The sequence below is a fragment of the Streptococcus ictaluri 707-05 genome, from assembly GCF_000188015.2.
In the GTDB taxonomy this organism is placed as follows: Bacteria; Bacillota; Bacilli; order Lactobacillales; family Streptococcaceae; genus Streptococcus; species Streptococcus ictaluri.
The window spans coordinates 403,699-460,312 of record NZ_AEUX02000006.1 but is presented as its reverse complement, the minus strand read 5'-3'; the positions used below and the strand labels follow the sequence as shown (position 1 = coordinate 460,312).

Annotated in this window: 65 protein-coding genes, 5 pseudogenes and 2 other annotated features (2 of these 72 running past the window's edge); of the genes and pseudogenes, 61 read left to right on the top strand and 9 right to left on the bottom strand. The window is 36.5% G+C overall.

The genetic code is table 11. The features are described 5' to 3' along the window. The 10 genes from STRIC_RS07355 to STRIC_RS07310 form a co-directional block, all read left to right on the top strand. Positions 1–428, top strand: the 3' portion of a protein-coding gene (locus STRIC_RS07355; protein ID WP_008089083.1) for a glycosyltransferase family 2 protein. It extends 580 nt beyond the left edge of the window; the window shows 428 of its 1,008 coding nt (coding positions 581–1,008); the start codon falls outside the window, past its left edge; its stop codon occupies positions 426–428. Continuing rightward, positions 425–2,167: a rhamnan synthesis F family protein gene (locus STRIC_RS07350; RefSeq protein ID WP_008089017.1), complete on the top strand. Its 1,743-nt coding sequence runs from the start codon at positions 425–427 to the stop codon at positions 2,165–2,167. Before STRIC_RS07355 ends, STRIC_RS07350 begins: the two co-directional genes overlap by 4 nt. Continuing rightward, complete coding sequence (locus STRIC_RS07345) at positions 2,164–4,638, top strand: LTA synthase family protein (protein ID WP_008089125.1); 2,475 nt, start codon at positions 2,164–2,166, stop codon at positions 4,636–4,638. The genes STRIC_RS07350 and STRIC_RS07345 overlap by 4 nt, the downstream gene beginning before the upstream one ends. Before the next feature lie 27 nt (positions 4,639–4,665). After that, on the top strand, positions 4,666–5,445 hold the full coding sequence (locus STRIC_RS07340) for a glycosyltransferase family 2 protein (protein WP_040832181.1): 780 nt from the start codon (positions 4,666–4,668) through the stop codon (positions 5,443–5,445). A gap of 9 nt (positions 5,446–5,454) precedes the next feature. Then, positions 5,455–6,150: a glycosyltransferase family 2 protein gene (locus STRIC_RS07335; RefSeq protein ID WP_008089440.1), complete on the top strand. Its 696-nt coding sequence runs from the start codon at positions 5,455–5,457 to the stop codon at positions 6,148–6,150. Between the two features lies 1 nt (position 6,151). Then, complete coding sequence (locus tag STRIC_RS07330; protein WP_040832179.1) at positions 6,152–6,493, top strand: DUF2304 domain-containing protein; 342 nt, start codon at positions 6,152–6,154, stop codon at positions 6,491–6,493. Next, positions 6,486–7,757, top strand: coding sequence for a lipopolysaccharide biosynthesis protein (locus STRIC_RS07325; RefSeq protein ID WP_008088693.1), 1,272 nt, complete (start codon positions 6,486–6,488; stop codon positions 7,755–7,757). Before STRIC_RS07330 ends, STRIC_RS07325 begins: the two co-directional genes overlap by 8 nt. A 3-nt stretch (positions 7,758–7,760) precedes the next feature. Next, positions 7,761–9,245, top strand: coding sequence for a DUF2142 domain-containing protein (locus tag STRIC_RS07320; RefSeq protein ID WP_008088878.1), 1,485 nt, complete (start codon positions 7,761–7,763; stop codon positions 9,243–9,245). A gap of 160 nt (positions 9,246–9,405) precedes the next feature. Beyond that, positions 9,406–10,629: a peptidase T gene (gene pepT / locus STRIC_RS07315; protein WP_008088730.1), complete on the top strand. Its 1,224-nt coding sequence runs from the start codon at positions 9,406–9,408 to the stop codon at positions 10,627–10,629. A 45-nt stretch (positions 10,630–10,674) separates the two neighbouring features. Beyond that, entirely contained in the window at positions 10,675–11,157 is a 483-nt protein-coding gene (locus tag STRIC_RS07310) for an EbsA family protein (RefSeq protein ID WP_008089510.1), read from the top strand. Here the strand turns inward: STRIC_RS07310 and STRIC_RS11875 are convergent. Then, positions 11,150–11,347, bottom strand: coding sequence for a ferredoxin (locus STRIC_RS11875; RefSeq protein WP_008089398.1), 198 nt, complete (start codon positions 11,345–11,347; stop codon positions 11,150–11,152). The two genes, STRIC_RS07310 and STRIC_RS11875, sit on opposite strands and share 8 nt — an antisense overlap. A 47-nt stretch (positions 11,348–11,394) precedes the next feature. Between STRIC_RS11875 and STRIC_RS07305 the strand changes: the two genes are divergently transcribed. The 6 genes and pseudogenes from STRIC_RS07305 to STRIC_RS12175 form a co-directional block, all read left to right on the top strand. Continuing rightward, complete coding sequence (locus STRIC_RS07305; protein WP_008088670.1) at positions 11,395–11,880, top strand: SAG1386/EF1546 family surface-associated protein; 486 nt, start codon at positions 11,395–11,397, stop codon at positions 11,878–11,880. 17 nt (positions 11,881–11,897) lie between these two features. After that, positions 11,898–12,578 (top strand): (d)CMP kinase, encoded by a 681-nt coding sequence (cmk, locus tag STRIC_RS07300; RefSeq protein ID WP_008088844.1) that lies wholly within the window; start codon positions 11,898–11,900, stop codon positions 12,576–12,578. Between the two features lie 23 nt (positions 12,579–12,601). Beyond that, positions 12,602–12,724, top strand: a sequence feature (ribosomal protein L20 leader region). A gap of 14 nt (positions 12,725–12,738) precedes the next feature. Beyond that, on the top strand, positions 12,739–13,269 hold the full coding sequence (gene infC, locus STRIC_RS07295; protein ID WP_008089250.1) for a translation initiation factor IF-3: 531 nt from the start codon (positions 12,739–12,741) through the stop codon (positions 13,267–13,269). Positions 13,270–13,309: 40 nt separating this feature from the next. Then, positions 13,310–13,507: a 50S ribosomal protein L35 gene (gene rpmI, locus STRIC_RS07290; protein WP_008088960.1), complete on the top strand. Its 198-nt coding sequence runs from the start codon at positions 13,310–13,312 to the stop codon at positions 13,505–13,507. A 58-nt stretch (positions 13,508–13,565) separates the two neighbouring features. Further along, complete coding sequence (rplT, locus tag STRIC_RS07285; RefSeq protein WP_008089396.1) at positions 13,566–13,925, top strand: 50S ribosomal protein L20; 360 nt, start codon at positions 13,566–13,568, stop codon at positions 13,923–13,925. Positions 13,926–14,171: 246 nt separating this feature from the next. After that, positions 14,172–14,339 (top strand): annotated as a pseudogene (locus tag STRIC_RS12175) (IS30 family transposase); the annotation flags it as partial. A gap of 63 nt (positions 14,340–14,402) precedes the next feature. On the opposite strand, the gene STRIC_RS07280 reads toward STRIC_RS12175, so the two are convergent. Then, the gene (locus STRIC_RS07280; protein WP_008089552.1) at positions 14,403–16,580 is read right to left on the bottom strand and encodes an LTA synthase family protein; all 2,178 of its coding nucleotides are present in this window, start codon (positions 16,578–16,580) and stop codon (positions 14,403–14,405) included. Positions 16,581–16,726: 146 nt separating this feature from the next. On the opposite strand from STRIC_RS07280, the gene STRIC_RS07275 reads away from it, so the two are divergent. From STRIC_RS07275 to aroC, 3 genes are all read left to right on the top strand, one after another. Further along, a complete protein-coding gene (locus STRIC_RS07275) occupies positions 16,727–17,890 on the top strand; it encodes a class I SAM-dependent rRNA methyltransferase (RefSeq protein WP_008088701.1) in 1,164 nt (387 codons plus the stop codon). Further along, a complete protein-coding gene (aroD, locus tag STRIC_RS07270; protein WP_008088852.1) occupies positions 17,887–18,567 on the top strand; it encodes a type I 3-dehydroquinate dehydratase in 681 nt (226 codons plus the stop codon). Before STRIC_RS07275 ends, aroD begins: the two co-directional genes overlap by 4 nt. Before the next feature lie 132 nt (positions 18,568–18,699). Further along, a complete protein-coding gene (gene aroC, locus STRIC_RS07265; RefSeq protein WP_008089210.1) occupies positions 18,700–19,866 on the top strand; it encodes a chorismate synthase in 1,167 nt (388 codons plus the stop codon). Positions 19,867–19,946: 80 nt separating this feature from the next. Here aroC and STRIC_RS07260 read toward each other — a convergent pair whose 3' ends face one another. After that, on the bottom strand, positions 19,947–20,969 hold the full coding sequence (locus STRIC_RS07260) for an IS30 family transposase (RefSeq protein WP_200857381.1): 1,023 nt from the start codon (positions 20,967–20,969) through the stop codon (positions 19,947–19,949). A 133-nt stretch (positions 20,970–21,102) separates the two neighbouring features. On the opposite strand from STRIC_RS07260, the gene STRIC_RS07255 reads away from it, so the two are divergent. Together STRIC_RS07255 and gorA are read left to right on the top strand one after the other, a co-directional pair. Beyond that, positions 21,103–21,444, top strand: a complete 342-nt coding sequence (locus tag STRIC_RS07255) for a YlbF/YmcA family competence regulator (RefSeq protein ID WP_008088964.1) — start codon at positions 21,103–21,105, stop codon at positions 21,442–21,444. Positions 21,445–21,572: 128 nt separating this feature from the next. Beyond that, positions 21,573–22,933, top strand: a pseudogene (gene gorA / locus STRIC_RS07250) (glutathione-disulfide reductase). A 58-nt stretch (positions 22,934–22,991) separates the two neighbouring features. On the opposite strand, the gene STRIC_RS07245 reads toward gorA, so the two are convergent. Continuing rightward, complete coding sequence (locus tag STRIC_RS07245) at positions 22,992–24,254, bottom strand: bifunctional folylpolyglutamate synthase/dihydrofolate synthase (RefSeq protein ID WP_008089376.1); 1,263 nt, start codon at positions 24,252–24,254, stop codon at positions 22,992–22,994. Positions 24,255–24,280: 26 nt separating this feature from the next. Then, positions 24,281–24,706, bottom strand: coding sequence for a DUF6556 family protein (locus STRIC_RS07240; RefSeq protein WP_008089248.1), 426 nt, complete (start codon positions 24,704–24,706; stop codon positions 24,281–24,283). Between the two features lie 267 nt (positions 24,707–24,973). Here STRIC_RS07240 and STRIC_RS07235 point away from each other — a divergent pair, with 267 nt between their 5' ends. The 6 genes from STRIC_RS07235 (at position 24,974) to rpmA (ending at position 29,774) form a co-directional block, all read left to right on the top strand. Next, positions 24,974–26,116: a cysteine desulfurase family protein gene (locus tag STRIC_RS07235; protein WP_008089128.1), complete on the top strand. Its 1,143-nt coding sequence runs from the start codon at positions 24,974–24,976 to the stop codon at positions 26,114–26,116. A gap of 9 nt (positions 26,117–26,125) precedes the next feature. After that, positions 26,126–27,340 (top strand): tRNA uracil 4-sulfurtransferase ThiI, encoded by a 1,215-nt coding sequence (gene thiI, locus STRIC_RS07230; RefSeq protein ID WP_040832176.1) that lies wholly within the window; start codon positions 26,126–26,128, stop codon positions 27,338–27,340. A gap of 81 nt (positions 27,341–27,421) precedes the next feature. After that, a complete protein-coding gene (locus STRIC_RS07225; RefSeq protein ID WP_008089076.1) occupies positions 27,422–28,615 on the top strand; it encodes a CapA family protein in 1,194 nt (397 codons plus the stop codon). A 75-nt stretch (positions 28,616–28,690) separates the two neighbouring features. After that, positions 28,691–28,766 (top strand) — a sequence feature (ribosomal protein L21 leader region). A 34-nt stretch (positions 28,767–28,800) separates the two neighbouring features. Beyond that, positions 28,801–29,115: a 50S ribosomal protein L21 gene (gene rplU / locus STRIC_RS07220; RefSeq protein WP_002985116.1), complete on the top strand. Its 315-nt coding sequence runs from the start codon at positions 28,801–28,803 to the stop codon at positions 29,113–29,115. Positions 29,116–29,126: 11 nt separating this feature from the next. Further along, positions 29,127–29,453: a ribosomal-processing cysteine protease Prp gene (locus tag STRIC_RS07215; protein ID WP_008088900.1), complete on the top strand. Its 327-nt coding sequence runs from the start codon at positions 29,127–29,129 to the stop codon at positions 29,451–29,453. Positions 29,454–29,480: 27 nt separating this feature from the next. Beyond that, positions 29,481–29,774: a 50S ribosomal protein L27 gene (gene rpmA, locus STRIC_RS07210; protein ID WP_002985110.1), complete on the top strand. Its 294-nt coding sequence runs from the start codon at positions 29,481–29,483 to the stop codon at positions 29,772–29,774. 83 nt (positions 29,775–29,857) lie between these two features. Here rpmA and STRIC_RS07205 read toward each other — a convergent pair whose 3' ends face one another. Together STRIC_RS07205 and STRIC_RS07200 are read right to left on the bottom strand one after the other, a co-directional pair. After that, on the bottom strand, positions 29,858–30,961 hold the full coding sequence (locus STRIC_RS07205) for a site-specific integrase (protein ID WP_008088680.1): 1,104 nt from the start codon (positions 30,959–30,961) through the stop codon (positions 29,858–29,860). Between the two features lie 119 nt (positions 30,962–31,080). Beyond that, the gene (locus tag STRIC_RS07200; RefSeq protein ID WP_008089544.1) at positions 31,081–31,845 is read right to left on the bottom strand and encodes a LexA family transcriptional regulator; all 765 of its coding nucleotides are present in this window, start codon (positions 31,843–31,845) and stop codon (positions 31,081–31,083) included. Between the two features lie 180 nt (positions 31,846–32,025). Here STRIC_RS07200 and STRIC_RS12170 point away from each other — a divergent pair, with 180 nt between their 5' ends. The 4 genes from STRIC_RS12170 (at position 32,026) to STRIC_RS12165 (ending at position 33,185) form a co-directional block, all read left to right on the top strand. Next, positions 32,026–32,223: a hypothetical protein gene (locus tag STRIC_RS12170; RefSeq protein ID WP_008089436.1), complete on the top strand. Its 198-nt coding sequence runs from the start codon at positions 32,026–32,028 to the stop codon at positions 32,221–32,223. A 338-nt stretch (positions 32,224–32,561) separates the two neighbouring features. Continuing rightward, on the top strand, positions 32,562–32,747 hold the full coding sequence (locus STRIC_RS07190; protein ID WP_008089260.1) for a helix-turn-helix domain-containing protein: 186 nt from the start codon (positions 32,562–32,564) through the stop codon (positions 32,745–32,747). 14 nt (positions 32,748–32,761) lie between these two features. Then, the gene (locus tag STRIC_RS07185) at positions 32,762–32,977 is read left to right on the top strand and encodes a helix-turn-helix transcriptional regulator (protein WP_008088940.1); all 216 of its coding nucleotides are present in this window, start codon (positions 32,762–32,764) and stop codon (positions 32,975–32,977) included. A 31-nt stretch (positions 32,978–33,008) separates the two neighbouring features. Beyond that, the gene (locus tag STRIC_RS12165) at positions 33,009–33,185 is read left to right on the top strand and encodes a hypothetical protein (protein WP_008088863.1); all 177 of its coding nucleotides are present in this window, start codon (positions 33,009–33,011) and stop codon (positions 33,183–33,185) included. Here STRIC_RS12165 and STRIC_RS12455 read toward each other — a convergent pair. Then, on the bottom strand, positions 33,158–33,301 hold the full coding sequence (locus tag STRIC_RS12455; RefSeq protein ID WP_008088773.1) for a hypothetical protein: 144 nt from the start codon (positions 33,299–33,301) through the stop codon (positions 33,158–33,160). The two genes, STRIC_RS12165 and STRIC_RS12455, sit on opposite strands and share 28 nt — an antisense overlap. Before the next feature lie 143 nt (positions 33,302–33,444). Here STRIC_RS12455 and STRIC_RS07180 point away from each other — a divergent pair, with 143 nt between their 5' ends. The 29 genes and pseudogenes from STRIC_RS07180 to STRIC_RS07050 all read left to right on the top strand — a co-directional run bounded on the left by STRIC_RS07180 (position 33,445) and on the right by STRIC_RS07050 (position 55,246). Continuing rightward, a complete protein-coding gene (locus STRIC_RS07180) occupies positions 33,445–33,630 on the top strand; it encodes a helix-turn-helix domain-containing protein (protein ID WP_008089317.1) in 186 nt (61 codons plus the stop codon). A gap of 131 nt (positions 33,631–33,761) precedes the next feature. Beyond that, positions 33,762–34,625 carry an IS982 family transposase gene (locus tag STRIC_RS07175; RefSeq protein ID WP_008089056.1) on the top strand — a complete coding sequence of 288 codons (864 nt, stop codon included), beginning with the start codon at positions 33,762–33,764 and terminating at the stop codon, positions 34,623–34,625. Next, positions 34,612–35,916 (top strand): phage Mu protein F-like protein, encoded by a 1,305-nt coding sequence (locus tag STRIC_RS11860; protein ID WP_008088755.1) that lies wholly within the window; start codon positions 34,612–34,614, stop codon positions 35,914–35,916. Before STRIC_RS07175 ends, STRIC_RS11860 begins: the two co-directional genes overlap by 14 nt. A 91-nt stretch (positions 35,917–36,007) precedes the next feature. Beyond that, positions 36,008–36,283, top strand: coding sequence for a hypothetical protein (locus STRIC_RS07165; RefSeq protein WP_008088858.1), 276 nt, complete (start codon positions 36,008–36,010; stop codon positions 36,281–36,283). Between the two features lie 3 nt (positions 36,284–36,286). After that, on the top strand, positions 36,287–36,445 hold the full coding sequence (locus tag STRIC_RS12160; RefSeq protein WP_156033602.1) for a hypothetical protein: 159 nt from the start codon (positions 36,287–36,289) through the stop codon (positions 36,443–36,445). Between the two features lie 164 nt (positions 36,446–36,609). Beyond that, the gene (locus STRIC_RS07160) at positions 36,610–37,188 is read left to right on the top strand and encodes a phage scaffolding protein (RefSeq protein ID WP_008089557.1); all 579 of its coding nucleotides are present in this window, start codon (positions 36,610–36,612) and stop codon (positions 37,186–37,188) included. A gap of 19 nt (positions 37,189–37,207) precedes the next feature. After that, positions 37,208–38,065 (top strand): P22 phage major capsid protein family protein, encoded by an 858-nt coding sequence (locus tag STRIC_RS07155; RefSeq protein ID WP_008089226.1) that lies wholly within the window; start codon positions 37,208–37,210, stop codon positions 38,063–38,065. A 13-nt stretch (positions 38,066–38,078) separates the two neighbouring features. Beyond that, complete coding sequence (locus tag STRIC_RS07150; protein WP_008089342.1) at positions 38,079–38,447, top strand: hypothetical protein; 369 nt, start codon at positions 38,079–38,081, stop codon at positions 38,445–38,447. A gap of 34 nt (positions 38,448–38,481) precedes the next feature. Next, positions 38,482–39,012 (top strand): hypothetical protein, encoded by a 531-nt coding sequence (locus STRIC_RS07145; protein WP_008089138.1) that lies wholly within the window; start codon positions 38,482–38,484, stop codon positions 39,010–39,012. Further along, complete coding sequence (locus STRIC_RS07140) at positions 39,012–39,311, top strand: head-tail adaptor protein (protein WP_040832134.1); 300 nt, start codon at positions 39,012–39,014, stop codon at positions 39,309–39,311. Before STRIC_RS07145 ends, STRIC_RS07140 begins: the two co-directional genes overlap by 1 nt. Further along, the gene (locus STRIC_RS07135) at positions 39,308–39,712 is read left to right on the top strand and encodes an HK97-gp10 family putative phage morphogenesis protein (protein ID WP_008089120.1); all 405 of its coding nucleotides are present in this window, start codon (positions 39,308–39,310) and stop codon (positions 39,710–39,712) included. The genes STRIC_RS07140 and STRIC_RS07135 overlap by 4 nt, the downstream gene beginning before the upstream one ends. A gap of 1 nt (position 39,713) precedes the next feature. Next, a complete protein-coding gene (locus tag STRIC_RS07130; protein ID WP_040832132.1) occupies positions 39,714–40,079 on the top strand; it encodes a hypothetical protein in 366 nt (121 codons plus the stop codon). Beyond that, positions 40,080–40,691: a hypothetical protein gene (locus STRIC_RS07125; RefSeq protein WP_008089325.1), complete on the top strand. Its 612-nt coding sequence runs from the start codon at positions 40,080–40,082 to the stop codon at positions 40,689–40,691. Between the two features lie 3 nt (positions 40,692–40,694). After that, entirely contained in the window at positions 40,695–41,123 is a 429-nt protein-coding gene (locus tag STRIC_RS07120) for a hypothetical protein (RefSeq protein ID WP_008089371.1), read from the top strand. Positions 41,124–41,194: 71 nt separating this feature from the next. After that, the gene (locus STRIC_RS07115) at positions 41,195–41,449 is read left to right on the top strand and encodes a hypothetical protein (protein WP_234944202.1); all 255 of its coding nucleotides are present in this window, start codon (positions 41,195–41,197) and stop codon (positions 41,447–41,449) included. Continuing rightward, positions 41,436–42,920: a hypothetical protein gene (locus STRIC_RS07110; protein ID WP_008088744.1), complete on the top strand. Its 1,485-nt coding sequence runs from the start codon at positions 41,436–41,438 to the stop codon at positions 42,918–42,920. Before STRIC_RS07115 ends, STRIC_RS07110 begins: the two co-directional genes overlap by 14 nt. 156 nt (positions 42,921–43,076) lie before the next feature. After that, the gene (locus STRIC_RS11590) at positions 43,077–43,523 is read left to right on the top strand and encodes a phage tail tape measure protein (RefSeq protein ID WP_156033600.1); all 447 of its coding nucleotides are present in this window, start codon (positions 43,077–43,079) and stop codon (positions 43,521–43,523) included. After that, positions 43,516–44,991, top strand: coding sequence for a distal tail protein Dit (locus STRIC_RS07105; protein WP_008088706.1), 1,476 nt, complete (start codon positions 43,516–43,518; stop codon positions 44,989–44,991). The genes STRIC_RS11590 and STRIC_RS07105 overlap by 8 nt, the downstream gene beginning before the upstream one ends. Before the next feature lies 1 nt (position 44,992). Next, positions 44,993–48,416: pseudogene (locus STRIC_RS12970) on the top strand (glucosaminidase domain-containing protein). A gap of 4 nt (positions 48,417–48,420) precedes the next feature. Continuing rightward, positions 48,421–50,269 (top strand): annotated as a pseudogene (locus STRIC_RS07095) (DUF859 domain-containing protein). Positions 50,270–50,280: 11 nt separating this feature from the next. Next, on the top strand, positions 50,281–50,631 hold the full coding sequence (locus tag STRIC_RS07090; protein WP_008089433.1) for a DUF1366 domain-containing protein: 351 nt from the start codon (positions 50,281–50,283) through the stop codon (positions 50,629–50,631). A gap of 13 nt (positions 50,632–50,644) precedes the next feature. Beyond that, complete coding sequence (locus STRIC_RS12905) at positions 50,645–50,767, top strand: CD1375 family protein (RefSeq protein WP_008088796.1); 123 nt, start codon at positions 50,645–50,647, stop codon at positions 50,765–50,767. Between the two features lie 12 nt (positions 50,768–50,779). After that, positions 50,780–51,070 carry a hypothetical protein gene (locus STRIC_RS07080; protein WP_040832129.1) on the top strand — a complete coding sequence of 97 codons (291 nt, stop codon included), beginning with the start codon at positions 50,780–50,782 and terminating at the stop codon, positions 51,068–51,070. Position 51,071: 1 nt separating this feature from the next. Further along, positions 51,072–51,236 carry a hypothetical protein gene (locus STRIC_RS12450; protein WP_040832127.1) on the top strand — a complete coding sequence of 55 codons (165 nt, stop codon included), beginning with the start codon at positions 51,072–51,074 and terminating at the stop codon, positions 51,234–51,236. A 16-nt stretch (positions 51,237–51,252) separates the two neighbouring features. Then, entirely contained in the window at positions 51,253–51,375 is a 123-nt protein-coding gene (locus STRIC_RS12900) for a hypothetical protein (RefSeq protein WP_040832125.1), read from the top strand. Beyond that, positions 51,363–52,574, top strand: coding sequence for a glucosaminidase domain-containing protein (locus tag STRIC_RS07065; protein WP_008089148.1), 1,212 nt, complete (start codon positions 51,363–51,365; stop codon positions 52,572–52,574). The genes STRIC_RS12900 and STRIC_RS07065 overlap by 13 nt, the downstream gene beginning before the upstream one ends. A gap of 410 nt (positions 52,575–52,984) precedes the next feature. Then, complete coding sequence (locus STRIC_RS07060) at positions 52,985–53,902, top strand: LysR family transcriptional regulator (protein ID WP_008088969.1); 918 nt, start codon at positions 52,985–52,987, stop codon at positions 53,900–53,902. Then, a complete protein-coding gene (lspA, locus tag STRIC_RS07055; RefSeq protein ID WP_008089367.1) occupies positions 53,899–54,357 on the top strand; it encodes a signal peptidase II in 459 nt (152 codons plus the stop codon). The genes STRIC_RS07060 and lspA overlap by 4 nt, the downstream gene beginning before the upstream one ends. Continuing rightward, the gene (locus STRIC_RS07050; RefSeq protein ID WP_008089451.1) at positions 54,347–55,246 is read left to right on the top strand and encodes an RluA family pseudouridine synthase; all 900 of its coding nucleotides are present in this window, start codon (positions 54,347–54,349) and stop codon (positions 55,244–55,246) included. Before lspA ends, STRIC_RS07050 begins: the two co-directional genes overlap by 11 nt. A 48-nt stretch (positions 55,247–55,294) precedes the next feature. Here STRIC_RS07050 and STRIC_RS07045 read toward each other — a convergent pair whose 3' ends face one another. Then, positions 55,295–55,909: a TVP38/TMEM64 family protein gene (locus STRIC_RS07045; protein WP_008089522.1), complete on the bottom strand. Its 615-nt coding sequence runs from the start codon at positions 55,907–55,909 to the stop codon at positions 55,295–55,297. A gap of 207 nt (positions 55,910–56,116) precedes the next feature. Between STRIC_RS07045 and STRIC_RS07040 the strand changes: the two are divergent. Continuing rightward, positions 56,117–56,614: pseudogene (locus STRIC_RS07040) on the top strand (IS30 family transposase); its annotated part runs 315 nt beyond the window's last position; the annotation flags it as partial.

Below are 56,614 nucleotides of genomic sequence, written 5' to 3'. Positions count from 1 at the left end.
TTCAAATGACTCGATTAACCTTTGTAGATGCTTCTACGACTGTTTATCGCATGACAAGTAACTCAGACTCAAGACCGGATTCTGAAGATAAAATGCTCTCTCGGATTCAAGGGCTTTTAGAAACACAATTATGTTATCTAGAGAAGTATCCACAGGTCGATTATAGAGAAATAGCCAAAGAATTACTAAAACAAGATGCTAAAAATGAGATTCGAATTCATCAACTAAGTCAACAAATCTATGCCTTGCATCAGCAAGCAATGATTCAAGAAGAAGATTACCAAAAGAGTATTGCACTACTAAACGAAAAAATAAATAAACAAGAAAAAGACATTGAACGAATAACTCATGATTATCATTGTGTTGTTCATTCCCGTCGTTGGAAATACATTTCGATGATGATTGATTTTATTAGGAGGAAAAAATGAACCGCATTTTATTATATGTGCATTTCAATAAATATGATAAAGTAAGCAGTCACGTTTGCTACCAACTAGAACAAATGAGATCGTTATTTTCAAAGGTTGTCTTTATATCTAATAGTATTGTTGAACTTAATGACAGAAAGAAGCTAGAAGAAGCTGGCTTAATTGATCAATTTCTTCAAAGACAAAACAAAGGTTTTGATTTTGCAGCTTGGCATGACGGTATGAATGTAGTTGGATTTGATCACCTCAATGATTTTGATTCAGTTACGATCATGAATGATACTTGCTTTGGACCCTTATGGGACATGACTCCATATTATTTGCATTTTGAAGAAGATAAACAGGTAGATTTTTGGGGATTGACTAATAACAGAGCGACAAAAGCTTTCAAAGAGCATATTCAAAGTTATTTTATGACTTTCAAGAGTTCAGTTGTTCATAGCAAGGAGCTCAGAGAGTTTTGGGAAACTATTGTTGAATATAGTGATGTCCAAGATGTTATTCAAGAATATGAAACTAAAGTAACAACTACTTTTTTGGATGCTGGGTTTAACTATTCTACGATTTTTGACACACGACAAGAAGACTCATCTACAATGCCACACGCAGATTTTTCTTACTATAATCCTACAGCTATTTTAAAGCATAAGGTGCCTTTTCTTAAAGTTAAAGCCATTGATGCTAATCAACATATTGCTCCATATCTTTTAGATTATATTGATAAAGAAACAAGCTATCCGGTTGATTTAATCATTTCACATATGTCTCAGGTAGGACTTCCAGATGCAAAATACCTGTTAGCGCATAAACTTTTGGAGACAAAAAAGGTTGCAAAGGGAACTAAGAATAGGGCTGCAGTACACCTACACGTTTTTTACCTTGATCTTTTGGATGATTATTTGAAGGCATTTCAAAACTTTGATTTTTCGTACGATTTATTCATAACTACAAGTGATGTAGCCAAAAAAGAAGCCATTTTGAAAACACTAGAAGTAGCTCAAGTTTCAGCTGAAATTTTTATCACAGGAAATGTCGGACGTGATGTTTTACCAATGCTGTCATTGAAAAATAAACTCTCACATTATGACTATATTGGACATTTTCACACTAAAAAATCAAAAGAAGCTGACTTTTGGGCTGGTGAATCATGGCGCAGAGAATTGATAGATATGATGATTAAACCTGCAAATCAAATTTTAGAGGCTTTTGAAAATGATGATCTAGGAATTGTAATTGCAGATATTCCAACTTTCTTTCGATTTAATAAAATCGTGGACGCTTGGAATGAATATCTTATAGCACCTGAAATGACAAAATTGTGGAAACAGATGGCACTTAAAAAAAGCATTGATTTCAATGCTATGGACACTTTTGTAATGAGTTATGGCACATTTGTCTGGTTTAAGTATGATGCCTTAAAACCTCTTTTTGACTTAGACTTAAAAGAAGATGTGCCAAGAGAGCCATTACCTCAAAACTCTATTTTACATGCTATTGAGCGTCTATTAATTTATATTGCTTGGGATAGAGGCTATGATTTCAAGATTGTAGCAAATAGTAAAACGTTAACGCCTTTTATTGATAATAAGCTCTTAAACCTTCGAGAGGGCAATATGCCACATACCTATGTTGATTTTGATCATCTTGGTGGAATTAAAGGCGCTTTGAAATATATCATTATCGGTCCTGCAAAAGCTGTAAAATATATTATTTTACGTTCGATGGAGAAACTGAGATGAATCAAAAAAACTTTTTTACTATTAATAACTTGAACTGGCTACATCATCTGCTATTAGCTGTCTTTATTTATTACATTAATTTTTATACGGTAAATAATGCTTTACTATCAAAATCAGTAAAAGCTTTAAGTGTTTATCAGAATTTTTTAACCATTTCTTTTAGTTTTTTTATTCTATCGCTTTTTGGAATAGCATATTACATTAGTCGACATTTAAATTGGGAATTTTTTGTAAAAGTTATTATTATTTCAGTTATTTATCAATTTTTAAGTTATTTTTTGCTTTTAACTCAAAATTTAAATAACAAGAAATTTGAACTTTGGAATCTATCAAAAAATGATTTTTACCAATTTCAGATGTTTCCTATTTTATTTGGGATTTTAGGAATATCTATTTTAATTAAATGGTTAATAAATCAATTGAAATGGAATCAGAAGCATTTATTTTTGAAGGATTATCAGTCTAAACATTATTCTTTAGCAATGTTACTATCAATTTTGCCAGTAAATGATAGTCATCTGTTGAAAGTGATGGCTTCTCAGTTACCTAAACCATCACATTTAGAAAATTACATACCTTATCTTCTTAATCTAACAGCTTTGTTATTTTTGATAAGCTTTAGTTTTTCACTGATTATCTATGTGGCTTTAAATAGTCTGAGTAATTTTAGAAGTAATAAACCCTCATTATCACTTGCTATTACAAGTAGTCTATTTTTTGCCTTAGTTTATAATTACACGTTACAATATGGGGTAAAAGGTGACAATGCCTTATTAGGATATTATATTTTTCCAGGAGCAACCCTTTTTCAAATAGCCTTTTTGTTTAGTATTATTTTATTGCTATATTTAATACTTAATCGTTTTTTTCCAACAACATTATTAGTCTTATCTATTGGAGCAATTGTATCAATTGCCAATTTACTGAAAGAAACCATGCGTAGTGAGCCCTTGCTATTAACAGATTTTGTATGGCTTCAAGAATTAGGTTTAGTGTCAAGTTTTGTTGATCATTCATTGGTGTTGAAAATTATCTTTGGACTAGTATTAAGTTTACTTTTAGGATGGTATCTACACAAGATTGTCCTAGCCGGAAAAATTGTGAACAATACGCTTAAAAGAATAGTGTCTATCGGAATGGTTTGCTTATTAATGGCTTTTTTGCTATTACCATTTTATACTGAAAAAGAAGGAAAGATCATTAAAGGTATTCCCGTTGTTTCTAGATTACAAAATGGAAATGATATTAATTGGCTAGGTTTTTCAACAAATGCAAGATATAAATCATTATCGTATGTTTGGACAAGGCAGGTAACCAAAAAAGTTATGGAGAAACCTGATAATTATAGTGAGAAGTCAATTTCTAAAATTATTCATAAATACACCAGTTTGGCAGAAGACATTAACAAGAATAGAGAAAATAATATCTCTGAACAGACGGTCATCTATCTTTTAAGTGAAAGTTTATCTGATCCTGCTAGAATATCAAATGTTACTGTTAGTCAAGACGTATTGCCTAATATTAAATCAATCAAAGCCAATACCACTTCGGGTTTAATGCAATCAGATTCTTATGGTGGCGGCACAGCAAATATGGAGTTTCAAACACTAACTAGTTTGCCATTTTATAATTTCTCTTCTTCTGTATCTGTTTTGTATTCGGAAGTTTTTCCTAAGATGATTCGACCACATACTATAAGTGAATTTTATAAACCTAAAAACCGTATAGCTATGCATCTTGCAAATGCTAACAACTTTAATCGTAAAGCAGTTTATAAAACTTTAGGATTTGATAAATTTCTTGCCTCTACTGGAAGTAAAGATAAATTTAAAAATGTCGAAAATGTTGGTTTATTACCTAGTGATAAAATGGTTTATGACAATATCTTGTCTCTAATTAATCCAAAAGAAAATCAATTTTTTTCAGTGATTACGATGCAAAATCATGTTCCGTGGTCTTCTGATTATCCCCAAGAAGTTACTGGAGAAGGCCTTGGATTCACTGATGAGGAAAATCGAAATTTAACCAGTTATGCTAGATTATTAACTTTTACAGATGAAGAAACCAGAAATTTTCTGGAGCGATTATCAACGATCGATAAACCTATTACGGTAGTTTTTTATGGGGATCACTTGCCAGGTTTATACCCAGACAGTGCTTTTGACAATCATATTGAAAATAAATATTTAACGGATTATTTTATTTGGAGCAATTTTAACGATAAAAAAGAAAATCATCCTTTAATCAATTCAAGTGATTTTACGGCAGCTCTTCTGGAACATACCGATTCAAAAGTTTCTCCTTATTATGCTTTACTGACAGAAGTTTTAAATAAAGCTAGTGTAGATAAATCTCCAAAAAGTCCCGAGGTTAAAGCTATTCAAAAGGATTTAAGAAATATTCAGTATGATTTAACGATTGGTAAAGGATATCTATTAAAAGATAAATCATTTTTTAACCTATCAAACTAATAAAGAAAGAAAAATTTGGAAAGTATTATGAACAAGCAGCATACTTTTGTGATCTGTGCCTATGGAATAAGTACTTTTTTAGAAGATTGTATGATTTCTCTGAAAAAGCAAAGTTTGACATCAAGGATTATTTGTTACACATCAACTCCTAATGACCACATCTCCTCTTTATGTACTAAGTATGATATTCCACTTTTCACGAAAGAAGGAGGGGGTATTGGAAAAGATTGGAATAATGCCCTTTCTTTTGTGACAACACCATTTGCGACTATTGCTCATCAAGATGATATTTACTTAGAAAGTTATGCCGAAAAGGTTATGACGATTTTTGATAGATATCCAGACTCTGCAATTGTTTATAGTGATTATTCAGAATATCGGGATCAGAAGGTACTTCCAGCAAATCTCAATTTAAAGATTAAAACAACGATGTTAAATGCTCTAGATATCTTTCCGCATTCTTCATTCTGGCAATTAAGAATCTTAGCTTTTGGGAATCCTATTTCTTGCCCAGCGGTTACTTATAATCTTAGACTTTTGAAAGATTATCATTTCAATGAAGCGTTGAGAACTTCTTTAGATTGGTTTGCCTGGTATAGCATCAGTAAGAACTATAAGGGGCGTTTTAGCTATATTAAAGAAAAATTGATGTATCATCGTATTCATGAGGAATCTGAAACAACAGCGACCATTTTGGACAATACTCGTTCCAAAGAAGATTTAATGATGTTTGAATTGCTCTGGCCAAAAGCGATCGCAAAGGGATTAATGTACTTTTATAAGAAGAGTCAAGAGTCAAATGGATAGGAGAAAGAAGTGAAAAAGTTAATCATTATTCCAGCATATAATGAAAGTAGTAATATTGTCGGAACCGTTCAAGTCATACAAAAAGATGCACCTGATTTTGACTATGTTATTATTAATGATTGCTCAAAAGATAATACTCTAGAAATATGTCAAAATAATGGATTTAATGTTGTCTCATTACCAATTAATTTAGGTATTGGCGGAGCTGTTCAAACTGGTTACCTTTATGCTAAAAAGAATGGTTATGATATTGCTGTTCAAGTGGATGGTGATGGTCAGCATAATCCCTCCTTCCTTCAATATATGCTGCAGGAAATGATTAACTCTAAAGTAGATATGGTTATTGGTTCTCGATTTATCAATAATGAGGGGTTTCAATCTTCTTTTGCACGAAGAGTTGGAATTAAGTATTTTACTTGGTTAATTCGTTTAGTGACAGCTAAAAAAATAACAGATGCTACTTCTGGATTGCGTATGATTAATCGCCCTTTAATTGAACGCTTTTCAGATAATTATCCAGATGATTATCCAGAGCCAGAGACAGTAGTAGATGTTTTAATAAGTGGATACAAGGTTAAAGAAGTTCCTGTTATTATGAATGAAAGACAAGGTGGAGTTTCATCAATATCTTTAACTAAATCTGTTTATTATATGATAAAAGTAACCTTAGCGATTTTATTTGTTAAATTGAGAGGAAAACGATAAGATGACAACTACAGCGAGTATATTTATTAGTATTATTATCTTTACCTTTATTGCTCTTTTAATCAATTTGATTAAGAAAGACAAATTAGCTATTAGATACTCTTTATCATGGTTTATTTTAGCTTTTATTGTTCTTATCTTTTCTTGGTTTCCAACTTTATTAAGCTTGGTTTCTCATTTGTTCGGTATTTACTCACCAACCAATATGCTGTTTTTCTTGGGCTTCTGTTTGAGTTTGACAATAATCTTCTCGCTAACAAATAGTATTTCAATACAAAATCATAAATTAAAACATTTAACTCAAGAAATCGCCTTAATGAAAAAAGAGATAGACCATGATTAATTCACAAAATCAAGCGCAAAGAAGTTTTATATGGAATATGCTAGGGAGTATATCAGCAGCAGCTATTTCTGTTGTTTTGTTGATGGTTGTGACGCGCTTTTTAAGCCCCATAGACTCTGATATTTATGCTTTTGCCTATTCTTTTGCCAATATGATGGTTGTGGTTGCTCTTTTTCAAGTTAGAAACTATCAAGCCACAGACATAGATGAGAAATATTCTTTTTCACAATATCTCATGGCTAGACTTGTAACCTGTTTGATTATGCTTTTGATTTCCATAGCTTATTTGACTGTGACAAAAACAGATGCTTACAAGAGCTATGTTATTCTATTGGTCTGTTTTTATCGATTAACGGATGCGTTTTCAGATTTATATCAAGGAATGTTTCAACAACATGAACGGCTAGACATAGCAGGTAAATCTCTTACTTTTCGAAATAGTTTTATCTTTCTTATATACACTTTATCAATCTTATACTTTAAGGATTTAGTGTTAGCTTTAGAGATTGTATGCCTCTTTTCAGCTACTTTTGTTCTTTTTTATGACATCAGAAAATCTAAACAGTTTCATTACTTAGATATCAAAGAAGTTTTTCATACCAAAACATTTAAGGCCAGTATAAACCTATTAAAAGAGAGTTTCCCGCTTTTTTTGAATGGTTTTTTGATTATTTATATCTATACTCAACCCAAATATTCTATTGAAATCATGACTAATCTAGGTAAAATTCCTTTAGGGTCTCAGACTATTTTTAATATTTTATTTATGCCTGCATTTGTCATGAATCTTATGATGCTATTTTTTAGGCCTCATATTACACAAATGGCTATTGCACTTTTAAAAGGTCAATTGAAACTATTTAGTCAGATTCAAGTGCGTTTGTTTACTTACTTAGCTCTTTTTGGATGTCTTGTTCTTATTGGTAGTGCCTTTTTAGGTCTCCCGTTTTTGTCTATTTTATACGCTACAGATTTAAAGGAGTATTGGTTAGCTTTCATGTTTATCATGCTAGGAGGAGCTATTGGTAGTTTTGCGACGGCCATTGATAACATTTTGACAGCAATGAGAAAACAACAGTATTTAGTAATTCCTTATTTGGGTGGTTTTTTATTCTCGTTAACATTAACCAATCCCTTAGTCGCTAGTTATAATATTTTAGGAGCAGCTTTAAGCTTTATCTTGACCATGTTATTTTGGTGTTTTTTATCCATTATGGTTTATTGGATAGTTATGAGGAGATTTAAGAAGGGAAATTCTATATAAACTATGAAAGTAATTACTAATCTTGCAAAAGAGAATTTTAAATATATTGTTTCTACTTTTGCAACACTTATCTTATCTATTATTCTCTATAGCAATAGTATTAATCACCCACTTAAGTTTATTGCGTTAATTTTTCTGATAGCATCATTCATCATGTTGTTTTTACCAAAAAAAATAGAAATAGCATTGATTTTTGTTATCCTTATCTTTGGAAGCATTTCTGCTTTTATTTCTCCTTTAAACGATATTCCTGATGAATATGTTCATTATTCGCGATCAGTATATGTTTCAGAAGGAGATATCAATTTATCAAATGATGACAAGAAGTTAAAGGTGTCTAAAGACGTCAAGAAAATTATTGATAATGCAGGAAGTACTTTTCATAATTCCAAGCTACTTTCGACAAAGCATACGAAGGCAGAATATGTTAATGCTAACATTAAAGGAACAAACGCCTATTATAGTTTTTCTTATTTGCCACAGGCAATAGGAGTTTTACTCGGTAATACCTTGAGGCTTCCTATATTGGTAACTTATTATCTGGGAAGATTACTAAATTTACTTGTCTATGCCTTCTTTATTTTTATTGCTCTTAAATTAGCTGGAGCATTTAAGCAGATTATTGCTGTTATTGCTCTGCTTCCTATGAACGTTTACTTAGCAGGCTCCTATAATCAAGATGGTTTTGCAGTTGGCTTGGTACTTATTACTGTTTCTTTATTTATTAATCTTGTAACGTCAAATGATAAATCTAAAAATAATATCAAGTTACTTATTTATTTAATGCTTTGTGCTCTCTTAGTATTATCAAAATTTACTTACTTTTTATTGGTCTTCTTACCATTTTTTATTCCTAATGAAAAATTTGGAAAAACAAATGGTCTTATTTGGGCTAATAAAGTGTTAGGTATTCTTATTATTATTTTTTTCGCTGCTATTTGGTTTAAACTCTATGGCCAGATTAAAACACCATATGTTGCAGATTTCTTAAAAGAAGTTAATGTTGGACAACAAATTAGTAATTTAATAGATAAGCCCTTTACTTATGGAAGAGTGGTTGTTAGAGGTATGGTGATCAATCTTGTAAATATGACTAATATTTTTCAATTTGGTGCTTTAAGTTATGGTATTACGAATATTTTCCCACTTTATCTTCTTTTTCTTTTTATGATATACATTAGTAATGCAAGTAAGGTGGTACTTAAAATTCAAGAAAAGCTTGGTATTTTCATTGTTATTTCAGGTATCATTGGTGCAACAGTCTTAGCTATGTATTTAACTTGGACACCAGTGGGCTCACTGGTAGTACTTGGAGTGCAAAGTCGCTATCTGATAGGTATTTTACCTTTAATAATGCTTTTATTTTCAAGTCAGAAACCTAAAATGAAAGCCATTCAAGGGTTGATTTCTGATAAATTGGCAATTCATGTTTCTATGCTATTTATTATTTTGATGTTGATGAGTACTATTTTTAAATATTATAATTAAGTGTCAGACTGATTCGATTATTCGAATCAGTTATTTTATTTTTATAGCCCTTCATTTTTTTATTAGAATGATCATTTTATGAGACTGCTTACAAATGTTGATATAGCTAGCCGTTGTTTTTTATGCTATAATGAAACAAGAGAAATGATTGAGGTGACTTATGAAGTATGAGAATTTATTAGACCGCTTTATCAAATATGCCAAATACAACACCCGAAGTAATCCTGAGAGTGTCAGTACTCCAAGTACTGAAAGCCAAATAGAGTTTGCTTTGACTATTTTAAAACCAGAAATGGAAGCTATTGGATTACAAGATATTAATTATAATCCTAAAAATGGTTATTTGATTGGGACTTTACCTGCAAATAGTTCTCATCTCACTCGTAAAATTGGTTTTATTGCCCATATGGATACCGCTGATTTCAATGCGGATGGAGTTAATCCTCAAATCATTGAATCTTATGATGGTGGAGAAGTTAAGTTAGGTGATTCAGGTTACTCTCTTGTAACGGAAGAATTTCCTAATTTATCCAATTATATTGGTCAGACCTTAATTACAACTGATGGACACACTCTTTTAGGAGCTGATGATAAATCTGGCATTGCAGAAATCATGTCAGCCATTGAGTATTTAGCAGCTCATCCGCAAATAGAGCACTGTGAGATAAAAGTAGCTTTTGGTCCAGATGAAGAGATTGGAGTAGGTGCAGATAAATTTGCCGTAGAAGATTTCGACGTTGACTTTGCTTATACTGTTGATGGTGGTCCACTCGGAGAACTGCAATACGAAACTTTTAGTGCTGCTGGCTTAGAATTGACCTTTTTAGGTCGTAATGTCCATCCTGGTACAGCTAAAAATCAAATGATTAATGCCATGCAATTGGCTATTGATTTTCATAATCAACTCCCTCAAGAAGATAGACCTGAAAAGACAGAGGGCTATCAAGGCTTCTATCACCTCCATGGTCTAACTGGAACAGTTGAGGAAGCTCGTTCCTCTTATATTATAAGAGACTTTGAGGATGACTCTTTCGATGCGCGTAAATCTTTTATTGAAACTTTAGTTCAGAAGATGAATCAAGAGCTTGGTTCAGAACGAGTGATAGCAAGGATTACTGATCAATACTATAACATGAAGAAAGTCATTGAAAAAGATATGACGCCTATTACACTAGCTAAGGAAGTTATGGAATCTTTGTATATCACACCTATCATTGAACCAATTCGTGGTGGGACAGATGGCTCTAAGATTTCTTTCATGGGAATTCCGACTCCAAATATTTTTGCTGGTGGAGAAAACATGCACGGACGATTTGAGTTTGTAAGCCTTCAGACTATGGGAAAAGCAGTGGATGTTATCCTAGGCATTGTTCAGAAGCCATAAATGGTTAGACAAAAAATCGAAGTTGATGGAGGTGACGAATAGAACATGATTAAACTATTTGGTAAGATAAGGTATCATTGGCAACCAGAGCTATCTTGGTCTATCATCTACTGGTCAATTGCCTTTGCTCCTATTTTTATAGGCTTATCCTTACTATATGAAAGAACAGAAATTCCAAGTAGAGTCTTTATTCTATTTGCCCTGTTTGCTTTATTAGTTGGAATTGGTTTACACCGCTATTTTATTATTGAAAATAATGGTGTGCTAAAAATTGTATCCTTGAAATTATTTGGACCTCACAAATTAGACATTTCTAGTATTACAAAAGTGGAGGTGACAAAGTCTACCTTGACTTTGTTTGTAGGTGATCAGAGTTATTTGTTCTACATGAGAAAATGGCCTAAAAAATATTTCTTAGATGCCTTAGCAGTTAATCCTTATTTTAAAGGAGAAGTTATCTTGCTTGATAACTTTATTAAACTAGATTATTTTGAAGCTTATCAAAATAATAAAAAAGCCCTTACTTGAGGGTAAGAGCTTTAGTAGGACAAGATTTAACGGCTAAAATCGTATCCTTATCATTGGGATAAATCGATTGGGTCGTTTCTAGCGAATCAGTAAATTTGACAATACCATCATCGTGGTAGTCAAATAAATTGGAGTAAGTCTGGCACAGTCCGCAGGCAATGCACTTTTCAGGAATAATAGATACTTTCATAAGTATTATTCTAATATGATTTTCTTAAATTAACAAGGGGGATGATCATGGCTAAAGAACCATGGGAAGAAAAAATCGTTGATGATAATAAAGAAACTAGAACAAGAAGAGCAAGGAGTGCTTTGATTAGTACCCCATGGCTAACTGCCTTACTAAGTATTTTCTTTGTTATTATTGTTGCCATACTTTTTATTTTCTTTTACACGTCAAATAGTGGCAGTGACAAGCAGAGCGAGACAACAGGCTTTTACGGGGCTTCAACTCATAAAAAGGTGACAAAAAAAGCTAGTCCTAAAAAATCAACAAAAAGTTCATCATCATCCGAATCTGAACCTACAGAACCTGCTAAAGAAGAAACACAGGCATCAGAACCGGTTGCTGGAGAGACTATTACCGTTTTAGCTGGAGAAGGGGTTGCTTCTATTGCCGCTCGTGCAGGCATTTCAGTCGAGCAACTTCAATCTTTAAATCCTGAGCATATGACACAAGGGTATTGGTATGCTAATCCAGGCGATGAAGTTATTATTAAGTAAGCAGTAAAGAGGAAAAAATGAAAGCAATTAGAATTGCCATTGATGGTCCTGCATCAAGTGGTAAAAGTACGGTAGCCAAGATTATTGCCAAAAATCTTGGCTACACTTATTTAGATACAGGAGCAATGTATCGTTGTGCAACTTATTTGGCTTTGAAAAATCAGTATAGTCAAGAGGATGTTCAATTGATCTTAGAAGCTTTGGCTAAGCACCCTATTTCGTTTAAAAAAGCTGAAGATGGTTCCCAATTAGTGTTTTTGGGAATAGAAGATGTTACTCTCGCCATTAGACAAAATGATGTCACGCAAAATGTATCATGGGTGTCTGCCCTAGTAGAGATAAGAGAAGAGTTGGTGAAGCAACAACGACGTATCGCTGAGAAAGGAGCTATCATTATGGATGGTCGAGATATCGGTACGGTTGTATTGCCTAATGCCGAATTAAAGATTTTCTTAATTGCTTCTGTAGACGAGAGAGCTGAGCGACGTTACAAAGAGAACATCGAAAAAGGAATCCCTTCTGATTATGAAAAACTCAAATTAGAAATTGCAGAACGTGACTATAAAGATAGTCACCGTAAAGTATCTCCTTTAAAAGCGACGGAAGATGCTATTATATTTGATACAACCGGAGTTACCATTTCTGGTGTGGTACAATTTATTCAAGAAAAAGCAGAAAAAATGATTGACTTGGACTAAACTTCGTGTTAGAATAATAACAATGAGAAAAGCAGAAGTGAGAGCTTCTCGCCTTGCGACTTAGGTTGTCTGGCCCAACATGTCAAAATCCTTTTGGATATTATGTGTGCGGGCTTGATTTATCAAGTCCGCTTTCGTTTTTCTCTAAAAAAATAAAGAGGTGAAGATCATAGCTAAAAAAGATCTATTCATTAATGATGAAATTCGTGTTCGCGAAGTTCGTCTAGTTGGTCTTGAAGGTGAACAATTAGGCATTAAACCACTTTCTGAAGCACAAGGCTTAGCTGATGCTTCAAACGTTGACTTGGTTTTAATCCAGCCACAAGCTGTTCCTCCTGTTGCCAAACTCATGGACTATGGAAAGTTCAAATTTGAGTATCAAAAGAAACAAAAAGAGCAACGTAAAAAACAAAGCGTTGTGACTGTAAAGGAAGTCCGTCTTAGCCCGGTTATCGATAAAGGTGACTTTGAGACAAAACTTCGTAACGGTCGTAAATTCCTTGAGAAAGGAAACAAAGTAAAAGTTTCTATTCGTTTTAAAGGACGTATGATTACTCACAAAGAGATTGGTGCCAAGGTACTAGCTGAATTTGCTGAAGCAACTCAAGATATTGCTATCATTGAGCAACGAGCAAAAATGGATGGTCGCCAAATGTTTATGCAACTTGCACCAATTTCAGACAAGAAGTAATTGTCACAGTTAAATTATATCTTAAGAGGAGAATACTAAAATGCCAAAACAAAAAACACACCGCGCATCAGCTAAACGTTTTAAACGTACAGGTTCAGGCGGTTTGAAACGCTTCCGTGCCTTCACATCACACCGTTTCCACGGAAAAACTAAAAAACAACGTCGTCATCTTCGTAAAGCTGGTTTGGTAAGCTCAGGAGATTTCAAACGTATTAAAGCAATGATTACTGGCCTTTAAGATTTAGGTTTTGTAGACATTTACTCGATTATAAGAATTATTTGAAGGAGAACAATTAATGGCACGTGTTAAAGGTGGCGTTGTATCACGCAAACGTCGTAAACGTATTTTAAAATTAGCTAAAGGTTACTATGGAGCAAAACATATCTTGTTCCGTACTGCAAAAGAGCAAGTAATGAACTCTTACTACTATGCATACCGTGATCGTCGTCAAAAGAAACGTGACTTCCGTAAATTATGGATTACACGTATCAACGCGGCTGCTCGTATGAATGGTTTGTCATACTCACAATTGATGCATGGTTTGAAACTTGCTGAAATTGAAGTTAACCGTAAAATGCTTGCTGACTTAGCAGTTCATGATGCATCAGCTTTTACAGCTCTTGCAGATGCTGCTAAAGCAAAACTTGGTAAATAATAAGCTAATCTGTTTGCATATTGCAAGCAGATTTTTTAGATAAAAACAAAATAGTAGTACCACTTTTTTACTGATAGTGTCATCATACCATAAATGAACCCCGCGTTGTAAAATGAAGTGCAACAAAAAAGACATGTTCGTCTGATATACTAGAATTCCCCAATTCAGTATGGAAAGCAGATGAACATGTCCAACATTAATTCTACCAGAAAATCATCCTATAGCATACATTAGACGAAGTTATACGAGAACTTCAATGGCCTCCTCAGAGAATATGTCCCTAAAGGAGTCTCACTTAATCCACTAACCTCTGAAGAACTTGACAATTATATTACTGCCATCAATGAGCGCCCAAGACGACTTCTTCAATATCAATCCTCAAAATTCCTGTTTGAGCTATCCCGAACAGCTTAACATCTGGAACTCTAGTTATCTATGAACTGGTTGCACTTGACTTGACAACTTGCGAAGGAATAATTATTCCTTGGTTTTTTGGTTAATGTCTTTTTCTGTAGGAGGATAAGCTGTTTCCTCATTCTCTTTAGGATTTAACTCTAAATAAGAGGGAGCTTTAAAGATTTTTTGTGTTGATTTATTGCCATTTTTACTGTAGAGGCTAGTGGAGTGACTACCTAGCTTTTCAGAAATAGCCTTCATGTGTTTTAGCTGTTTAGTATAAACAAATTCAGAAGGGTCAACTACTTTTAAGCCATTTTTACTATCAAACCTTAAGAGATCTCCTGTTTGAACAGCGTCGCTAACAGCAAGTTGCCTTGCAGTTGCATCTTTGATCTCTTTAATTTTAGCCATGGTCATTTCATCGGGATTTGTAATTTCAAGTCCGGTTTGCGTACTGTAGAGACGACCACTGTAGTTAGTATATTCTGGTGTCATGTAAGTTCCAGATGTACGTTGAGCAACAATTTGGCTATTTTGTGGTGAGAGCAAATCTTGCCCTAATTGAACTAAATGAGTGGTATCAATACCTAAAATATGAAGAAGTGTTGGTAAAGAATCAATTTCTCCACCAAAGGTATCTTTGATGCCACCATTTTTAAAGCCAGGAATATGAATCATATAAGGAACTCGCTGAAGCATAGCGTTGTCATATTCTGACCATGTTTCAGGATCTTTATCAAGTAGTGGTGCCAGACTAGAGTTTCTAGAGTTAGAAATCCCATAATGGTCTCCGTATAAAACAAAAATAGAATTATCATACAGCCCAGTTGCTTTTAAATAGTCAAAGAATGACTTTAAGGCAGCATCTAAATAATTAGCCGTGGCAAAGTAACCATTGATGGTTTCATCATCTGTTTTTGCGAGTGGGAAACCTTCTTCATCACGTTCCCCTTTTAAACTGGTATAAGGATAGTGGTTACTAACCGTGATATATTTAGTGTAGAAGGGTTGTTGCAACTGTTCTAGATACTTGATGGAATCCTTAAACATGTATTTGTCATTCAAGCCATATTGGAAAGAATTTTTGCTATTTTGTTCTGAGAAATAACTGGAATCAAAGAAATAATTGTAGCCCCATTGTTTATAAGCGTTGTTGCGATTCCAAAAAGTACCAACATTTCCATGGAAAACAGCACTTGTATAACCGCCGTCTTGGGCTAAGATATTCGGAGTAGCAAACTGGGTATTTTCTCCCCCATAATTAACCATAAATGAGCCGCTATTCAAGCCAAATAGGGAATTCTCCATCATGGTTTCAGCATCGGATGTTTTACCAGCTTTGACTTGGTGGAAGAAGTTTGAAAACGCTAGCGTCTCATTTGAATGATAAAGTGAATTGATGAACGGTGTTACTTCATACTCTTTGTCATTGTCTTTTAACTTATAATCAATCAAAAATTGTTGGAAACTTTCCAAGTGAAGGACAACAACATTTTTTCCTTTACCAATACCAAAATATTGTGGATCAGGTGCAGCATAGTGCTCTTTGACATAATCTTTGACATCAACAAGTTCCTCAGCAGTAGCACCATTACGCTCTTTTTGTGCTTGATAAGTTTGATTTCCACTATAAAGTGTAAAAGCAGGTAAGCCGAGTGCTCTGACGATGTAAGTGTTGGAGAAACCTCTCGTTAAAAGTTCAGGACGATCAATCTCTGCTAAAAATAGATTGATGGATAAGAGTAAGAAAGAAAGAGCCGTTATGGCAAATGAAGCTCTTTTGTTGAAAGGGCGTCTATCTTTTTTAAAGGTTTTGGTTACTGTCAATGTGATCAAGATAATAAAATCAAGAATATAAACAATATCCCATATCCGCAACAAATTTAAAGCCGAGTCTCCCAGTCCTGCAGAAACTTTACTGCTGGCTAACATAGCACTAACGGTGATAAAATCAGAAAATTCTCGGTAATAAATAGAATTAGATATTAGCAGTAGGTTAAGGATAATATAGGCTATCCAGGCAGCGATGTAAAAAACTCTTGTATTTTTGATATAAAGTGCAAATCCCAATAGTAATAAGGCTAAAGGGATGGGGTTAATAATGGTTAGAAAGACCTGGTATAGATTCTCCAAGTCTAGCGAAAAGTCTGTATGATATGCCCACAGGGTTTTTAACCAGTAGCAAAATAGCAGTGTCAAAACAAAACCTAATCTGGTACTGATAAATCCTGTGATAAGTGTTTTGAATTTCTTCACAGTAGAAACTTCCTTATCAATTTTTCCTAAATGTATCTTTTCTAAATGAAATCTCAAATTAAATTATATCAAAAATAAAAGGCTATTGCTTGCCTTAAGTACAAATTTAGTATGTTTTTTTAAAATTTTTTGTTATAATATAGACTATGAATAAACTCTCTATTAATCCTTTTGTTGAAAAGAAATTAGCAGCAGGGATACAATTATTAGATGAAAACGATTTTAAAGATCTCCCTGTACTGGATCAGTTGGTTGAATTAGTCACAAGTTCTAAAGGCTCTCTAGGTACAGCATACCTTTCTAAACAAAATAAAGGGATTGGATGGTTTTTAGGGAAGTATATTGACTCATTGTCACACGACTATTTTTTGGATTTGTTTAAAAAAGCAAAGGCTAAGCGAAAAGCCTTTGAAGATTCTCTTTTTACCAATGCTTATCGACTCTTCAATCAGGATGGAGATAATTTTGGTGGTCTAACGATTGACCTATATAAAGATTATGCCCTTTTTTCTTGGTATAATACCTTTGTTTATCAAGAAAAGGAACTTATTATCAGAGCTTTTCAAGACGTTTTTCCTGAAGTCAAAGGAGCCTATGAAAAAATTCGCTTTCAAGGTCAAGACTTCGAATCAGCTCATTTATATGGGCAAAAAGCGCCAGAAAGCTTTACAATTTTGGAGAATGGTGTTTTCTATCAAGTCTTTTTAAATGATGGTTTGATGACAGGTATTTTCCTTGATCAGCACGAGGTTCGTAAATCATTAGTAGATGGTTTAGCTCTAGGAAAATCCCTCTTAAATCTCTTTTCTTATACAGCAGCTTTTTCAGTAGCAGCAGCGATGGGAGGAGCTATTGAAACAACGTCAGTAGATTTAGCTAAGCGATCAAAAGAGCTATCTCTTGCTCATTTTAATGAAAACCATCTAGACCTTTCTAGTCATCGATTTTTGGTCATGGATGTATTTGAGTATTTCAAATATGCTAAACGAAAAGAATTGACTTATGATGTTATTGTTATTGATCCACCTAGTTTTGCAAGAAACAAAAAACAAACTTTTTCGGTCAGCAAGGATTATCACAAATTGATTGCTGAGGCATTAGACATATTGAATCCTAATGGAACAATTATCGCTTCAACAAATGCAGCTAATATGACTGTTAGTCAATTTAAAAAGCAAATTATCAAAGGATTTGGAAGTCATTCGTTTGATCAAATGAGTTTTCAACAACTTCCAGGTGACTTTACTATAAATAAAGCAGATGAAAGAAGTAATTATTTAAAGGTATTTACTATAAAGGTACGAGAATGAAAATTGTAGCACCAGTCATGCCAAGTAATTTTGAAGAAGCTCAGTCCATAGACGTTTCGAAGTATGAAGATGTCAATTTAATTGAGTGGCGTGCGGATTATCTTAATAAAGAAGACATTATGTCAGTAGCACCTGCCATTTTTGAAAAATTTGCTGGAAAAGAAATCATTTTTACTCTGAGAACTGTTCATGAAGGTGGTCATATTAGTTTATCTGATCAAGAATACGTTGATTTGATTAAAGAAGTTAATGCCATCTATAATCCAGATTATATTGACTTTGAATATTTTAATCATAAAGATGTTTTTCAAGAAATGTTAGACTTCCCAAATTTAGTCTTGTCTTATCATAATTTTCAAGAAACACCAGAAAATTTGATGGAAGCTTTCTCTGAGATGACTAAGTTGGCACCACGGGTTGTTAAAATAGCAGTGATGCCAAAAAGTGAGCAAGATGTCTTGGATTTGATGAACTACACAAGAGGCTTTAAGACCCTAAACCCTGAGCAAGAGTTTGCAACGATTTCAATGGGCAAATTAGGTCGTTTATCTCGATTAGCTGGAGATGTTATTGGGTCGTCTTGGACCTATGTCTCATTAGATAAGGCTAGTGCACCTGGTCAAGTCAGCCTTGCAGATATGAAAAAATTTATTCAAGTTCTTGAGTTTGAGTCTTAAGAAATTAATCTTATAAAAAATGAGACATTATTCTATTTTTGAGCTTAGGATAATGTCTTTCCTTTCCCCAAAGATAGCTTTTTAAGGACAAGTCAATAAACACTGGCTTAATAAATGACAAAAGGAGAAGAGATGAGATATTTAACTGCAGGTGAGTCCCACGGTCCCGCATTAACAGCAATTGTAGAAGGTGTTCCAGCGGGCTTGTCACTTACAACGGATATGATTAATAAAGACTTAAAACGACGTCAAGGTGGCTATGGGAGAGGTGCTCGAATGGCTATTGAATCTGATGAGGTGATTATTTCCTCTGGTGTTAGACATGGTAAAACAACTGGATCTCCTATTACCTTGACGGTAATTAATAAAGACCATCAAAAATGGTTAGATATTATGGCTGTAGAAGCTCAAGGCTCTAAAGTAGAGGCAAAGCGAAAAGTGATTCATCCTAGACCTGGCCACGCAGATTTGGTGGGCGGCATCAAATATGGATTCAAGGACCTAAGAAATGTCTTAGAGCGGTCATCGGCGCGTGAAACCACCATGCGTGTAGCTGTTGGTGCTATTGCAAAGGCTATTTTAAAAGAATTGAAAATTGAAACCGTTAATCATATTTTGGTCTTTGGAGGAATACCGGTTCAAGTGCCTGACAATATGTCTATTTTTGATATTCGTCAACTGGCAGAAAGTTCTGAGCTGTCAATTGTGAATCCTTCCCAAGAAGCTGAGATTAAGTCTTATATTGATCAGATTAAAAAAGAAGGCGATACCATCGGTGGGATAGTAGAGACCTTAGTTTGTGGTGTGCCAGCTGGTTTAGGGTCTTATGTGCAATGGGATCGAAAATTAGAGGCTAAGTTAGCACAAGCAGTCATGTCTATCAATGCTTTTAAAGGGGTATCATTTGGCATGGGATTTGAGATGGCTTATCAAAAAGGTTCTCAAGTTATGGATGAAATTATCTGGTCCAAAGAAGATGGTTACAGCAGACGAACCAATCACTTAGGAGGCTTTGAAGCAGGAGTCACAAATGGGGAGGCTCTTCTAATCAGAGGTGTTATGAAACCTATTCCCACTCTCTATAAACCTCTCATGTCAGTCAATATTGAAAATCATGAACCTTACAAAGCGACGGTTGAGCGCTCTGATCCAACGGCCCTACCAGCAGCAGGAGTCATTATGGAAAGCTTGGTAGCCACTATCGTCGCACAAGAAATTCTTGATCAGTTCTTATCCGATCAAATGACCACTCTAATGACAGATTTTGACCGTTATCGTGATCAAGTCAAAGCATTTTAATGCTTTCTTTTTGGTTCATTTATGGTCGCAAGTTGTCAAGTCAAGTGCAACCAGTTCATAGATAACTAGAGTTCCAGATGTTAAGCTGTTCGGGATAGCTCAAACAGGAATTTTGAGGATTGATATTGAAGAAGTCGTCTTGGGCGCTCATTGATGGCAGTAATATAATTGTCAAGTTCTTCAGAGGTTAGTGGATTAAGTGAGACTCCTTTAGGGACATATTCTCTGAGGAGGCCATTGAAGTTCTCGTTTTTTCCTCTCTCATGTGAAGAATAGGGATGTGCAAAGTAAACTTCAACAGCTTCTAAGTTTGAGAGTAAACTAAACTCAGAACCATTATCCGCTGTGATGGATGCAATAGGATACTGACTGATGAGATGCATGACAGCTCGGTTAATGGTTTGGGACTGCTTGTCTTCTAGCTTAACTCCTAGTGCATAGCGTGTCTGGCGCTCTACCAAAGTCAACATAACAGCTTCACCTTTGGTTTTCTTGCCGAGAACCAAATCAATCTCCCAATGCCCAAATTCAGAACGATCATTAATATATTCTGGACGTTCTTCGATAGATTTACCTAAAGTCTTCTTATTCGTCTTCATGACTTTCTTAGAACGTTTTCTGATACTAACCATCTTAGGCAAATCGATTGGTTTAATAGCTAATACCCCCTCTTTGATATAACGATAAATCGTTTTGGTAGAGGGGACGACTTCTTCAGGATGGTTCACTTTGTAAGTCTGAACAAAACTATCCACACTATGGAGACGAATGTTAGCCGTCAAGGCAGATTCTAATTGTTCAATGAACCTAGCGGAGCAGTCATTCAACTTGAGATAAGAACTCTTTTGACGATTGGTTTCATAGACACGTTGCCCACTATCAGCGAAATAGGCGTTGAAGAAGGTTTGTTTTCCATTCTTATCCTTTACCTGTTCTACTGAACCACGTTTTATTTCTCGGCAGATTGTAGAACGGTGACGACCCAAGAGTCGAGCAATCTCAGCGGGTTTCTTTCCCATTTTAAGATAAGCAGCAATTTCACCCCGTTCTGTGGCTGAAAGATGAGAATAGGATGATTTTCTGGTAGAATTAATGTTGGACATGTTCATCTGCTTTCCATACTGAATTGGGGAATTCTAGTATATCAGACGAACATGTCTTTTTTGTTGCACTTCATTTTACAACGCGGGGTTCATTTATGGTATGATGACACTATCAGTAAAAAAGGAGAAAGATATGTCACAAGAAATTTACGATTATGCTAATAAACTAGAACGAGCTATTCGAGCTCTTCCAGAGTATCAAAAAGTCTTAACCGAAAAAGAAGCCATTAAGTCAGATACACAAGCCAGTCAATTATTCGATGAATTCATTGCTATGCAAAAGAAACTGCGAAACCTAATGCAAACTGGTCAGATGCCTTCTCAAGAAGAGCAGGCCGCTATCCAAAATTTGAGTCAAAAAATGGAAGCTAATAGCATGCTAAAAAGTTATTTTGACGCCCAACAAGCCCTTTCGGTTTATGTTAGTGATATGGAACGTATTATTTTTGGGCCTTTGAAAGAATTAGTCAAATAATAAACCGCTTAAACACTAAGATTGTAATGATTGCATTGCAATCTTTTTTGTGTCAAGTGTATTAGAGATTTGAGTGACAGGCTATTTTGTGTTGCATTAATGCTATGAAAAACAAAGGTGGTATAGAAATGATTAGTCATTATGATTATATTGTTATTGGAGGAGGTAGTGCAGGTATTGCCTCTGCTAACCGTGCAGCTATGCATGGTGCTAAAGTACTATTAGTAGAATCTAAGGAAATAGGGGGAACCTGTGTTAACCTAGGATGTGTGCCTAAGAAAGTTATGTGGTATGGGGCGCAAGTCGCAGATACGCTTAACTATTATGCTAAAGATTATGGATTTGACTTAGCAGAAAAAGCGACACTGGATTTTAAGACCTTAAAAGCTAATCGTCAGGCTTATATTGATCGTATTCACCGTTCCTATGAAAGTGGATTTGATCAAAATGGTGTTGAAAGACTTTATGATAAAGCAACTTTCATTGATAAGAACACTGTTGAGATTGCCGGAAAACAGTATAGAGCACCTCATATTTTGATTGCTACGGGTGGTCATCCTATAATTCCAGATATAGAAGGCGCTGAGTTAGGAATAACATCAGATGGTTTCTTTGCTTTAGATGATATTCCTAAAAGAACCGCTGTTGTGGGAGAGGGTTATATTGCAGTCGAAATTGCAGGAGTGCTAAATGCTTTAGGTTCTGAAACAGATTTATTTATCCGTCATGATAGACCCTTACGTTCCTTTGATAAGGATGTGGTTCAAGTACTAATTGATGGCATGCCTGAAACAGACTTACGTTTACACCCTCAATCAAGTGTAACAAAACTCGAAAAAAATACCGATGGTTCTATTGCTCTCTTTTTAACGGATGGACAACGATACGATGTTGATCAAGTCATTTGGGCAGTTGGACGACAAGAGAATGTAAAAGAAAAGGCTTTGGATTAGAAAACACAGGGGTTAAAATCAATGACAAGGGTTATATCGAGACGGATGCCTATGAAAACACCTCTGTGCCAGGAATCTATGCTGTTGGTGATGTTAATGGAAAATTAGCTTTAACTCCTGTTGCAGTTGCAGCGGGACGTCGATTATCTGAACGACTCTTTAACAAGCAAACAGACATGAAGTTAGATTATGACAATGTGGCGACTGTCATCTTTAGTCATCCTGTTATTGGTTCTGTTGGCCTCTCTCAAGAAAAGGCTCAAGAAGTATATGGCAAAGACAAGGTGAAAGTCTATGAATCACGTTTCACTTCTATGTTTACGGCAGTTACAAGCCATCGCCAGGCTTGTTATATGAAATTGGTTACGGTGGGGCCAGAAGAGAAGATCGTTGGACTGCACGGCATTGGCTATGGTGTTGACGAAATGATTCAAGGTTTTGCTGTTGCTATTAAAATGGGAGCTACAAAAAAAGATTTTGATAACACAGTTGCCATTCATCCAACAGGTGCCGAAGAATTTGTACCGATGCGTTAGTTGTGCTGAAAATAATGTAGCAATTAAAAAGCCTTAAGAACAATTATAAAAGTGTTTCTTAAGGCTTTTTTGTGTTTAACATATCCAGGCAGAACCGTCTCACTTCAGAGATGAAGTATAATGAACCTGTCACAACAATTAAGTCAGATGAGGTTGTTGTTTTCAATAACCATTTGCGATAATCCTCAGTCTTAGCATATGCTTGGGAATAATCTTCTAAAGGACATGCTTCAAAGAAATCAAAGCTAGTGACTGTGATGGGGTAATCTGATAGGAGTTGAAGCAATTCGCGTAGAGGTTTACGTTTTAAACCTGCAAATAAAATACGAATCGATCGATCGCTGAAGTGATCCATCAAGAGCTGTCTTAGCTTAAGGATAGCATCTGGATTATGAGCACCGTCTAATAAGATATTAGGTTTAATCAACTCTGAACGGCCCGGCCAAGTCGTTGACTGGACTCCTTCTTGGATACTAGCAAGAGATAGATTTGGAAAAGTCTCTCTTAATTGAAGAGCAGTCATAATAGCTAAACAGGCATTTTCTCTTTGATGATGGCCGATGAGCAGAAGTTTAAGTTCTTTTAAGGTAATATCTTGATAGGTGAAATCAAAATATTCCTGATAATCTATTAAGTGAAAGTCTTTACCTAATTGAAACAGGCTTGATTGAGTATCAAGACTTGTCTTTAGAAAGACATCTTGAGCTTCTTTATCTAATTTTCCGATAATAACTTTTTGCTGTGTCTTGATAGCGCCAGCTTTTTGCTTAGCAATGGCTTTTAAACTGTATCCTAGGCGTTCTTGATGATCAAAACTAATGGATGGGCAAATCAGAGCTAAAGCCTGAAAAACATTGGTAGCATCACCTTTTCCACCAATGCCTGCTTCGATGATAGCAAGGTCAACTGGATTATAAAAGGCAAAATAGTAGAACATGATAAGAGTGACTAGCTCAAATTCGGTTGGTCGGTCCCAAGAAGTTTCTTGGCTTAAACGCTCTAAGAGTGGCTTTAGTCTCTCAGCAATTGCTAATAAATCTTGGTCAGAAATGGCTTGGCCATTGATGCATATGCGATCATGAAAGGACAAGATAAAAGGAGACGTAAAGGTTCCAACCTTGTAACCAGACTGGCTAAAGATATGCTGAAGATAAGCTGTGACAGAGCCTTTACCATTTGTCCCCACGACATGTATTGCAGGAAATTTATCTTGAGGATTTCCTACTTGCTCTAGTAGCCAAGCCATGCGCTTTAAATCAGTTTTTCTACCATTGGCTTTAAAGGTATGAATCCATTGAATGGTATCTTGTTGTAAAGTCATAAGGGTATTCAACTCTCTAAATAAGGCTAAGGCTTATCTGTATCTGTAGTAGCTTGACCCATCTCAGAATGTGAAGGGTAAGATGGTACTTGGGGAGTTTCAGAAGCAGAGGTAGAAGGAACTGTCGGTGTTTTGTCACCTAGCGATGGTGTTGTAGGAGTTAGAGGTGTTTGCTCCTGATTATGGCTTGTCTCAGGCTTAGAAGTTTGAGAGGATTCTTTTTCAATAATTTTGACAATGGTATTTGATGAGGAAGTACCAGAGTCCTCTTTTTTAGATTCCGGAGCGGGATTTAGTGCCCTTGTAATTGTGATTGTAGCTACAACGATACTAAGAATACTACCTATAAGAGCAATTGATTTTTGTAAGGCAGTGAATCCTGTTTGAAGATGTTTTTTGGGGTCAACACTTGTTTTTTTAGGTTTTTGTTGACGGGAATACTGTGATGACATGTTAATCTTTCCTTTAGTAATCATAGAGATAGGAAAAAAGGCACTTCTTTTGTACCTAACAAGGTCTATCTCATATCATTTATCAGTATAATCTAGAAAAAAAATGAAGTCAACGTTAAACCTTAGGTTCACGAAAAAGAGAAGTGGTGACGTTTTTAGATAAAAAATATCAATGAGTTCTGATGATTTTAATGGCTCGAAAATGAGTTTTTCTTATTCCTTTAATTTATGATACAATAAAGTATTGAGAAAAAATGTAGGTGACAAATGATTTATTTTGATAATGCTGCTACCACTCTCCCCTACGCTGAATCGCTTAGGACTTATCAAGAGGTAGCCACGAAGATTTATGGCAACCCTTCTAGCTTGCATCAACTTGGAACTAATGCTAGTCGAATAGTCGAAGCCTCTCGAAAACAAATTGCTGATTTACTAGGAGTCCAAAAAGAGGAAATTTTCTTCACTTCTGGAGGAACAGAAAGTGATAACTGGGCACTTAAAGGAATTGCTTTTGAAAAAGCAAGTTATGGTAGACACATTATTGTATCAGTAATTGAACATCCAGCTATTAAAGAGAGTGCTAAGTGGCTAGAAGAAGAAGGGTTTGATATCTCTTATTCACCAGTTACAGAAGATGGTTTTATTAATCTAGAAGCTTTGGCTAACTTGATTCGAAAAGATACCATTTTGGTTTCTATTATGGCTGTTAACAATGAAGTAGGTTCTATACAGCCTATAAAATATATTTCAGAGTTATTAGCTGATAAACCAACTATTACTTTTCACGTAGATGCTGTCCAGGCTGTAGGCAAAATTCCATTAGACAGCTATCTGACAACGAGAGTTGATTTGGCCTCATTTTCAGGACATAAATTCCATGCTGTCAGAGGTGTAGGCATTCTTTATAAAAAGAATGGCAAACGTATCCGTCCTTTATTATCAGGTGGAGGTCAAGAAAGAAACTTACGATCAACTACGGAAAATGTAGCAGGGATTGCTAGTATGGCCAAAGCGTTACGCATAACCACTGAGAAACAAGTACAGGTAACCCCTAAAATTAAGGCTATGAAGATGAGTATGTTAAAGGCACTGCAAGCTTATCAAGATGTTTATCTTTTTTCCGGCGACGAGCATTTTGCCCCTAATATCTTGACTTTTGGCATTAAAGGTGTCCGAGGAGAAGTGATTGTTCATGCATTTGAGAAGCATGAGATTTATATTTCAACCACTAGTGCTTGTTCATCTAAAGCAGGTAGTCCATCTGGGACACTAATTTCCATGGGCGTCCCATCCCAGATGGCACAAACAGCTGTTAGGATAAGCCTAGATGACGATAATGATATGGGACAAGTTGAACAGTTCTTGACCATCTTTAAGCAAATTTATGATAAAACACAGAAAGTTAGATAATTACCAATCATGAAATATTCCGAAATTATGGTGCGCCATGGGGAACTGTCCACTAAGGGCAAAAACCGAATGCGCTTTATTAACAAATTAAAACGAAACATCCAAGATGTGCTAAGCATCTATCCCACTGTAACGGTTCGTTCAGATAGGGATCGGACCCATGTGTTTCTGAATGGCCAAGATCATGAGCCAGTTGTGGATACCTTAAAATTAGTCTTTGGCATTCAATCTTTATCCCCGGTTTATAAAGTTGAAAAAAGTGTCCAGGTTTTGGTTGAATCTGTTCAAGAGATTATGACCAGTCTTTATCAAGAGGGTTTGACCTTTAAGATTGCAAGTAAGCGGAGTGACCATCAGTTTGAGTTAGATAGCCGTGACCTAAATCACAAGTTAGGCTCTGCTGTTTTTGATGTCCTCCCTAATATTCAAGCACAAATGAAACATCCAGATGTGACTTTAAAAGTAGAAATCAGAGAAGAAGCAGCTTATCTTTCTCATGAAGATATTAAAGGAGCAGGTGGTTTACCAGTAGGTACCGCTGGAAAAGGCATGCTGATGCTTTCTGGTGGCATTGACTCTCCTGTGGCTGGGTACTTAGCTCTTAAACGTGGAGTTGATATTGAAGCGGTGCACTTTGCAAGTCCTCCTTACACCAGTCCAGGTGCTCTTAAAAAAGCCAAAGATTTAACCAGTCGTTTAACACGATTTGGAGGTAACATTCAATTTATTGAAGTCCCATTCACTGAGATTCAAGAAGAAATCAAAGCTAAAGCTCCTGAAGCTTATCTGATGACCTTGACGCGCCGTTTCATGATGCGAATTACAGATCGTCTACGGGAACAACGTGGTGCCTTAGTCATCATTAATGGCGAAAGCTTAGGACAGGTAGCTAGTCAGACCCTAGAAAGCATGCAAGCGATTAATGCCGTGACTGCCACACCTATCATTAGGCCAGTTGTTACGATGGATAAATTGGAAATCATTGATATTGCTCAAAAAATTGATACCTTTGAACTTTCTATCCAACCTTTTGAAGATTGCTGTACGATATTTGCGCCTGATCGTCCTAAAACCAATCCTAAATTAACCAATGTTGAAAAGTATGAAGAACGTTTTGATATTGAAGGATTGGTTCAAAGAGCAGTAGAAGGAATCATGATTACTGAAATAGGCCCCAAAGAGTCGAGTGATCACTTAGCAGACTTAATTGACGATTTACTTTAAAGAGGTTCCCTGAGGGAGCCTTTTTCTTATAGAGAAAAAAGAGGAGGAACATGGTATAATGGAAAAAAAGGAGGGCTAGCTTTGTTTAAAGAATTTCAATACAAAAAAACGACCATTTCGGTCTTAACGCTGATTGCTTCTATCTTGTTATTTTCACTAGTTTTTGATTTATTAGGGTTAAAAAAACATGAACAGGCATCTAAGCCAAAAACTAATCAGACTGTTAAGCAAGCACGGCTGATGGCAAATGGTGATATTTTAATTCACGATATTTTGTATACCAGTGCCCAAAAAGCAGATAATAGTTATGACTTTGACCCCTATTTTGAATATGTCAAGGATTGGATTAAGCAAGCCGACTTGGCAATTGCGGATTATGAAGGAACCATTAGTCCAGATTTTCCTTTAGCAGGTTACCCCTTGTTTAATGCCCCATCAGAAATTGCTAACGCTATTAAAGACACCGGTTATGATGTGGTCGATTTAGCGCATAATCATATTTTGGACTCACAATTAGAGGGAGCACTTCATACTAAAAAAGTATTCTCAGATTTAGGAATTGACAGTATCGGTGTTTATGAGAATAACCGAGAAACAGATCCTTTTTTAATCAAAGAGGTTAATGGGATTAAAATAGCTATTTTAGGCTATTCTTATGGCTATAATGGTATGGAAGCTAATTTAAGTCAAGAAGAATATGATAAGCACATGTCAGACCTTGATGAAGTAAAAATGAAAAAAGATATTCAAGCTGCTGAAAGAAAAGCTGATGTGACAGTTGTCATGCCTCAAATGGGAGTGGAGTATGCTTTGGATCCCACACCTGAGCAAAGACGTCTTTATCACAAGATGATTGATTGGGGAGCTGATGCTGTTTTAGGAGGGCATCCACATGTGGTGGAGCCAGCTGAAACAGTTATCAAAGATAAACAAAAGAAATTGATCATCTATTCTATGGGTAATTTTATTTCAAATCAGAGGTTAGAAACCGTTGATAACATCTGGACAGAGCGTGGTTTATTGATGGATTTAACCTTTGAGAAAAAAGGAAAAGTAACAATCATTAAAGACGTTAAGGCTCACCCTACCATGGTTTTAGCAAAACCAAAAGGGATTTATGGAAGTGAAGGGTATGAACTTTACAATTACCGAACCTTAATTTTAGAAGATTTTATTAAGGGTGGAAAATATCACAATACGATTGAATCTGATATTCAGGAAAAAGCCACCACAGCCTATAAGGAAATGCTAGAATTAGTTAATCTTAAGTGGTAAAAAATGTAAAAAGAGCCACATTTTGCTTGATTTAAAAAGCTTGAGGTGTTAAAATAGTGACGTTGACTAAATGCACATCCTGTGCAACCGCACGAAAATCGTCATAAGTAGAGTATAACTCTCACGATTCCAGGCGAGTCTTCACAGAGGGAGACCTCAGAAAAAATTTTTATAGGAGGTGCATCATGAGCACATACGCAATCATCAAAACTGGTGGAAAACAAGTTAAAGTTGAAGTAGGTCAAGCAATCTACGTTGAGAAAATTGACGCTGAAGCTGGCGCAGAAGTAACTTTTAACGAAGTTGTTCTTGTAGGTGGTGACAAAACTGTAGTTGGTACTCCAGTTGTTGAAGGAGCTACTGTTGTTGGAACTGTTGAAAAACAAGGAAAACAAAAGAAAGTTGTTACTTTCAAATACAAACCTAAAAAAGGTAGCCACCGTAAACAAGGTCATCGTCAACCTTACACTAAAGTTGTCATCAACGCTATCAACGCATAAGTTACTGACCTATGATTAAAGCAATTTTTACGCGTCAAAAGGATGGCCAACTGAGCAGTGTTAAACTGACAGGCCATGCAGGAAGTGGTAAATACGGCTTTGATATTGTCTGTGCTTCTGTTAGTACCTTAGCCATTAATTTTATTAATTCAATGGAAGTTCTAGCAGATTGTGAGGCAACAGTAACCATGAATGATGTTGAAGGTGGGTATATGGAAATTACCATTCCGCCTAATGACAATCAGGAGAAAATTCAACTTTTATTTGAATCTTTTCTTCTAGGAATGACTGTTTTGGCCAAAGATTCTTCGGAATTCATCAAAACAAAAGTCATCTAAATTTATTTTAAGAGAGGAAACAACATTATGTTAAAAATGAATCTTGCTAACTTGCAACTTTTCGCCCACAAAAAAGGTGGAGGTTCTACATCAAACGGACGTGACTCACAAGCAAAACGTCTTGGAGCTAAAGCAGCTGATGGTCAAACTGTTTCAGGTGGTTCAATTCTTTACCGCCAACGTGGAACACATATCTACCCTGGTGTAAACGTAGGCCGTGGTGGAGACGACACACTTTTTGCTAAAGTTGAAGGTGTTGTACGTTTCGAACGTAAAGGTCGCGATAAAAAACAAGTATCAGTTTACCCAGTAGCTAAATAATTGTTTAACATCGCATTACATAAGGCCTTCCGACTTTTCGGAAGGCTTTTTTTTGTTTTGGTACCCATTTTGGTACCCATATTCTAAAAGCCAATGTAGGATGCGAATTTATCTGCTACTTTATTTTTAGCTTTTTGTGTGACATGGGTATAGATATCCATAGTAGTTTGTATGTTTTCGTGACCTAATCTTTCTTGGACCTCTTTTATTGTTGCTCCAGCTTCAAACAGTAGGGAGCAGTGGGTGTGTCTGAATCCGTGTGGAGTTATCCTTTTGAAGTCTGGATGCTTTCTCCAAATACGATTTAGCATGTTGTTGACATTAACGATACTTTTTGGATTGCCATCTTCATTTTTAAAAAGTAAGTCTTTTGTGCTATATTTTTGCCATTGTTTCAAAATCTCAACAGTTCCAGGGTCTATTGTGATAGTCCGCTGACTTCTTTTAGTCTTGGGCGTTTGGAAGATTATTTTATTATTCGAACCTTTTGCCAGAGTTCTGCTAACAGTGATCTGTCCATTTCTTAGGTCAATGTCGCACCACTTTAAAGCGCCTATTTCGTTCTTCCTCATACCAGTAAAAGCAAGAAGTCTGAAAATGGTCAACATCTCTTGATCATCCATGTCAGTTACTAAGCTAAAAAACTTCTGTAGCTCTTCCTTATTGTAAAACTGTTCAAGTTCTTTCTTGTCGGATTTTTTACGTTTTGGCTTGATTGTTTTCGCCATTGGATTATTTTCGATAAGTTCCATTGATATAGCATAATTGAAGATTTGGTTGGCAATGCTTATGATGTTAAAAAAGCGTTTATAGGTTTTCGCCCATTGATTTACTTGTGTCTGACACATAGTAAGGCTTATTTTGTTAATAGCTTTATCTCCAAATATAGGTAGAATTAGTCTGTTGGCAATATCTGTCTGGCTGATATAAGTGGACTCTTTTACAGTATTTTTGTAGTGTTCTTTCCAAATTTCATAAACTTGTTTAAAGGTTGTAGTAGTGTTCTTAGTTCTAAAAGTCTTTTTTTCATAATCAGCTAAGCACTTCGCTTCAGCAAGTCTAGCTTGTCGTTCAGTTTTGAAACCTCTACGCTTAGTAATTATCTTTTTATTAGTTAATGGATCAATACCGTGATAAGCCTTAAAATAATAAGCAGTCGTACCGCCTTTTTCATACTGACCAATCATTGTTTTATACCTCTTTTTCTGTTAAAATGGGTATAGTAAAACACCTACACAAATGCAGGATTTTACTATACTGGAATTCGCCTCACGCTCTCCTCGCCAAATTTGAGCGTGGGGCTTTTTTATTTTTCTGAATAACTACCAACTACTTCTCCGATAATCCTAAAATCACTATCTGCATCGATTGGAATATCATCGTACTTGTCATTTAAACTATGCAAAAAAGCCCCCTCAGCGTTTATAAGTAGTTGTTTGATATAAGCGTCCCCATAGTATTCAAAAACTCCTATATCGCCATCTGTTAGCTCTACGGATAGCTTAACAAACACATAGTCCCCAGAGTGATAATCAGGTTCCATGGAATCGCCGTAGACAGGAATAACAAAATCAGCGTCATAGTCGACTGGCAACTCAATTGTTTCTACTTGCACATCATTTAGATATTGACCAGTACCTGCAGAAGCGGGGTGGTCGTAGTAGTTATAAGAGAATAATTCTACTACTGTGTCTTTACTGTCTTCTACTGTATTTTGTTCAGATAAAAGATTTTCACCGTATTTTACCCAATAACTATGACGAGGTTCTTTCAGCTCTTTATCTAATAAAGCGACTTTGTTGTTGATTTCTGTGGTGCTAGATTGCGGTTGAAGATGTACGACGGTTTCTTTACTTATAGGAGGGAAGAGTTCGTCTATCGAGATACCAAAAGCGTTAGCGATAGCGAACATCGTGTTCTTTTTGGGGGAGCGAAAACCCCGTTCATAATTACCGACAGCGTTTTTCCCCATACTAATTTGTTTTCCGAGTTCTTCCTGTGTCCAGCCTTTTTCGAGTCTGTACTGTTTTATTTTGTTACCGATGAAAACGGCTAATTTTTCTTTATCCATAAGAGCTCTCCTTGCTAATTACAAAAATATTTTAACACAAAAAACCACGAAAAGAAACTTTTTTTACGAAAAAACAAAAAAACAGTTGACAAAACCACGAAACGTGGTTTATACTATAATCAAGCTTAAGGAATTAAGCAAAATAAAAACTCCCGAGAGGGAGTGGAAAGGAGAGAAAAAGTGGACGAACAAAGCGCTTTAAAAACAGAAAATCTAGCACTCAAACGTGAGAATGCTAGATTACACAAGGTGATCGATATATTGACGAAAGTCTATATTGAGTCGATTCATGAGCAATCATCTTTAGCAGTTGATAGAATTACCTACTATGACAAGGGTAACAGCACCAAAAACAACCGTCAAAACGAAATCCAGTAGGATTCCATTCATACATTTGTTTGATAGCTTCTTGACAATTAGATTTCCAACCAATCTCAAGTTGATTATCTTTAATTGGCAAATAAGAACAAGTGGCGGTATGCACTTCGTGGCAACCATTATCGTCGGCTTTCTTGTTGCAAATATAATTTGGCATAAGCATTCTCCTTTCGCGTTCATTTGACTTGTCAATTCATAAGGAGGTTTTGAAGGGTAGTGACTTCAAATTTTGAATCGATTTGTCATATTTAAATTATACCAAAATAGAAAGGAAAGCACAGCTTATAGTTGTGGATAACTTATCAACAACTATATATTGTGTTTTAGAGGTGGTGACAATGTGGGAAAAATTGTCAAAAATGCTAGATGAAAGGAACATGACTATGTACCAACTGGCAAAACTTTCCGGAGTGAATAAAAGTCACTTTACAGACTTAAAAAGAGGCAAGATAAAAAATTTATCATGGCCAAACATGAAAAAAATTTCTGATGCTTTAGGTGTCAGCCTAGACGAATTCAAATAGAAAGGGGTGGGGGGATGCAGATTCTTCTGTATAAATTGCGAAAAGAACACAATATGACACAAGCTGATATAGCTGATATTTTAGGCAGATCAGAAAATTCGTATAGACAAAAAGAGCTTGGCCATCGTGATTTTTGGTCGTCTGAAATGTTTTTGATTGCTGATTTTTTTAATAAAGACATTAAGGATATTTTTTTGGATCTAAAGGCCACGAAACGTGTGCAAAACTGATAACTAAATTATACAACAGAAAGGAGACAGCATGAACGAAACACAAAACAAATTCTTAGAACTAATGCAAACAATATTAAATGAAATTAAAACCTCCGAAAATGACTACACAGCACATACACTTAATACTTGCTTAAGTCATTTGACAGAGGCTTACAAAGATTATTTAGATATTATGCATCATAATTCAGATAAAAATCGTTTGTAATAATCTTTGTATTTTGTGATTTGAGTAAAGTTCACACGATGATATTTTTCTTGAGAAAATCCAGCAGTCATTATAGCAATAGCTAAATCATGGGCAATTTGCTCTTTTGAAATCATAACCTTCCCTCCTTTCCATAATTTTTGAATACAACGGTGAGAGGTCATATTCGAATAAATTATATCAAAATAGAAAGGAAAACACAATCAATAGTTGTGGATAACTTATGAACAACTATATATTGTGTTTTGGTGAGTGGGTAATGTGGGGTAAATTATCAAAAATTTTATCAGAAAGAGGTATGACTATGTACCAATTAGCGAAACTTTCTGGAGTTAATAAAAGTCATTTTAGCGACTTAAAAAGCGGAAAAATAAAAAATTTGTCGTGGCCCAACATGGTCAAAATTTCTGACGCATTAGATGTCAGTTTAGACGAATTTAGATAACAAAAAAGTCCGACGGGAATCGGACTAAAAAGAAAAAATATTTATCCGTGGTGCTAGTTAATCTCAAAATACAATAAAAAGCCCAAAAGGACTATACTGTAAGTGCCTACACAAACAGGAGGTTAGTCCAAATGAGCCACTTACAGTATACAGCTAAATCCCATCACTTACAATGGAATATGCGTCAATTATCAAAAATTTGTTCTCAGTTTTATCAGGATTATTGTCCGGAAGACTTCAAACACCGTCGTAACGTCTGTCTGTCCAAAGTTTCAGACCAATCTCTTCTAGTTTTACTGCTATTACAAGCTGAACTAGGTATTAAATCACAACGTCACTTTTATAGGATTTGTCAGCTATTTCCCTGCGGTACATTACTAGAAAGAAGTCGCTTTAATAGGCGTGCAAGACAGTTGATTTGGCTGGTTCAAGTGATTCGTCAGGCAATGAACACTCAAATTTCTCCCAATACCATTGTTATTATAGACAGCTTTCCTTTGCCACTTTGTCAATCTATTCGTAACCACAGGTTCAGACTTTTCAATGGGATAGCTAATATTGGTTACACCGCCTCTAAACATATGTGGTTTTACGGTTTTAAGGTTCACATGCTAGTGACCTTATCAGGCTACATTCTGAATTATGTTGTCAGCCCAGCCTCTGTTCATGATATTAAGGCAGTTTACGAGTTGCTAGAAAGGTGTGAACAATCCGTCATTTTAGCAGACTTAGGTTACCTTAACCGTGAGCTGAAAGATGAGTTGAAGCAAAATGGCTATCACCTCTGGACTCCCTTGCGTCAAAATATGGAAGGGGCTAAACAGCATAATCATTGGAAACTAATGGCTATGAGACGAACCATTGAGACTAGATTTTCAGAACTTTGTTTCCTTTTTGATATGGAACGAACACTGGCTAGGGGCATGACAGGGCTGCAATTGAGGATTGAACAAATCATACTAGCTTACAATTTGAGATATTTTGAAATTAACTAGCACCATGGGTAACCTCTATGTGCAGACAATAAGAGACTTAAAATCAGCTTTACAATTTGACTATAGTCAACTAGGGGAGTTATCTTCGACAGAAAAGCTAAAATTAAGCCAAATGACAGCTCTTTTAAATCAGCTCGAGCAATCAACAGTTGAGTTAAAAAAGGGGCTTAAAACGCAAATTACAAGCCATTTAATTGATACTGGAAAACTAGCTTATAATGAGTTGTTTTACGAAGCAGAGAGCAAAAATGGAGCTATTAATTTTGCTTTGTTGAAGGACGACGAATTAAAGACTATTATTGAGACGCCTGTGGCTAACTTTAAATTATCAGATAGGCTAAATGATGGTGTTGTTGAAAAACTAAAAGCAAATATAAAAGATGATTTGACACGTATCTTCTTAGGTGGAGCTAGTTATCCAAAGGCTGCAGCAAGGCTAGCTGAACAAGGTTATAGTTCTTATCGTAGGGCGATGATGATAACAAGAACAGAAGCTGGGCGAGTGCAAGCTATTACACGCCAAAAGTCACAAATAGAGGCCGAAAAGCTCGGAATTGACTTTGAGAAGCAGTGGGTGGCGACACTCGATAAGAGAACCAGGCACAACCATGCTGAATTAGATGGTGTCAGGGTTAATCCTGATGGATATTTTCGTATAAATGGCCATAAGACAAAGCAGCCTCACATGTTTGGTATCGCTTCCGAAGACATTGCATGCCGGTGTAGAACAATATCGGTATTGGTCGATGAAATTGAACCGATGCAAAGAAGAGACAACGAAACAGGGAAGATAGTTGAATATAAAAACTATCGTGATTGGGAACGGAATAGAATTGAACCAAAGAGACCTAAAACAAAAACTAAGGCAGTTCCAATTGATCATGATAAGATCGTTAAAGATGTTCAGAAACCACTACAAAAACCAAAATATATTAAATCTAAATCTACAAAATTGGCAGATAAGCCTAGAGCAGAGTTAGAAATGGAACTTCAGAGGTTGAAAGAATCAAGAGATCTAAGGAAAGATAAACCTAAGACCAACAGGAAACCAAATGCTGATTACTACTCTATGAAATCAATTGATAAAATGAGCGAAGAAAAGCTCAAGAAAGTTGCTAAGAAATTAAGCATTAAGTACCACGAGAGCGGAAGAACCGGAATATCTACCAACTTCACTCCTGAAGAAATGACAGATATGTTATTGGCAGGTAAATCAAAATCTGAACTAAAAAAAGACGTAATAGCATTACAACGCAGATTAAAAAAATTTGGGATTAAAGCGAAAGGATAGTCATGAAACAATTAAAAGCCACAGGTACGCTGATAACGTGCCTTTTTAAATACCTTAAATATAAAGTTATCCACAGAAAAGCGAGGCATCTATGAAATATAAAAAGAAACCTGTCGAAGTTGAAGCGTTTCAGTGGTACGGTGATATTCATCAAAAAGAAGATCCAGAGTGGATAATTAGCGCGATTTCGGAAGAAAGAGCTTGGATTGAGGTTGACAAGGTTGTTAACAGTCCTGTTTTACGTACAAACACTTTAGAAGGTGTTATGACAGCATATCCTAGTGATTACATCATTAAAGGTATTCAAGGTGAGTTTTATCCTTGTAAGCCTGATGTCTTTGAACAAAGTTATGAAAAGGTGGAATAAGTCATGGATATGTATTTTAAACTTAGGTTAATTATGGAAGTCGGAGCTCTTATTGTAGTTATTCCGCTTTCTGCTTTTATGCTTTATATTGCTTTTAAAAAAGATAAAAAAAAGAAAGGAGATATCGCACTTGAAACCGACAGAAAACTGAAAGGAGCGTGATCCATTATCTTGACTAGTAGGAATAGACTACTAACAATTTAATAACAATGACCCTAATAGGGTCTTTTTTTATGCCCAAAATCGTCCGGCGTGACGTTAAACCGTACAGCATATCTCAAACTTTCGTGGTCGTCACACGTTAAACAGACGTAGAAGGAAGATGTATGAAACGTGAATTTTTAGCAGGACTTGAATTATCTGATGAAGTTATTAATCAAATTATGGCTGAACATGGCGAAACAGTCCAAGGATTACAGACAAAGCTTGATGAGTCTGAAAGCAAACTGGAGCAAGCTAACGGTACGCTTAACACCTTAAAAAAGAATAATAAGGATAACGAAGAACTGCAAAGTGAACTGAAAACGTATAAGGAAAAAGTCAACAAACTAGAAGCAGATGCTATCGAGACCGCCAAAAAGCAATCTATTAAAGACGCTCTTAGTGCAGCTAAAGCTACTGATGTTGATTACCTTATGTACAAACTTGGAGATATCGAAACTGATGATAGTGGAGCACTAAAAGAAATTGATAACAAAATCAAAGATTTACAAGATAACTATCCAAACTTTTTCGAGTCGAATCAAAAACAAACTCAAGATAATCCAGGAGGATACCAGCCACTTGGTGGAGCTGATATTGGCAACGGGAAACCGGCACATCAGTACACTGAAGCGGAGCTGAGCAGCATGAGTCCGGCTGAGATTAATGAGAACTGGGATGCCATCAAAGCATCCATGCAATAAGAAAGGAAAATAAAAAATTATGTCTATTGGAACTGATAACTTTAAAAACTTTATCCCAACACTTTGGAGTGCTCGATTACTTGCGTCACTTGATAAAAACCTTGTCTTTGAACAAATGGCCACAACTGATTATGAAGGAGAAATCAAAGGATACGGTGACGCTGTTAAAATTAATTCAATCGGCGAAATCACTATTAAAGACTACACAGGAGCAGATATTGATAATCCTGATGAACTGACAAGCACTCAAGTTGTATTGAACATTGACCAAGCTAAATATTTCCACTTCCAAGTTAAGGATGTTGTAAAAGCTCAGGCAAATGTCGATTTAATGGATAAATCAATGGAACGTGCTGGATATGCCTTGGCTGATCACATTGACCAAAAAATTGCAGCGTTGGCAGATGATTCAAGCATTAAGAATAAGTTTGGTGAAACTGGTTTTCCAAAAGCGATCACTGTTAAAAATGCTTATGATATGTTAGTGGACCTATCTGTTAAACTTGATGAATTAAACATTCCTAAGGTAGGGCGTAAAGTTGTGCTTCCATCTTGGTACATTGGCATGCTGCGTAAAGATGTTCGCTTCGTTGATAACTTTAACGTACTTGCTAACGGTATTGTTGAAGGTGCAATGGTTGCAGGAATCCAGCTATTAACATCTAACAACATCAAGAAATCTTCTGAAGAATTTACTACAATTGCTGGGACACAAAATGGTATTGCTTTTGCTAAACAAATTGTCGAAACTGAAGCATACCGTCCAGAGAAAAACTTCTCAGATGCAGTTAAAGGTTTACTTGTTTATGGTTTGAAAGTAATTGACCCTCGTCAAGTAATCTCATTCTGTGTAAAACAAGGTCAAGAAATTGTCTAATCAGGAGGATTGAATGAGTAAGAAACTTGTAGAAAAGAATATCGTAATTGATACCTTTATTGATTCCGATGATGAGCGTGTTCAATATCCAATTGGATCGCTTTATCCTCGTGAGGGGTACGAACCAACACCGGAACGTGTCGCTCAGTTACGAAGCGGAAATAATGCTAAAGGTGTCGCTTTGATTAAAAAATTGATAGAACTTCCGCCAAAAAAAGTTGAACTCACAGAAGAAAGTCCACTTTATCCTAAGGAAGCTGAAACAGTAGAGTTGGATAGAACTGCCATTAAAGCTGAGTTAGACTCACTCGGAATCAGTTATGCAAAAAATGCTAAAACAGAAATTTTAGCAGAATTATTGAAGGCACAAAAAGGGGAGTAGTCATCTACTCTCCTTTAATTTTGAAGGAGAAACTATGATTATTTCACTAGATGAGGCACAAAAGTTAGACAAATCAGCTACCGAAGAAACTTGCGATGGCTTAGAAATTATGATTCGTAAACTGACCAATAATAATTTCCAAGTTGTTAACTTTAGATGTGAAGGGCTTATCTTGTTAGATAAGACTATCAGAGTAAGCGATGGCAGGCTTGATATTTTTAAGGTCGGCGATACTATCGAGATTAACGGGACTCATTATAACGATGGTTTATACACTGTTAAAAACGCCTCAGTCGACACTTTGACAGTTGATGGTGATTTTATCAGTGAAGTTAACTCAGAGGCTATTTTAACGCTTGTCAGATATCCTAGTGATGTTTTATCTGGTGTTAAAAAGCTACTAGCTTATGATGCCAAAATGGCAGATAAAATTGGTATTAAATCTGAATTCATCAGTAGATGGTCTGTAACATATTACGATGTGACATCATCAGAAACAGAAGAAGGTTATCCATCTAGCCTGCTTGGATTTTTGAAAAAGTACCGGAAGATTAGGTGGTCTTAATGGATTTTACTATCTTAAAATATACCCAAACAGGTACAAATGATGTTGGACAACCGATATATTGCCACGAAAAATCAATTGTGTTTACTGGATGGCTAGATATGTTATCTGGTGATGAGAGAGACCCAAAGGCTATCCCTACTAGTTCAAGTCATGTCATTATTACGCCTGATACTACTATTAGTATCACAAATGCTGACCGTATCATGGGCAACGGAACTATTTATGAGATTACTTTTGTAGATAATCCGGTTAATATTGATCATCACTTAGAAATCTATTTGAAGGTGGTTGCATGACTTTTATAAATAATAGTTCGCTTGTAAAAAAGTCTATTGAACGACAAGCCATAAAAGGACTTATCGAAGCAGCAATGTTGGTAGAAGCACAAGCTGTTCTTTTAGTACCTGTTGATTCTGGGGCCTTAAAAGAAAGCATTGGCTACAAAGTTAGCGAGTCAGAGCTAATAGCGTATGTAGGTACTAATGTTGAGTATGCTATTTGGGTTGAGTTTGGGACAGGAGAATTTGCTGAAAAAGGAAACGGTCGAAAAGGTGGATGGATTTATCAGACACCAGATGGTAAGACTCACTTTACTTACGGTAATAAACCAAGTCCTTACTTAAAAACTGCTTTTAGAAAAACCAAGAAACAAGTACAACGGATTTTGGAAAAGGCCCTTAGAGATCTCGGAGGATGATTTGAAATCAGTTATAAAACATATTATTGATACTTGTAGTCCTGTTGTTGATACTTATTTCCGTGTCAATCCAATGGAGCAACCAACTTATCCATACTCTGTTTTTAGCTATCAAGGAGAAAGTAGGGAATGGGAACAAGACGGTGCTTATGTTGACATGGATTTATTTGATAACGGAGGTACTGACGATTCACGAATCGAAACATCATTAAGCAAGCTAAAGAGTGTTTTAGAACACCATTCGGCTATGCTTGATGATTGTTATTTGAGATTTAGATTCGATGGTTCGAACGTCATAGAGACGATGTCTGATACATTGCAAAGGCGCAGTATTAGACTATACATTACTATAGATTGGAGAAAATAGATGACTAAAACAAAAGTCAAACGCACAGGTTACACCAAGAACACACCTAAAAGTTACTTAATCAATGCCGGTGCTGTTTATAAAAATTTGGCCTGGAATCAAGAAGCTTCTCAATGGGAAGGCGAGCTACTAGGGGCAACTTCAGATGGTAATAAGTTAAAAATTGAACAAAATTACCGTACGATTGAAATTGATGGTGTTTTTGTAGCTGCAGTAGGTCAAAAGGTGTTGGAGAGTCAATCTGCTACGATTGAAATTAACATGAAAGAGCTGACTGCTGAAAATTTACGTTTAGCAATTAACGGTAAACTTGATACTGGAGATGGAAAGACATCGCCATCAGACTATAAAGTTATTAGTGGTAAAGCTAAACTTGAAAACACTGATTATATTGCAAATCTAGGACTTGTAGCTACATTATCTGGAACAGACAAGCCCGTTATTGTTATTTTAGATAACGCTCTTTGCACGTCTGGGCTAGAATTTGACACAAAGGATAATGAAGAAGCTGTTATTACAATGACATTTGAAGCTCACGCAAATGAGGATCAAATTGATAACCTAACACTTCCTTGTCGTATTTATTATCCAGAAGTTAGCTTGGAGGTTTAATGAATGGCTGATAAACTAGAAATGCGTGAACTTAACGGAGGCGACATCTTTACGATGTTAGCTATCATTGGGAAGTTAAATATCAAAGATCAAGTAGTTGAATTAATTGAGCGACAATTTAGTAATGCTCCAGATTTACCAGGCTTAGATAGTTTCAAAAAAAAGAAACTTACTAAAGCTGAAAAAGAAGCTCAAGAAGCTGAAATTGAAAAACGTGGTATGAAGCTTGTAGCTGACCTCGGTTTTACCATTATGGGACATATCGGAGATGCTAAAAGCGAAATTAATACCTTTCTTGCTGACTTAACAGGAACAACTAAGAAAGATATTGAAAATCTAAGTATGATTGATTATACTGCGCTGATTGTTAGCTTCGGAAAAAAGGCGGAATTAAAGGATTTTTTCCAATCTATTTCTTCTCTCTTGGCTTAGATAACAATCGATTAAAAGATATACTTTTTAAAAGATATGGAAATCCAACAGATTTACTCAAGCAACAAGACTTGAAAGAATCGTTGGATTTCTTTTTGTATCTATTCGAAAAAGAAGATGAAGAAAAGTTGACTGAAATATGGATATCTAAAGATTTTGAAATATCACTTGATGAGTTTCTCAAGAAATATTCTAAAAAAAGCCATATCGATAAACAAAAACAAAAGAGGCAGTCTATCGAAAGAGATAAGCAAGTTATCGCTCAAGCTGAAGCTATTTTAAAAATAAAGAATGTAAAGGAGGATAAGCTAGATGGAAATATCTAAACTGTTTGGGTCGATTGGTTTAAAAAATAAAGAAGCTAACCAAGCTATTGATGAAACTACTGGCAAAGCCGAAGAATCTAGCGGCAAAATAATCTCTACATTCAAAAAAATGGCAGGTATTTTAGGTACCTTATTCGCTGGTAAAGTTATCTTTGATTTTGGCAAGTCAGTTGTTGAAGCAGCAGCTACTGCAAAAGCGATAGACAGCCAATTTAGTCAAGTTTTTGGTGATATCGAAAAAACTGCCCAAGACAAGCTTAACTCTGTTGCCAAAGCGGCAGGTGCTCTCCCAAATAGGATTAAACCTGCATTTAATCAGATTGCATCTTTCGCAAAAGTAACTGGGATGAGCGCAGAAGAATCTCTTAATTTTACTGCTCGAGCAACTGCTGCAGCTGCCGATAGTGCGGCATTTTATGATAAGTCTTTAGAAGAGACAACGGATACTCTGAAATCATACCTTAAAGGAAACTACGAGGTGGCAGATAATCTAGGAATCTTATCTACTGAGACAACACGTAATGCAGCTGCTACTAGAATGTTTGGTCAGGCCTTTAAGGATTTATCTGGTCAGCAACAACAGCAAGTACTACTTCAAATGTACGAGGATGCCAACAAGGTATCCGGTGCAATGGGCCAAGCAGCACGAGAATCAGATGGATTTGAAAATGTCATAGGTAACTTGAAGCAGGCTTGGACAGATTTCAAGGTTATCGTAGGTGGTCCACTACTTGGTCCAGTTGTTACAGGATTACAAAGTGCTGTTAAATGGATAGAAAAAGCCCAAGATTGGATAGGAAACTTGAAAGTTGCCTTGCAAGACAATGGTGCTATTAAAACCTTTGGTGAAGCTTTTAATAATTTAAAGGATATTTTTAGTACCATTTCTAGTTCTATATCAGAATTTATTAACAAAACACTGGGACTTGATCAAAGTAAAACTAGTGTTGAAAGTGTAGGTTCTGCTATTAAAGATGTGGCTCAGTTTTTAAAAGTTGCTACTGAAAGCATTCAAGGTTTTATCAATTGGTTCCAACAAGGAGGAATGGCTGTTGATATTCTAAAATCATCAATCATGGGTGTAGTATTCGCATGGGGAGCTTACAAATTAGTTGCCGGTACAATTGCAATTATCGAAGGTGCAAAAAATTTAGCCTTAGGTATTGGTAACGGGCTTATGTTAGCAAGATTTGTTAAAACCAATGCACTTACAGCTGCTGAAGGGGCACATGCTGCGGCAACCGTTGCTGGTACTGGAGCGATGGCAGCATTTAATGCAGTTATGGCTATAAATCCATTTGTTTTACTTATTGCTGCTATTGCTGCTATTGCTGCAGTAGTTGCAGCTTTGGTATGGTTCTTTACACAAACAGAAACCGGTAAGAAAATTTGGCAAGATTTCACTTCTTGGCTGGGATCAACATGGAATTCGTTGTCAGAAAGTGGTAAACAGATTTTTGATAAAATTTGAAAATTCATAAGTGAAACATGGGAATCTGCAAAAACAAAAACTGCTGAAGTTTGGGATGGAATAAAATCAACCATTTCTGAAAAGATAGAAGCAGCAAAAAATGTTGTTAAATCAACTATTGATAAAATAAAAAATCTATTTAACTTCAAATGGAGCTTGCCTCACATTAAACTTCCGCATTTTAGAGTTAGCGGAGGGAAGGCGCCTTGGGGATTTATGGGCAAAGGTTCTTTACCTTCTGTTGGCGTAGAATGGTATGCCAAAGGCGGTATTATGACCGCCCCAACTCTATTTGGAATGAATGGCAACAATGCTATGGTTGGTGGTGAAGCAGGGCCAGAAGCAGTATTGCCACTTAATAAGAATACACTTGGCCAAATCGGAGAAGGTATTTATTCGGCAACAGATAGTGAAGTTGGATCGTCTGTACTGGTGGAACTATTAACAGAAGTGGTAGATTTACTTGGAATGTTAGTCGATAAAGACCCTGATTTTTACCTTGATGGTGATTCTATCGTGGCCAAGACATGGTCTAAAACAAAAGACAAAATCGAACTAGCTACATCAAGGAATAGAAGATTGAGAGGAGATGTCAATGTCTAAGGTTTTTAAAAGCATGAAATACAATGGTATCTCCTTAGATCCGTATCTTGTAGTTAAAAAAATTTATAGACCTCCAACTGCAGATATTACTAATGAAACAAAACACATTGCTATTAGAGGACTGTCACTGACAAGGCGTCGGTTTGGAGGCAAAGTTATTAAGGTCGATGTCTTTATCAAATCTGATGTGTTGGGAGCAATCGACAAGTTAAACAGTATTTTCGCTGAACAGGAAAAGAAACTAGAATTTGATGATCAACCAGATAGATACTACATTGTATCTTTGCAAAGTTTTGGCGACCCATCAAGTTCGGTACGAAATGCTGACTTAAGCTTAACATTCTTGTCCGTTGACGGTGTAGCTCACTCCACTAGTTATAAAAAATTAACGACTTATAATAAAGTCGGAGATAAGCTTGTTTTTGATGTGGTAAACAACGGCAACGTTGCCGCTTACCCTATTATTACGGTGAAACATAATAACGAAAACGGCTATCTTGCTTTTGTTAATAGGTTATCTGTATTTGAGGTAGGAGATAGAGAGGTTGCTGACTCGGAGACAAGGGAAAAATCAATAGTGGCCTATGATTTTAGAGATGACAAGATAGTCAATGCTTTATCAACCGGCCAGAAAAATGTTGCTATTTTAAATGACTCAACACAAGTTCTTGATAAAAATTTGCTAACAAATACTGTTTGGGGAAGAAAACATATCGAGTTAGAAGGAAGTGTTGCCCCAAGCGGAAATCATGCCGGGTCGTTAACATTTGATATACCAGATGGCGGTAGTCTGTACGATTACCACTGGTGGAGGCAAATTTTTTGGGTCGGAACTGTATCTCAGCTTGGATTTATCAAAATTATGGTATCCGACGAAAAAGGACAATTTTTATACGGAGTAGAGACTATAAAAAGAGCATCAGGAACAAAAACAGAATATAACTTTTTTGTCACTGATGGGAATGGCGGTTATAAAATAACTGATTTACGTTGGACATTTGATGCTACTCATATCGAAACACAAAATCCCTTTAACGAGCCTCGAGGTTGGTCTGACCTAAAGCGTTCCGATGACACGATTTCTGCTTTTTGGTGGGGTAGTCAAAATAAACGGACTTTTCCAGAGCTAAAAGGTAAGAAATCTGCAAAAATTCACATTGCACTCGGAAGTTTCCAAGGTAAGCCCATACCAACACATATGTATATTGATGGATACTCATATCAAAAAGATAAGGTTCCATTTGAATACAATGTGCCAAATGCCTATGGTCCAGGGACAGAAGTTGTCATCAATTCTGAAAATGACACCATTTTAGTAAATAATATTCCAAAAGCCAACGAAGCAATCGATGGCTTTTTAAGTTTTCCAAAAATTCCGCCAGGAAAATCCACAATGGAAATTACGGCATCATCTTGGGTGACGAGTTTGCCAGAAATATCAATAAAATTTGAAGAAAGGTATCTATAGCATGCTATTAACAATCCATAACGCACAATTACAAAAGGTGGCTTACATCGATAACGAAAAGCAAGATACCTTGAATTACTACGATGATAAATTTTCTCAGTACCTAAAAACGGCAAATTCGACGTTTGAATTTACAGTTTATAAGCGTGGTATTAAATCTGACACAATAAAAGAAAAGGCCTATCTGACACTAACAGAGAGGTCTTTTGTGTCTTTTAAGTATAATGGTAAATCTTATCTTTTTAACGTTATGACCACTGACGAAACTGACACAGAAATCCACTGCTACTGTGAGAATTTAAACTTAGAACTTTTAAATGAATATGCAGGGCCTTATAAAGCTGCTAATCAGATGACATTTGTTGATTATTGCAATCTTTTTGGAGTTCTTAGGTTTGGAGCAATCTCCATTGGTGTCAATGAGGTGGCTGATGCGAAACGAACTATTGAATGGACTGGCCAAGATACTAATCTTAAGCGTCTATTGTCCATAGCTAATAACTTCGATGCTGAGATAGAGTTTGTTACTAATCTAAAGAGCGATTCCTCGCTCAAGTCCTTTGTGATGAATATCTATAAAAAGTATGATGGGAAGAATCAAGGAGTTGGTCGAAGGCGTGATGATATCATTTTGCAATATGGCAAGAATATAGAGACCGTACGCCGAAAAATAGATAAGACAAACCTTTATAATGCTATCAGACCAAGTGGAAGATCTACAACCACTACGACAACGAACACTAGACAAGGCGCTGCACCGCTAAGCAAGGTGTCGTGGTCTGGTGGGAATCTCACATATGCAGGCCACGTCATGACATCGTCCACTGTCAGCACTATCTTAAACCTTTGTAGTAAATATAAGCTCTTGCCATCTGGTGTGTTTAGTCAGTTATACCTCGAGTCTTTTTGGGGTGATACTCCTGTTGGTCGTTCTGATAATAACTGGGGGGGCATCACATGGACCGGTGCTACGACAAGACCAAGTGGCATTATAGTTTCACAAGGCCAACCTCGAGCAGAGGGTGGTTTTTATAATCATTATGCTAGTGTAGATGACTATTTAAAGGATTACACGTACTTGCTAGCTGAGCAAGGCATATATGCCGTCAAAGGTAAATCAACCATTGATGAGTACACCAAAGGTCTTTTTAGAGTTGGTGGTGCGACATACGATTATGCAGCTGCCGGATATACTCACTATGCACCTCTCATGCGAGACATTCGAGGTGGTATCAACCGTAATAATAACGGCGCAATGGATAACGTTGATAACCAGTTTAAAAGCGGAGGTACAACGAGTGCTGGCGTATCTCAAGTCGCGTCTAAAACAAAAGCAATCCTCGATGAGGCCAGTGGTCTAAAAGGGCGCTTAGTTGGTAGCGGTCAATGTTATGCCCTGTCTGCATGGTGGGCTATGAAGTTAGATGGTCCAGGACTTGGTGGAGGGGTTACCGGTTTTAGGGGCCTCATTGGAGCTGGTCAAGCTGCGTCTAATATTGGTACCGACTACAACTGGGGTCAATTCGGTTGGAAAGTGGTGCAGCCGAATAAAGTAGCAGATTTAATCGCTGGATCAATAGCTAATATCAAAGCTAATGCAAGTGGCCCTGTCTATACAACTGGATGGGGTCATACTGTAATAATTAAATCATTATCTGGTGATACTTTAACAGTTTTAGAGCAAAACTTTGCAGGACATCAATACGTCGAGGAAAGAACATACTCAGCTAGTGCTTATTTGAGTGTCATCCAAACTTTATGCTATCCACCGGAAATTGTCCAAGGTAAACGAGTAGAGGGAACAGTAACTCAAGAAGAGCCACAAGATGAATCTGTAACAACTACCGAAGAAAAAGAAGTATCAATCAATCCATCGCTTTATCGTGAATGGAAAAATGATAAAGGGCAAGTTGAATTTTATGTTAAAAATGGTTTGCTATATGCTCCGTTATCTAAGTCGCTTTATCCGTCGGCTTTTACAGGAATTGAAACAGATGATAACTGGATACGTAAAGACTTACAAGTTGAGACCGAAAGCGAAGAAGTGCTTATCTCGACGGGCACTTGCCGATTTAAGGAAACATTGCTATCCCGCAATTACTTATGAAGTATCAGGATATGTAGGAGATTTAGACATCGGTGACACTATCAAGATTAATGATCCTGAATACACACCTAGCCTAATCTTACAAGCTCGTGTAAGTGAGCAGCATATCTCATTTACAGAGCCAGGACAAAACACAACTGTTTTTGATAATTTTAGAGCCTTAGAAAGCAAAGTATCTCAAAGTTTGATTGACCGGATGAGCGAGTTGGCTGAAGCTGCCAAACCTTATGATTTGAGGCTTATCACTGATAACGGCAATGTGTTTTCTAATGGCGTTGGTCGCTCGGTTTTAACTGCCGAGTTATGGAAAAGCAATAAGAAAATTAATGCTACATTCCAATTTAAACGAGAAAACTCTTTGTTAGGGGCAGGGCTTCAGTTAGCTGTTGACGCTACAAATGTCCCAGAAGACAAACCGCTTATTATCACGGTTGAAGCTTATATTGGCAATGACCTAATAGCAAGTAAGCAGATTACTTTTACAAACTCTTCGGGAGAACAAGGTCCTGCAGGTCGTGGTATTACATCAACGGAGGACTATTATTTGGCATCTCCGAATCGCACAGGAGTAACCTCAGCAACCTCTGGTTGGACTAAAACGCCACAGGAGATTACAGAGACAAACAAGTACCACTGGTATTATCACGTCGACATTTACTCAGATAGTACTCGAAAAGAGACGTTGCCTGCAATCATTGGTGTTTACGGTGAAAAGGGTGATCAAGGTTCTCCAGGCAAAAAAGGAGATCCCGGAGAAAAAGGAGATCCCGGACCTGCCGGAGCGCTAGATGAAAAACAATTACAAGATATCAATAATAAGATTGATAGCAAAGCTGACGCTGGTCTGACAATTGAGCAAATCAATAAACTAGCAGAGTTGCAGGCAAAAGCAAGTGTTGATGCACTGGCAAGTATGCAAAAGCAAATTCAGGCAGCTATTGATGCCATGAATGCCAGTCAAAAATTATCTGAGCAGGATTTAATTATTGCAGGTCAAAGGGCTATCAAAGCACAAAATGATTTGCTTGATTTAAAAGAGCAGTGGAATTTTATTGACAATTACATGTCGGCATCTGAGGAAGGTCTGATTATTGGGTCTAAAGACGGTACAAGTTCCGTGCGTGTCGCTAAAGACCGCGTCGCCTTTTACTCATCAGGTGCAGAAGTCGCATCAATCACAGGCGGTATGCTCAAAATTGATAACGGTATGTTTGTGGCGACTCTACAAGTTGGTCATTTCCGAGAGGAGATGTTCAAAGTGGATGGGGTAGACAAACACATGAATGTTACAAAATACTATAAAACGATTGTGGGGTGATTAATTGGCAGAATTTTGGTCAAACAATGACAGAGGTTATCGTATTAGACTTACGATTGACCAAGTGTCTCAAAATACATTAGCAAATAGTAGTCAGGTTAGAGTAAGGCTTGCCTTGCTTAATACCACAACTACTTTTGCACAGTATAGTTGTTCTGCCTATGTTGATTTAAACGGTCAACGGTTAGATTGGTCAGGCTCACCATCAGTACTTAGCTATACCTCAACAATTTCTCTGATTGATAGAACAATAACGGTTAATCATAATGCTGATGGTACTAAATCATTTGGATTCATTGCTAGCTTTAGCGGTTCTGGTGGATGGTCTCCAGGTACTTTGACTGTTGGTAGTGGTACTTTTACACTTACCACTATCCCACGTTCTAGCTCTGTCAGTGTTATAACTGGAACTATTGGCAGTGCTATCACTATCAACATCAATAGACAAAGCTCTAGCTTCAAGCACACTGTCCGCTATACTTGGGGAAGCAAGTCAGGAACTATTGCAAGCAATGTGGATACTTCCACCACTTGGACTATCCCTCTTGATTTTGCAAATGACATCCCTGACAATACCACTGGGGTAGGTACTATCTATGTAGATACCTATAATGGTTCAACTTTAACTGGCACACAAGAAACAACTTTAAAAGCTACTATACCAGATAGTATGAAACCGACACTATCAAGCATTAGCTTGAGTGATGCTCATACCGTTGCAGGTAGTGTGGTACCAAGTGCAGAGTATTTTGTACAAGTATACTCTGATATTAGAGTGAACTTTGGCTATGCTAGCGGTACTTATGGCTCAACAATTAAAGAGTACTATGCTGAGATAGTCGGAAAAGGACAATCAACTAACCAAAATGGTGGTAGCTTAGGTAGCATGCTATATGATGGTCAAATCACCATTAGGGCTAAGGTCATTGATAGCAGAGGAAGAGAGTCATCAACGATTGACAAAACCGTTACTGTGCTCAAGTATTTTCCGCCTGCCTTATCTTTTGATGTTGCGAGGTCAGGGTATTCATCTAGCACGCTGACAGTCACTAGGAGGGCTTCTATAGCACCGTTATCTGTTTACGGTACGCAAAAAAAACACTATGACACTCGTTTTTAGTGTTGCAGAATTAGGCTCTAGTTATTCTTCTTCCAATAATGGCTCAGCGAGTGGGACGTGGTCAAATGTGTCTAGCTTGGTAAACTCGTCCGCTAATTTATATGGTACCTTCTCGCCAACAAAGTCTTATACGATTAAAGGGGTGCTATCTGACAAGTTTAGTCGCACCGAATTTGCATTTGATGTTGGAACGGAATCAGTTGTCAAATCAATTTCCAAAGATGGGATTGGTATCCAAAAGATTTGGGAAAAGGGGGCTCTTGACGTTAAGGGGGACACTTATATTAGTGGCAAATTGTACGTCAACAATACAGAGGTTAAGACGTCATTTGACAAGACAGATATTTTAAACATGGTTTATCCTGTTGGGGCTATTTACATGAGCACATCATCTGCTAACCCATCGACATTTATTGGTGGCACATGGCAGAGATATGCTCAAGGTCGGACCATTGTCGGGGTCTCCGAAAATGAGAGTGAATTTAGTTACGTTGGTAAAACTGGAGGAGCCAAAACTCATACTTTAATAACTAGCGAAATGCCTAGTCATACGCACGGAATAGGTAGTGGAAACAAATTCGTTGGGAATGGTACTGGAGAAGGAGGAGCTGGATTAAGCGCAACGTCCAATTCTTATGCTGTTTATAGCAATACCGCATCTGCTGGTGGAGGTCAACCTCACAACAATTTACAACCGTACATCACAACATATATTTGGCTCAGAACAGCCTAGAAAGGAAACTTATGCTAGTTATTAAATCAAAATATCCAGACCAGATGCCAGATGGCTCTGTGTCTGGCGCCAAGGTAATTATAGACGGTGTTGATGATCACGCCGGTTGGCACATACCGTTAACATTACCTAAAGAGTATTTAGACAAACCTCAAAGCGAGGTTATGGCACTATGCGAGAAAATGATTTATCAACAGTTACAACCACAAAAAGCGCTGAATGAAAAATTTGCTAAACTCGATGAAACCATTGAAAAAGGCGAAAATATGCTTAAATTTGTGACTGGAATTTTAAATCAAATTATCGCAACAAATGAAGAAGAGGAAACAACAGATGATCAAACTGTTGGAAAAGTGGATTAAAAGGAGACGTATCATGATGATTAATTATTTTGCAATGCAGATTGAATTCGGTTGGATTACTTTGGAAGATGTTCCTGAAAAATATCGCGAAAAAGTAAAACAGCTTGTTGAATCAGGTAATATTGGAGCAGAATAGCGAGGTAACTAGATGCAGGTTTTTATGCAGATAGCTTCGCTTTGCGGAGCTGTTATTACGGTTACATCGCTAGTTAAATTAGTTGTGCAACCATTCCAAAACTCAATCAAAAAAAATAACGAAACGATGCGATTGTTACAAGATACTATCCAAACTTTAACGTATGATTTAAAGGACTCTCAAAAAGACCGCGAAAACATCCACAAAGTATTAGATAGGCATGAAGACAGCATCAATCGCACGGAAGATGAAATCATTGCTCATAAAGAGCAGTTGAAAACATTATTTAATAAGGAGAAATAACATGAATAAATGGTTTAAAAAAGTAGCGATCAAAACAATTAAAATAATGGCACAAACTGCTGTTGGTCTTATCGGATCAAGCGTGTTGATCACGGATATTAACTGGCCAACAATGTTGTCAGCGGTACTGCTATCAGGACTAACATGCGTTCTGATGAATGTGTAACAAATCAAGGAGTAAGATGAGAAAAGCAATCACACAACTAGCCGTAATCATAGCTATCATGGTGCTATATTTTCCACTGGCCGTGATTGCTTTGATTTTGGTTCCCTTTATAGGAGAGGATGATAGATGGCATTTTTAGATAATATAAAAAGCGCAGTTATCGCAGAGTGGCACAATCATAAGATTTTGCCATCTTTGCCAGCTGCTCAAGCTATCTTAGAGAGTGGGTGGGGTAAGTATGCCCCACATAACGCTCTATTTGGTATCAAGGCAGATAGCTCTTGGACTGGTAAGTCATTTGATAGCAAGACTCAAGAGGAGTATCAACCAGGAGTTGTGACTGATATTGTAGACCGATTTAGGGCCTATGATAGTTGGGATGAGTCTATCGCTGACCATGGCCAGTTTTTAGTAGATAATCCACGCTACCAGTCTGTTATTGGGGAGACTGACTACAAAAAGGCTTGTCATGCGATTAAGGACGCAGGATATGCCACAGCCAGTGGTTATGCGGAGCTACTTATCCAAATTATCGAGGAAAATGACTTGCAGTCTTGGGATGCCGAAGTTATCGGCAGAAAGGAGAAACAGATGATTAGTTCTCAGTGTCGAGAAGTCATTGAATTTTATATCAACCTAGCCAACGCTGGCATGGGCGTTGATAAAGATGGTGCTTATGGCACGCAGTGTGCAGACGTCCCTTGCTATGCCGCTAAGCATTGGTTTGGTGTAGACCTTTGGGGCAATGCAGCTGACTTACTAGCTAGTGCAGCAGCCTTAGGATGGGAAGTCCACTACCTGCCTACAGACGCAAATCCACGAGCAGGAGCATTTTTTGTCATGAATGCTTGGTTTGACGGTGTAAATTATGGTCATACTGGTCTTGTCTATGTTGACTCAGATGGCTACACTATGCAGACTATCGAGCAAAATATTGACAGTAATGCCGACGCTTTATATGTTGGTGGTCCAGCAAGATTTAACGTCCGTGACTTTACCAATGTGGCAGGATGGTTTTACCCACCATATCAAGGAGATGCAGTTACACAAACAGTCAGCACCGAGCCACAAAACTCTGACACAATTGTAGAGACACCAAAAGCAGGTACTTTTACGCTTGATGTTGCAGAGATTAACATCAGACGTTGGCCAAGCTTAGCCAGCGAAGTTGTAGGCAGTTATAAACAAGGTGACATCGTTAACTTTGATAGCGAGGGTTATGCGAATGGCTACTACTGGATTAGCTATGTTGGTGGCTCAGGTATGCGAAATTACATGGCTATTGGGATAACTGACAAAGACGGCAACATTATCAGTCTCTGGGGAAAATTAAATTAGTGTAACCGACATATATGTCGGTAGCAAAAAAGGAGGTAAAGCTCCTTAAGATAAGACAAACGCCCTCGCTATTGCGGGGGCTGTTTTTGGTACCCATTTTGGTACCCATAATTATTAACTATGTCACTTTTAGATAACATTTAAAGAGCTGAAGTATTGATTTGTTAGGGCTTTGAAGGTTATTGCAGAATAAGGCTATTTAATCATAAAAAACAAGTATCAGTTTACCCAGTAGCTAAATAATTGTTTAACATCGCATTACATAAGGCCTTCCGACTTTTCGGAAGGCTTTTTTATTTCAAAGATAGGCAGAGAAGATAAGGACTTAACAATTGAATAACAGTTAGTCGCTTTTAGAATCTATGATTTTTATGCTATAATGAGGGGTACTAGATTTAGGAAGTAAGTTAATGAATATTCAACAATTACGATATGTTGTGGCAATTGCAAATAATGGCACTTTTCGAGAAGCGGCTTCAAAGCTTTTTGTCAGTCAACCCAGCTTATCAGTCTCAATCAAGGATTTGGAGTCTGAACTTGGTTTTCAAATTTTTACGAGAACCACAACAGGAACGGTTCTCACTAGCCAAGGGCTAACCTTCTATGAAAAAGCTTTAGAAGTTGTTAAAACTTTTGATTCTTTTGAGAAAGAATTTTCTCAATCTGATAGAGATCATAATGAATTTTCAATTGCCAGTCAGCATTATGATTTTTTACCTCCTTTAATTACAGAGTTTTCTCAGAAATACGAGGGACACCGTGTTTTTCGCATTTTTGAGTCGACAACCATTCAGGTTCTTGATGAAGTTGCACAAGGTAATAGTGAGATTGGAATCATTTATTTAAATGCTGATAATCGTAAAGGTCTTTTTCAGCATATGGATAAGTTGGCTCTTGAGTATGTGGAACTAAGTCCCTTTACTACCCACATTTACTTGTCAAAAACCCACCCACTTGCTAGTAAGGACAGTCTTATTTTAGAGGATATTAAAGGTTTACCAGCAGTTCGTTTTACGCAAGAAAAAGATGAGTACCTCTATTATTCCGAAAATTTTGTGGATACCAGTCATAGTCCTCGGATTTTCAATGTTTCTGATAGAGCCACATTGAATGGGATTTTAGAGAGAACAGATGCTTTTGCGACCGGATCTGGTTTTTTAGACCATCGTAGCGTTAATGGAATAAAGGTCATTCCATTAAGTGATCATATTGAAAATAGAATGATTTATGTTAAGCGACGTGATAAAAATTTATCACTAGCCGCTCTTACCTTTATTACTATTTTAAAAGAATACTTTGATAAAAGAAGAAAGATGGAAATCGATTGAAAAAAATAATCTTTACAATAACTAGCCTTCTATTGATTCTCCTTGACCAATTAAGCAAGTTTTGGGTAGTATCTCATATTGAGCTTGGTCAAGTAAGGCCTTTTATTCCTGGTCTGCTAAGTTTAACATATCTCCGAAATCATGGTGCTGCTTTTTCCATTTTACAACATCAACAATGGTTTTTTACCTTCATAACCATTGTTGTCATCAGCTATGCCCTTTATTATTTTTGGAAACATCCTAAGGCAAGTGTTTGGAAGCAAATAGCACTAGTCTTAATCATTTCTGGAGGGCTTGGTAATTTTATTGATCGAGTGCGTTTATCCTATGTTGTCGATATGATACATTTAGATTTCATGAACTTTGCCATTTTTAATGTGGCTGATTCCTATCTTACAGTAGGTGTTATGTTGTTAATGATTTGTTTATGGAAAGAAGAGGATTATGGAAATTAAAATAAAAGAAGCGGGAGATCGTTTAGATAAGGCGCTGGCAGATTTGACAGACCTTTCGCGCAGTCAAGCTAATGATCAAATCAAACAAGGTTTGGTCTTAGTGAATGGCCAAGCCAAAAAGGCTAAATATACAGTTCAACTTGGAGATAAGATTACTTATCAGATTCCTCAGGAAGAGGTTTTGGAATATAAAGCAGAGGATATACCTTTAGATATTATTTATGAAGATGATGCACTTGCTATTGTCAATAAGCCTCAAGGGATGGTAGTTCACCCTTCAGCAGGACATGCCTCAGGAACTATGGTGAATGCACTGATGTATCACATTAAGAACCTATCATCTATCAATGGAGTGGTTCGTCCAGGTATCGTTCATCGCATTGATAAAGATACTTCGGGATTGCTCATGGTAGCAAAAACAGATAAGGCACATCACCATTTGGCAGAAGAATTAAAAGCTAAAAAGTCGCTACGAAAATACTTAGCTATTGTCCATGGAAATCTTCCAAATGATAGAGGAGTGATTGAAGCCCCAATCGGTCGAAGTGAGAAAGATCGAAAAAAACAAGCTGTCACGGTAAAAGGCAAAGAAGCCTTGACACGTTTTACAGTGTTAGAACGTTTTGGAGATTATACTTTGCTTGAATTACAGCTTGAAACAGGTAGAACGCATCAAATTCGTGTTCATATGGCCTACATTGGTCATCCCATTGCGGGAGATCCTCTCTATGGTCCACGAAAAACTTTGAAGGGACAGGGGCAATTTTTACATGCACAGACTCTCGGTCTAACTCATCCTGATAGTGGAGAGGAATTGCGATTTACTGTGGAAGCTCCTCAACTGTTTCAAAAAACTTTAGCTCGTTTGAGGCAAGATAACAAGTCATAAAAAGAAATTGACCGTTAAAAAGGTTGTAATACTTTGTCTTGCAACCTTTTAGCTATGAAAGAATTGACTAAGGGATTGAATACCGTGATAAGTTAGGATTGTATAAAGATAGAGGGTGATAGGTTTTGAAATAACAAATAAGGTGATGAATTTTTTTAAGGTTATCTTACTGAGACCTGATACCATGCATAAAAAATCATCAGGAAAACCAGGTAATAAAAAAGCGGTCACTAGGAAGCCCTCAAAATAGCTTCCTTTATTGAGGTAAGGTATGTATTTATCGTAAGTTTTATCAGAAACAAAGGCTTTAGCAAAAGTCTCACCGTAATTTCTAGCTAAGAGAAAAGCTGCTATGGAACCGATAAAGATGCCGATACTATTGTAGATAAAGCCCCAAAGAGGTCCAAACATGACGTGACCTAACACACAGGTTAAACCTCCAGGAATAATAGGATAGATAACTTGGATTATCTGAACCAAGATAAAGATAAGAGGAGCCCAAATCCCCATTTGATATAAATAGTGTTGGAAGGGACCATTAATTGCAAAGAAATCAGGATGTTTTTGGAAATAAATGAAAAACGCAATGGAAGATAAGATTCCTAAAACTGCTAGTGTATGAATCAGAGTTTTGTGATTTAGTTGGGTTAACTTAGAAAACATCTTATTTACCCTTCTTTCTTGAAATGTTCATAACATCATTGTATTATAAAAATAAAACAAATAATATCAGCCTTTAGACTTATTTTTGAAAGATTAATGAAAAATAGTTCACCCGCGTTGTAAAATGAAGTGCAACAAAAAAGACATGTTCGTCTGATATACTAGAATTTCCCAATTCAGTATGGAAAACAAACCTTCTTCAACGCCTATTTCGCTGATAGTGGGCAACGTGTCTATGAAACCAATCGTCAAAAGAGTTCTTATCTCAAGTTGAATGACTGCTCCGCTAGGTTCATTGAACAATTAGAATCTGCCTTGACGGCTAACATTCGTCTCCATAGTGTGGATAGTTTTGTTCAGACTTACAAAGTGAACCATCCTGAAGAAGTCGTCTCCTCTACCAAAACGATTTATCGTTATATCAAAGAGGGGGTATTAGCTATTAAACCAATCGATTTGCCTAAGATGGTTAGTATCAGAAAACGTTCTAAGAAAGTCATGAAGACGAATAAGAAGACTTTAGGTAAATCTATCGAAGAACGTCCAGAATATATTAATGATCGTTCTGAATTTGGGCATTGGGAGATTGATTTGGTTCTCGGCAAGAAAACCAAAGGTGAAGCTGTTATGTTTGACTTTTGGTAGAGCGCCAGACACGCTATGCACTAGGAGTTAAGCTAGAAGACAAGCAGTCCCAAACCATTA

Bases quoted from the DNA above. Each gene is read 5' to 3' on its own strand.
- STRIC_RS07350 (WP_008089017.1), top strand. From the start codon at position 425: ATGAACCGCATTTTATTATATGTGCATTTCAATAAATATGATAAAGTA.
- STRIC_RS07345 (WP_008089125.1), top strand. From the start codon at position 2,164: ATGAATCAAAAAAACTTTTTTACTATTAATAACTTGAACTGGCTACAT.
- STRIC_RS07340 (WP_040832181.1), top strand. From the start codon at position 4,666: ATGAACAAGCAGCATACTTTTGTGATCTGTGCCTATGGAATAAGTACT.
- STRIC_RS07330 (WP_040832179.1), top strand. From the start codon at position 6,152: ATGACAACTACAGCGAGTATATTTATTAGTATTATTATCTTTACCTTT.
- STRIC_RS07325 (WP_008088693.1), top strand. From the start codon at position 6,486: ATGATTAATTCACAAAATCAAGCGCAAAGAAGTTTTATATGGAATATG.
- STRIC_RS07320 (WP_008088878.1), top strand. From the start codon at position 7,761: ATGAAAGTAATTACTAATCTTGCAAAAGAGAATTTTAAATATATTGTT.
- pepT (WP_008088730.1), top strand. From the start codon at position 9,406: ATGAAGTATGAGAATTTATTAGACCGCTTTATCAAATATGCCAAATAC.
- STRIC_RS07310 (WP_008089510.1), top strand. From the start codon at position 10,675: ATGATTAAACTATTTGGTAAGATAAGGTATCATTGGCAACCAGAGCTA.
- STRIC_RS11875 (WP_008089398.1), bottom strand. From the start codon at position 11,347: ATGAAAGTATCTATTATTCCTGAAAAGTGCATTGCCTGCGGACTGTGC.
- STRIC_RS07305 (WP_008088670.1), top strand. From the start codon at position 11,395: ATGGCTAAAGAACCATGGGAAGAAAAAATCGTTGATGATAATAAAGAA.
- cmk (WP_008088844.1), top strand. From the start codon at position 11,898: ATGAAAGCAATTAGAATTGCCATTGATGGTCCTGCATCAAGTGGTAAA.
- rpmI (WP_008088960.1), top strand. From the start codon at position 13,310: ATGCCAAAACAAAAAACACACCGCGCATCAGCTAAACGTTTTAAACGT.
- rplT (WP_008089396.1), top strand. From the start codon at position 13,566: ATGGCACGTGTTAAAGGTGGCGTTGTATCACGCAAACGTCGTAAACGT.
- STRIC_RS07275 (WP_008088701.1), top strand. From the start codon at position 16,727: ATGAATAAACTCTCTATTAATCCTTTTGTTGAAAAGAAATTAGCAGCA.
- aroD (WP_008088852.1), top strand. From the start codon at position 17,887: ATGAAAATTGTAGCACCAGTCATGCCAAGTAATTTTGAAGAAGCTCAG.
- aroC (WP_008089210.1), top strand. From the start codon at position 18,700: ATGAGATATTTAACTGCAGGTGAGTCCCACGGTCCCGCATTAACAGCA.
- STRIC_RS07260 (WP_200857381.1), bottom strand. From the start codon at position 20,969: ATGTCCAACATTAATTCTACCAGAAAATCATCCTATTCTCATCTTTCA.
- STRIC_RS07255 (WP_008088964.1), top strand. From the start codon at position 21,103: ATGTCACAAGAAATTTACGATTATGCTAATAAACTAGAACGAGCTATT.
- STRIC_RS07245 (WP_008089376.1), bottom strand. From the start codon at position 24,254: ATGACTTTACAACAAGATACCATTCAATGGATTCATACCTTTAAAGCC.
- STRIC_RS07240 (WP_008089248.1), bottom strand. From the start codon at position 24,706: ATGTCATCACAGTATTCCCGTCAACAAAAACCTAAAAAAACAAGTGTT.
- STRIC_RS07235 (WP_008089128.1), top strand. From the start codon at position 24,974: ATGATTTATTTTGATAATGCTGCTACCACTCTCCCCTACGCTGAATCG.
- thiI (WP_040832176.1), top strand. From the start codon at position 26,126: ATGAAATATTCCGAAATTATGGTGCGCCATGGGGAACTGTCCACTAAG.
- rplU (WP_002985116.1), top strand. From the start codon at position 28,801: ATGAGCACATACGCAATCATCAAAACTGGTGGAAAACAAGTTAAAGTT.
- STRIC_RS07215 (WP_008088900.1), top strand. From the start codon at position 29,127: ATGATTAAAGCAATTTTTACGCGTCAAAAGGATGGCCAACTGAGCAGT.
- rpmA (WP_002985110.1), top strand. From the start codon at position 29,481: ATGTTAAAAATGAATCTTGCTAACTTGCAACTTTTCGCCCACAAAAAA.
- STRIC_RS07205 (WP_008088680.1), bottom strand. From the start codon at position 30,961: ATGATTGGTCAGTATGAAAAAGGCGGTACGACTGCTTATTATTTTAAG.
- STRIC_RS07200 (WP_008089544.1), bottom strand. From the start codon at position 31,845: ATGGATAAAGAAAAATTAGCCGTTTTCATCGGTAACAAAATAAAACAG.
- STRIC_RS07190 (WP_008089260.1), top strand. From the start codon at position 32,562: ATGTGGGAAAAATTGTCAAAAATGCTAGATGAAAGGAACATGACTATG.
- STRIC_RS07185 (WP_008088940.1), top strand. From the start codon at position 32,762: ATGCAGATTCTTCTGTATAAATTGCGAAAAGAACACAATATGACACAA.
- STRIC_RS12165 (WP_008088863.1), top strand. From the start codon at position 33,009: ATGAACGAAACACAAAACAAATTCTTAGAACTAATGCAAACAATATTA.
- STRIC_RS12455 (WP_008088773.1), bottom strand. From the start codon at position 33,301: ATGATTTCAAAAGAGCAAATTGCCCATGATTTAGCTATTGCTATAATG.
- STRIC_RS07180 (WP_008089317.1), top strand. From the start codon at position 33,445: ATGTGGGGTAAATTATCAAAAATTTTATCAGAAAGAGGTATGACTATG.
- STRIC_RS07175 (WP_008089056.1), top strand. From the start codon at position 33,762: ATGAGCCACTTACAGTATACAGCTAAATCCCATCACTTACAATGGAAT.
- STRIC_RS07165 (WP_008088858.1), top strand. From the start codon at position 36,008: ATGAAATATAAAAAGAAACCTGTCGAAGTTGAAGCGTTTCAGTGGTAC.
- STRIC_RS12160 (WP_156033602.1), top strand. From the start codon at position 36,287: ATGGATATGTATTTTAAACTTAGGTTAATTATGGAAGTCGGAGCTCTT.
- STRIC_RS07160 (WP_008089557.1), top strand. From the start codon at position 36,610: ATGAAACGTGAATTTTTAGCAGGACTTGAATTATCTGATGAAGTTATT.
- STRIC_RS07155 (WP_008089226.1), top strand. From the start codon at position 37,208: ATGTCTATTGGAACTGATAACTTTAAAAACTTTATCCCAACACTTTGG.
- STRIC_RS07150 (WP_008089342.1), top strand. From the start codon at position 38,079: ATGAGTAAGAAACTTGTAGAAAAGAATATCGTAATTGATACCTTTATT.
- STRIC_RS07145 (WP_008089138.1), top strand. From the start codon at position 38,482: ATGATTATTTCACTAGATGAGGCACAAAAGTTAGACAAATCAGCTACC.
- STRIC_RS07140 (WP_040832134.1), top strand. From the start codon at position 39,012: ATGGATTTTACTATCTTAAAATATACCCAAACAGGTACAAATGATGTT.
- STRIC_RS07135 (WP_008089120.1), top strand. From the start codon at position 39,308: ATGACTTTTATAAATAATAGTTCGCTTGTAAAAAAGTCTATTGAACGA.
- STRIC_RS07125 (WP_008089325.1), top strand. From the start codon at position 40,080: ATGACTAAAACAAAAGTCAAACGCACAGGTTACACCAAGAACACACCT.
- STRIC_RS07120 (WP_008089371.1), top strand. From the start codon at position 40,695: ATGGCTGATAAACTAGAAATGCGTGAACTTAACGGAGGCGACATCTTT.
- STRIC_RS07110 (WP_008088744.1), top strand. From the start codon at position 41,436: ATGGAAATATCTAAACTGTTTGGGTCGATTGGTTTAAAAAATAAAGAA.
- STRIC_RS07105 (WP_008088706.1), top strand. From the start codon at position 43,516: ATGTCTAAGGTTTTTAAAAGCATGAAATACAATGGTATCTCCTTAGAT.
- STRIC_RS07090 (WP_008089433.1), top strand. From the start codon at position 50,281: ATGCTAGTTATTAAATCAAAATATCCAGACCAGATGCCAGATGGCTCT.
- STRIC_RS12905 (WP_008088796.1), top strand. From the start codon at position 50,645: ATGATGATTAATTATTTTGCAATGCAGATTGAATTCGGTTGGATTACT.
- STRIC_RS07080 (WP_040832129.1), top strand. From the start codon at position 50,780: ATGCAGGTTTTTATGCAGATAGCTTCGCTTTGCGGAGCTGTTATTACG.
- STRIC_RS12450 (WP_040832127.1), top strand. From the start codon at position 51,072: ATGAATAAATGGTTTAAAAAAGTAGCGATCAAAACAATTAAAATAATG.
- STRIC_RS12900 (WP_040832125.1), top strand. From the start codon at position 51,253: ATGAGAAAAGCAATCACACAACTAGCCGTAATCATAGCTATCATGGTG.
- STRIC_RS07065 (WP_008089148.1), top strand. From the start codon at position 51,363: ATGGCATTTTTAGATAATATAAAAAGCGCAGTTATCGCAGAGTGGCAC.
- STRIC_RS07060 (WP_008088969.1), top strand. From the start codon at position 52,985: ATGAATATTCAACAATTACGATATGTTGTGGCAATTGCAAATAATGGC.
- STRIC_RS07050 (WP_008089451.1), top strand. From the start codon at position 54,347: ATGGAAATTAAAATAAAAGAAGCGGGAGATCGTTTAGATAAGGCGCTG.
- STRIC_RS07045 (WP_008089522.1), bottom strand. From the start codon at position 55,909: ATGTTTTCTAAGTTAACCCAACTAAATCACAAAACTCTGATTCATACA.